44 protein-coding genes are annotated in these 45,605 nt (G+C 69.5%); 26 read left to right on the top strand and 18 right to left on the bottom strand.

The features are described 5' to 3' along the window. Nucleotides 1-89 precede the first annotated feature (89 nt). The gene (locus VNW53_RS16750) at nt 90-1,268 is read left to right on the top strand and encodes a deoxyguanosinetriphosphate triphosphohydrolase (protein WP_325556972.1); all 1,179 of its coding nucleotides are present in this window, start codon (nt 90-92) and stop codon (nt 1,266-1,268) included. A gap of 42 nt (nt 1,269-1,310) precedes the next feature. On the opposite strand, the gene VNW53_RS16745 is transcribed toward VNW53_RS16750, so the two are convergent. After that, on the bottom strand, nt 1,311-2,597 hold the full coding sequence (locus tag VNW53_RS16745) for an aspartyl/asparaginyl beta-hydroxylase domain-containing protein (RefSeq protein ID WP_325556971.1): 1,287 nt from the start codon (nt 2,595-2,597) through the stop codon (nt 1,311-1,313). A gap of 270 nt (nt 2,598-2,867) precedes the next feature. On the opposite strand from VNW53_RS16745, the gene VNW53_RS16740 reads away from it, so the two are divergent. The 11 genes from VNW53_RS16740 to VNW53_RS16690 all read left to right on the top strand — a co-directional run bounded on the left by VNW53_RS16740 (nt 2,868) and on the right by VNW53_RS16690 (nt 12,661). Next, a complete protein-coding gene (locus VNW53_RS16740) occupies nt 2,868-3,773 on the top strand; it encodes an SPOR domain-containing protein (RefSeq protein WP_325556969.1) in 906 nt (301 codons plus the stop codon). Next, nucleotides 3,770-4,795: a beta-N-acetylhexosaminidase gene (nagZ, locus tag VNW53_RS16735; RefSeq protein ID WP_325556967.1), complete on the top strand. Its 1,026-nt coding sequence runs from the start codon at nt 3,770-3,772 to the stop codon at nt 4,793-4,795. The genes VNW53_RS16740 and nagZ overlap by 4 nt, the downstream gene beginning before the upstream one ends. After that, nucleotides 4,792-5,610 carry a ScpA family protein gene (locus tag VNW53_RS16730; RefSeq protein ID WP_325556965.1) on the top strand — a complete coding sequence of 273 codons (819 nt, stop codon included), beginning with the start codon at nt 4,792-4,794 and terminating at the stop codon, nt 5,608-5,610. The genes nagZ and VNW53_RS16730 overlap by 4 nt, the downstream gene beginning before the upstream one ends. Continuing rightward, entirely contained in the window at nt 5,607-6,251 is a 645-nt protein-coding gene (gene scpB, locus VNW53_RS16725) for an SMC-Scp complex subunit ScpB (protein ID WP_325556964.1), read from the top strand. Before VNW53_RS16730 ends, scpB begins: the two co-directional genes overlap by 4 nt. An 87-nt stretch (nt 6,252-6,338) precedes the next feature. Continuing rightward, nucleotides 6,339-6,587: a twin-arginine translocase TatA/TatE family subunit gene (locus tag VNW53_RS16720; protein WP_325556963.1), complete on the top strand. Its 249-nt coding sequence runs from the start codon at nt 6,339-6,341 to the stop codon at nt 6,585-6,587. Nucleotides 6,588-6,642: 55 nt separating this feature from the next. Next, a complete protein-coding gene (gene tatB / locus VNW53_RS16715) occupies nt 6,643-7,263 on the top strand; it encodes a Sec-independent protein translocase protein TatB (RefSeq protein ID WP_325556962.1) in 621 nt (206 codons plus the stop codon). Further along, on the top strand, nt 7,260-8,171 hold the full coding sequence (gene tatC / locus VNW53_RS16710) for a twin-arginine translocase subunit TatC (protein ID WP_325556961.1): 912 nt from the start codon (nt 7,260-7,262) through the stop codon (nt 8,169-8,171). The genes tatB and tatC overlap by 4 nt, the downstream gene beginning before the upstream one ends. A gap of 61 nt (nt 8,172-8,232) precedes the next feature. Next, nucleotides 8,233-9,585, top strand: a complete 1,353-nt coding sequence (gene serS / locus VNW53_RS16705; protein ID WP_325556960.1) for a serine--tRNA ligase — start codon at nt 8,233-8,235, stop codon at nt 9,583-9,585. Beyond that, nucleotides 9,586-10,359 carry a 5'/3'-nucleotidase SurE gene (gene surE, locus VNW53_RS16700; protein ID WP_325556959.1) on the top strand — a complete coding sequence of 258 codons (774 nt, stop codon included), beginning with the start codon at nt 9,586-9,588 and terminating at the stop codon, nt 10,357-10,359. An 18-nt stretch (nt 10,360-10,377) separates the two neighbouring features. Continuing rightward, nucleotides 10,378-11,037 (top strand): protein-L-isoaspartate(D-aspartate) O-methyltransferase, encoded by a 660-nt coding sequence (locus VNW53_RS16695; RefSeq protein WP_325556958.1) that lies wholly within the window; start codon nt 10,378-10,380, stop codon nt 11,035-11,037. 112 nt (nt 11,038-11,149) lie between these two features. Then, a complete protein-coding gene (locus VNW53_RS16690; protein WP_325556957.1) occupies nt 11,150-12,661 on the top strand; it encodes a LysM peptidoglycan-binding domain-containing protein in 1,512 nt (503 codons plus the stop codon). A gap of 35 nt (nt 12,662-12,696) precedes the next feature. Here the strand turns inward: VNW53_RS16690 and VNW53_RS16685 are convergent, their stop codons facing one another. Next, complete coding sequence (locus VNW53_RS16685; RefSeq protein WP_325556956.1) at nt 12,697-13,551, bottom strand: ATP-binding protein; 855 nt, start codon at nt 13,549-13,551, stop codon at nt 12,697-12,699. A gap of 127 nt (nt 13,552-13,678) precedes the next feature. Here VNW53_RS16685 and yajC point away from each other — a divergent pair, with 127 nt between their 5' ends. The 7 genes from yajC (at nt 13,679) to VNW53_RS16650 (ending at nt 20,192) form a co-directional block, all read left to right on the top strand. Then, entirely contained in the window at nt 13,679-14,032 is a 354-nt protein-coding gene (yajC, locus tag VNW53_RS16680) for a preprotein translocase subunit YajC (RefSeq protein WP_414693291.1), read from the top strand. A gap of 15 nt (nt 14,033-14,047) precedes the next feature. Further along, the gene (gene secD / locus VNW53_RS16675; protein ID WP_325556955.1) at nt 14,048-15,652 is read left to right on the top strand and encodes a protein translocase subunit SecD; all 1,605 of its coding nucleotides are present in this window, start codon (nt 14,048-14,050) and stop codon (nt 15,650-15,652) included. Between the two features lie 13 nt (nt 15,653-15,665). Next, nucleotides 15,666-16,637: a protein translocase subunit SecF gene (gene secF, locus VNW53_RS16670; RefSeq protein ID WP_325556954.1), complete on the top strand. Its 972-nt coding sequence runs from the start codon at nt 15,666-15,668 to the stop codon at nt 16,635-16,637. A gap of 17 nt (nt 16,638-16,654) precedes the next feature. Next, nucleotides 16,655-17,014 carry an Mth938-like domain-containing protein gene (locus tag VNW53_RS16665; RefSeq protein WP_325556952.1) on the top strand — a complete coding sequence of 120 codons (360 nt, stop codon included), beginning with the start codon at nt 16,655-16,657 and terminating at the stop codon, nt 17,012-17,014. A 68-nt stretch (nt 17,015-17,082) separates the two neighbouring features. Next, the gene (locus VNW53_RS16660) at nt 17,083-17,697 is read left to right on the top strand and encodes a urate hydroxylase PuuD (RefSeq protein WP_325556950.1); all 615 of its coding nucleotides are present in this window, start codon (nt 17,083-17,085) and stop codon (nt 17,695-17,697) included. A gap of 69 nt (nt 17,698-17,766) precedes the next feature. Then, the gene (locus VNW53_RS16655) at nt 17,767-18,468 is read left to right on the top strand and encodes a squalene/phytoene synthase family protein (protein ID WP_325556949.1); all 702 of its coding nucleotides are present in this window, start codon (nt 17,767-17,769) and stop codon (nt 18,466-18,468) included. Nucleotides 18,469-18,584: 116 nt separating this feature from the next. Next, entirely contained in the window at nt 18,585-20,192 is a 1,608-nt protein-coding gene (locus tag VNW53_RS16650; RefSeq protein WP_325556947.1) for an L-lactate permease, read from the top strand. An 11-nt stretch (nt 20,193-20,203) separates the two neighbouring features. Here VNW53_RS16650 and trmFO read toward each other — a convergent pair whose 3' ends face one another. Next, on the bottom strand, nt 20,204-21,604 hold the full coding sequence (gene trmFO, locus VNW53_RS16645) for a methylenetetrahydrofolate--tRNA-(uracil(54)-C(5))-methyltransferase (FADH(2)-oxidizing) TrmFO (protein ID WP_325556946.1): 1,401 nt from the start codon (nt 21,602-21,604) through the stop codon (nt 20,204-20,206). A 218-nt stretch (nt 21,605-21,822) separates the two neighbouring features. Between trmFO and VNW53_RS16640 the strand changes: the two genes are divergently transcribed. Further along, nucleotides 21,823-22,668, top strand: coding sequence for a hypothetical protein (locus tag VNW53_RS16640; RefSeq protein ID WP_325556945.1), 846 nt, complete (start codon nt 21,823-21,825; stop codon nt 22,666-22,668). A gap of 10 nt (nt 22,669-22,678) precedes the next feature. Then, on the top strand, nt 22,679-23,506 hold the full coding sequence (locus VNW53_RS16635) for a hypothetical protein (RefSeq protein ID WP_325556944.1): 828 nt from the start codon (nt 22,679-22,681) through the stop codon (nt 23,504-23,506). 202 nt (nt 23,507-23,708) lie between these two features. Here the strand turns inward: VNW53_RS16635 and VNW53_RS16630 are convergent, their stop codons facing one another. From VNW53_RS16630 to VNW53_RS16580, 11 genes are all read right to left on the bottom strand, one after another. Beyond that, entirely contained in the window at nt 23,709-24,320 is a 612-nt protein-coding gene (locus VNW53_RS16630) for a glutathione S-transferase family protein (protein ID WP_325556943.1), read from the bottom strand. 96 nt (nt 24,321-24,416) lie between these two features. Beyond that, nucleotides 24,417-24,746, bottom strand: coding sequence for an endonuclease domain-containing protein (locus VNW53_RS16625; protein WP_325556942.1), 330 nt, complete (start codon nt 24,744-24,746; stop codon nt 24,417-24,419). A 111-nt stretch (nt 24,747-24,857) separates the two neighbouring features. After that, nucleotides 24,858-27,767: an excinuclease ABC subunit UvrA gene (uvrA, locus tag VNW53_RS16620; protein ID WP_325556941.1), complete on the bottom strand. Its 2,910-nt coding sequence runs from the start codon at nt 27,765-27,767 to the stop codon at nt 24,858-24,860. A gap of 182 nt (nt 27,768-27,949) precedes the next feature. Next, nucleotides 27,950-28,420: a DUF1203 domain-containing protein gene (locus tag VNW53_RS16615; protein ID WP_325556940.1), complete on the bottom strand. Its 471-nt coding sequence runs from the start codon at nt 28,418-28,420 to the stop codon at nt 27,950-27,952. Nucleotides 28,421-28,843: 423 nt separating this feature from the next. Then, on the bottom strand, nt 28,844-29,311 hold the full coding sequence (locus tag VNW53_RS16610) for a hypothetical protein (RefSeq protein WP_325556938.1): 468 nt from the start codon (nt 29,309-29,311) through the stop codon (nt 28,844-28,846). A 288-nt stretch (nt 29,312-29,599) separates the two neighbouring features. Next, nucleotides 29,600-30,019, bottom strand: a complete 420-nt coding sequence (locus VNW53_RS16605; protein ID WP_325556936.1) for a hypothetical protein — start codon at nt 30,017-30,019, stop codon at nt 29,600-29,602. A 54-nt stretch (nt 30,020-30,073) separates the two neighbouring features. Continuing rightward, nucleotides 30,074-30,976: a LysR substrate-binding domain-containing protein gene (locus tag VNW53_RS16600; RefSeq protein ID WP_325556934.1), complete on the bottom strand. Its 903-nt coding sequence runs from the start codon at nt 30,974-30,976 to the stop codon at nt 30,074-30,076. A 151-nt stretch (nt 30,977-31,127) separates the two neighbouring features. Then, nucleotides 31,128-31,511 carry a hypothetical protein gene (locus VNW53_RS16595; protein WP_325556933.1) on the bottom strand — a complete coding sequence of 128 codons (384 nt, stop codon included), beginning with the start codon at nt 31,509-31,511 and terminating at the stop codon, nt 31,128-31,130. 147 nt (nt 31,512-31,658) lie between these two features. Beyond that, a complete protein-coding gene (locus tag VNW53_RS16590; RefSeq protein ID WP_325556932.1) occupies nt 31,659-32,102 on the bottom strand; it encodes a flagellar basal body protein in 444 nt (147 codons plus the stop codon). Beyond that, nucleotides 32,102-32,431: a rod-binding protein gene (locus VNW53_RS16585; protein ID WP_325556930.1), complete on the bottom strand. Its 330-nt coding sequence runs from the start codon at nt 32,429-32,431 to the stop codon at nt 32,102-32,104. The genes VNW53_RS16590 and VNW53_RS16585 overlap by 1 nt, the downstream gene beginning before the upstream one ends. Further along, nucleotides 32,431-33,552: a flagellar basal body P-ring protein FlgI gene (locus VNW53_RS16580; protein WP_325556928.1), complete on the bottom strand. Its 1,122-nt coding sequence runs from the start codon at nt 33,550-33,552 to the stop codon at nt 32,431-32,433. The genes VNW53_RS16585 and VNW53_RS16580 overlap by 1 nt, the downstream gene beginning before the upstream one ends. Before the next feature lie 158 nt (nt 33,553-33,710). On the opposite strand from VNW53_RS16580, the gene VNW53_RS16575 reads away from it, so the two are divergent. The 3 genes from VNW53_RS16575 (at nt 33,711) to VNW53_RS16565 (ending at nt 37,034) form a co-directional block, all read left to right on the top strand. After that, nucleotides 33,711-34,196 (top strand): flagellar assembly protein FliX, encoded by a 486-nt coding sequence (locus VNW53_RS16575; RefSeq protein ID WP_325556927.1) that lies wholly within the window; start codon nt 33,711-33,713, stop codon nt 34,194-34,196. A 93-nt stretch (nt 34,197-34,289) separates the two neighbouring features. Continuing rightward, entirely contained in the window at nt 34,290-34,718 is a 429-nt protein-coding gene (dksA, locus tag VNW53_RS16570) for an RNA polymerase-binding protein DksA (protein WP_293372079.1), read from the top strand. A 258-nt stretch (nt 34,719-34,976) separates the two neighbouring features. Then, a complete protein-coding gene (locus VNW53_RS16565) occupies nt 34,977-37,034 on the top strand; it encodes an NAD(+) synthase (RefSeq protein ID WP_325556926.1) in 2,058 nt (685 codons plus the stop codon). A gap of 31 nt (nt 37,035-37,065) precedes the next feature. Here VNW53_RS16565 and VNW53_RS16560 read toward each other — a convergent pair whose 3' ends face one another. Next, nucleotides 37,066-37,662 (bottom strand): TIGR00730 family Rossman fold protein, encoded by a 597-nt coding sequence (locus VNW53_RS16560; RefSeq protein ID WP_325556925.1) that lies wholly within the window; start codon nt 37,660-37,662, stop codon nt 37,066-37,068. A gap of 91 nt (nt 37,663-37,753) precedes the next feature. Here VNW53_RS16560 and VNW53_RS16555 point away from each other — a divergent pair, with 91 nt between their 5' ends. Further along, nucleotides 37,754-38,536, top strand: coding sequence for a hypothetical protein (locus VNW53_RS16555; protein WP_325556924.1), 783 nt, complete (start codon nt 37,754-37,756; stop codon nt 38,534-38,536). 32 nt (nt 38,537-38,568) lie between these two features. Continuing rightward, nucleotides 38,569-40,389, top strand: coding sequence for an ABC transporter ATP-binding protein/permease (locus tag VNW53_RS16550; RefSeq protein WP_325556974.1), 1,821 nt, complete (start codon nt 38,569-38,571; stop codon nt 40,387-40,389). Nucleotides 40,390-40,535: 146 nt separating this feature from the next. Here VNW53_RS16550 and VNW53_RS16545 read toward each other — a convergent pair whose 3' ends face one another. From VNW53_RS16545 to VNW53_RS16535, 3 genes are all read right to left on the bottom strand, one after another. Next, nucleotides 40,536-41,012, bottom strand: coding sequence for a GNAT family N-acetyltransferase (locus VNW53_RS16545; RefSeq protein ID WP_325556973.1), 477 nt, complete (start codon nt 41,010-41,012; stop codon nt 40,536-40,538). A 62-nt stretch (nt 41,013-41,074) separates the two neighbouring features. After that, complete coding sequence (locus VNW53_RS16540; protein ID WP_325556923.1) at nt 41,075-44,296, bottom strand: efflux RND transporter permease subunit; 3,222 nt, start codon at nt 44,294-44,296, stop codon at nt 41,075-41,077. Nucleotides 44,297-44,386: 90 nt separating this feature from the next. Further along, the gene (locus VNW53_RS16535; protein ID WP_325556922.1) at nt 44,387-45,454 is read right to left on the bottom strand and encodes an efflux RND transporter periplasmic adaptor subunit; all 1,068 of its coding nucleotides are present in this window, start codon (nt 45,452-45,454) and stop codon (nt 44,387-44,389) included. Between the last annotated feature and the right edge of the window lie 151 nt (nt 45,455-45,605).

The raw sequence follows: 45,605 nt of genomic DNA, 5'->3' as shown, positions 1-45,605 counted from the left end.
CTGGTCATCATGATTAGACGAATGGAACGCCTGAACTATATGAGGGTGCGAGCGGCTTCGACCAAGGGGCTGTCATATAGATGGATTTGATGGCCGCCACGATCCCTCCGAGAGCACCCTATGCGGAAGACCCCGCGAAGTCCCGGGGCCGCAAGGTCGCAGAGTCCGAAAGCCGCACGCGCACGCCCTTCGCCCGCGACCGCGACCGCATCATCCATTCGACCGCTTTCCGAAGGCTGAAGGAGAAGACCCAGGTCTTCGTGGCCCACGAGGGCGACCACTTCCGCACCCGCCTGACCCACAGCCTCGAGGTGGCGCAGATCGCCCGCTCGCTGGCCACGGCGCTGGGCCTGGACGCCGACCTCGCCGAGACCATCGCGCTCGCCCACGACCTCGGCCATCCGCCCTTCGGCCACGCCGGGGAAGACGAGCTGCAGATCCAGATGGCCGCTTTCGGCGGCTTCGACCACAACGTTCAGACCTTCCGGGTGGTGACCAAGCTGGAGCGCCGCTATCCGCGCTTCGAGGGGCTGAACCTCACCTGGGAGACGCTTGAGGGGATCATCAAGCATAACGGCCCGGTGGTCGATAAGCTGGAGAAGCCCTCCTGGAGCGCCATTGCCGAGTTCGACGCCGAATACGACCTGAAGCTCGGCGGCTGGGCCTCGGCCGAGGCCCAGGTGGCCGCGCTGGCCGACGACATCGCCTACAACAACCACGACGTCGACGACGGGGTGCAGGCGGGCCTCTTCAACCTGGAGGAGCTGCGCTCGATCCCGCTGATCGGTCCGCATGTGGCGAGCGCGGTCGCCGAATACCCGAAGGTCGATCCCGGAATCCTGCGCCTCGAGGCCGTTCGCCGGATGATCGGGGCCATGGTCGACGACGTGCTGGCCGAGACCCGCCGGCGGGCCGAAAAGGACGCGGTGAAGTCGCCCGAGGACGTGCGCAACCTGGATCACGCCATCGTGGCCTTCTCGCGCGACATGGTCGAGGACCTGGGCGCGCTGCGCGTCTTCCTGATGGAGCGGATGTACCGCCACTGGAAGGTCAACCGCACCCGCAGCCAGGCCCGGCGGATGCTGGCCGAGATGTTCCAGCTGTTCATGGCCGAGGCCGACGTCCTGCCGGCCGAGTGGTACGCCCGCACCCAGGGCCGCAACGAGGCGGGGGTGGCGCGCGTGGTCTGCGACTACGTCGCCGGCATGACCGACCGCTACGCCATCGAAGAGCACAGGAAGCTCTTCCACCTGGATTCGCTCAACTAGCGCCCACCTCCTCCGCGAAGTCGCTGGCGGGAGGTCGCGCGCTTAGAGGTAGGAGGGCAGGGCGCCGTAGAACTGCTCCACCCCGGTGGTGAGCGCGCTCACCATCTCGCGCTCGGCGGGCGTGACGTAGGGGTTCCAGATGTCGAAGATCAGCACCGCGCGGGCCTCGGCGGAGTCGTTCCAGGCCTCATGCTCGATGGTGTCGTCGAAGACGAAGGCTTTGCCCGGCTCCCATTGACGGGTTTCCGCGCCCACCCGGAAGCCGCATCCCGGCGGCACGATCAGCGGCAGGTGGCAGATCAGCCGCGCGTTGTTGACCCCGGTGTGCGGCGGGATGCGGGTGTGCGGCTCGAGGATCGAGAACACCGCCGTGGGCGCTGAGCCCGGCAGCTCGCACCTGGGCCAGGCGCCGAGCGCGGCGACGGTCTTCGGGCAGCGGGCCATGTTGTCGGCCATCGCCTCTCCGGCCTTCCACAGATAGAAGACGCCCCAATTGCGGGAGTTGTTCAGCGCCCGCCACTTCTCGTCCGGCGTCGCCTCCAGGGCGATGTAGGGCTCCAGCACCTCATGGCCCTCGGCCAGGACGCCGACCAGTTCTTCGCGGATGTCGTCGGCGGCCGCCTCGATCCCGTCGAGCCAGGGAAAGTCCTCGCGCGGGAAGAACTCGATCGTCGGCAGCTCGGGCACATAGAGGAAGGTCGGCTGGGAGCGGTAGACCCGGCGCTTCTGCAGGAAGGTGGCCAGCGACTTGTCGAACCGCCCCATCGGTTCGCCGGCGTAGCGGGCGCGCGCCTCCTGCAGATGGGCCTCAAGGAAGCTCTCCAGGGCGCGGGCGTTGGCGTCGACCACGCGGCGGGCGTGGTCGAACAGCGGGCGCATGTCCGGCGGCGGCTGGACGCCCGGCGGGATCAGCATCAACGCCTTGCGGTAGGTCGCTGCCGCGGCGCGGCTGTCCTCGTGGAACTCGTGGCAAGCCGCTGCCTGGAGCAGGGCGCGCATGTTGGTGGGCTCTGCGGCCAGCACCCGGTTGAGTTCCGCCAGTTCCTCGCCGCGCCGGTTCAGGTCGCGCAGCGCCGTGGCGAGGTTGAGCCGGAAGGCGGGGTTCTGCGGCTCGGCGCGCAGCGCCCGGTCCAGGGCCGTCAGGGCGCCCGCCGGATCGCCCGCCAGCAGCCTGCGCTTGCCGATCTCGTTGAGCACCAGGGGATGGTCCGGCGCCTCGTTCTCCGCCTGCCGCACCAGCCGCTCGGCGTCGTAGGGCCGCCCGGTCGCGACGGCCTGGGCCGCCCCGCCGATCAGTTCCCGGATGCGTCTGTCGTCGGAGGTGATCACGCTCGGTCGGCTCGCCTCTGGGCGCGGGCGCGAGGCCGTCCGCGCGGCCAGCCCGATTGCACGCCATATATTTCCTATATGTTTCTGGCTGCGCGCCCTCGGCGGGGCGCGGGCGATGCGACGAGCGGACACGGCGGCGCGCCCAACTTCCGGCGCGGTCTGCGCACAGAAATCGGCGGGTAGGGCGGTTGGACGGGCGCGGGCTCGGCTAGACTGCCGCCCATAGCGCGCGATTCGGCGATCCGGACGCGCCCGCCTCGGGAGCCCTCGATGTCCGATCATGAGCGCGGCGCCTATACGCCGCCCACCGACGCGCCGCTGAGCTTCGACGCCCGCCAGCCGGTGCGCGGCTCCCGGCCGCTGCCCTTCACCCTGATCATCTCGATCCTGGTGCTCGCGGGCCTGGCGGCGGCGATCTTCATCTTCTACCGCTCCGGCGTGCGCCAGGCCGGCCAGCCGCCGCAGGCCGTCGGCGTTCCCGTGGGCGGCATGAAGGCCGCGCCACCCGCCGAGGCCCAGCCGCAGGACCCCGCCGCGGGCCTGCAGATCTACAAGACCGAAGGCGGCAAGGCCTCCGGCGACGGGGCGATCTCGCCGCAGTTCACCGCCCCGCCGGAACAGCCCCAGGCCCGCCCGCAAACGGCCGCGCCCGCCGTGGTGGTGACCCCGGCGGCGCCCGCCGCGCCCGCCCAGCCGGCGCCGACCCTGAGGCCCTCGATCCCCGCCCAGCCGCCCGCCGCGGCGACCCCGGCTGCGCCGCCCAAGCCCGAGCCCCCGGCCGCCAAGCCCGCACCTGCGCCCAAGGCCGAAGCCCCCGCGCCGAAGCCCGCGCCTGCGCCGGTCGCCAAGGCCGCTGCGCCCGCCAAGCCGAAGCCCGCGTCCGCGAAGCCTGAAGCTAAGGCCGCCGCTCCGGTTCCCGCCGCCAAAGCCGTGGCCGGCGTCGCCGCCGTGCAGATCGGCGCCTTCTCCTCGCAGGCCCTGGCCGACAAGGGCTGGAGCGACGCCGCGGCCGTCGCGCCCGGCGCCGCGGCCGGAAAGGGCAAGTCCGTCGAGAAGGTCGACAAGGACGGCAAGACCCTGTTCCGCACCCAGGTGACCGGCTTCGCCAGGCGCGCCGACGCCGCGGCGTTCTGCAACAAGCTGAAGGCCGCCGGGAAGGCCTGCTTCGTCAAGTGACGCTCGCGGCGGCCATCCTGGGCTGCTCGGGCCCGATCCTGACGCCTGAGGAGCGGAGCTTCTTCCGGCGGGTGAAGCCTTGGGGCTTCATCCTGTTCAAGCGCAACGTGGAGACCCCCGATCAGGTGCGTGCGCTCGTCGACGCCCTGCGCGACACGGTGGGCCGCGTCGACGCCCCGGTGCTGATCGACCAGGAGGGCGGGCGCGTGCAGCGGCTGGGTCCGCCGCACTGGGGCCGCTATCCGCCGGGCCGCGCCTTCGGCGACCTCAGCGGCAACGACCCGCTGGTGCGCCGCGAGATCACCCGCCTCGGCGCGCGGCTGATGGCCCATGACCTGGCCGCCCTTGGCATCAACGTCGATTGCGTGCCGGTGCTGGACGTGCCCGACCCCTCGGGCCACGAGATCATCGGCGACCGCGCCTACGGCAAGACCGCCGAGGAGGTGGCCCTGCTGGGCCGCGCCGCCGCCGAGGGGCTGATCGCCGGCGGGGTGCTTCCGGTGATCAAGCACATCCCGGGCCACGGCCGGGCAATGTCCGACAGCCACCTGGAGCTGCCCGTGGTGGACGCCAGCTTCGAGGACCTGGACGGGCGGGACTTCGCTCCGTTCCGGGTGCTTTCCGACATGCCCATGGCGATGACCGCCCACGTGATCTATTCCGCGGTGGACAGGAAGCGCCCGGCGACCACCTCGAAGAAGGTCATGCGCCGGGTTGTCCGTGGCGCGATCGGCTTCGACGGGCTGGTGATGAGCGACGACCTTTCCATGAAGGCGCTCAGCGGCGATTTCGCCGAGCGGGCCGCCGCCAGCCGCGCGGCGGGCTGCGACGTGGTCCTGCATTGTAACGGCGCCATGGACGAGATGAAGGCGGTGGTGAGAGGCGCGGGCGAGCTCAAGGGCCGCGCCGCGGCGCGCGCCAGGTCCGCCTTGGCCAGGCTCGCCAAGGCGCCCGAACCCTTCGACGCGGCCGAGGCCCGGGCCCGCTTCGACGCGGCCTTCGACGGCAAGTTCGCGGCATGAGCGGCGGCTTCCAGCCCAGCCTCGACTTCGCCGCCGCGGCCAACGCCGCCGAGGACGGCGAGGCCCTGATCGTCGACATCGACGGCTACGAGGGCCCGCTGCACGTCCTGCTGGCCCTGGCCCGCAGCCAGAAGGTCGACCTCTTGCAGCTCTCGATCCTGAAGCTGGCCGAGCAGTACCTGGCCTTCGTGCAGCAGGCGCGCCGCGCCCAGTTCGCGCTGGCCGCCGACTATCTGGTGATGGCCTCGTGGCTGGCCTACCTGAAGTCGCGCCTGCTGTTGCCCAAGCCCGAGCAGCCCAGGGCCGACGAGGTTCCGGCGGAGGAGATCGCCGCCCGGCTCGCGTTCCGCCTGGCCAAGCTCGACGCCATGCGCACCGCCGCCGAGGGCCTGCGCACCCGCCCGCAGCTCGGCCGCGAGGTGTTCAGCCGCGGCGACCCGGAAGCCATCAAGGTCATCCCGTCGGGCCGCATCGAGGGCGACCTCTACGGCCTGATGAGCGCCTACATCGCCCAGCGCACCAAGGAGGCCGGCCGGACCTACACGCCCGCGACGCCCAAGGCCTACCCGCTGGAGGAGGCCCGCGACCGCCTGCGCCGCCTGCTGCCGGAGCTCGATCGCTGGACGCCCTTGACCGGGGTGGCGCCGATGGGGCCGCCGGGGCCGGGCAGCGACGGGCGGCCCGGGCGCGCCTCCTATGTGGCCTCGACCCTCTCGGCCAGCCTGGAGCTGGTCAAGGAAGGCGCGCTGGAGGCCCGCCAGCTCGAGGCCTTCGCCGACATCTACCTGCGCACCAAGAAGGCCAAGGCGGCGTGAGCGACCTGGCCGACACCGAGCGCGAGGTCGAGGCGCTGCTGTTCGCCGCGGCCGGGCCCCTGAGCGACGCCGACCTCGCCAAGCGCCTGCCGGAGGGCGCGGACGTGGCCGGCGCCGTCGCGGCCCTGCAGGACCGTTACGCGGGCCGGGGCGTGGAGCTGGCCTGCGTGGCGGGCCGCTGGCGGTTCCAGACGGCGGGCGACCTCGCCTGGCTGATGACCGACGAGCGCGACGAGCCGCGGCGGCTCTCCAAGGCCGCCCAGGAGACGCTCGCCATCATCGCTTACCACCAGCCGGTCACTCGCGCGGAGATCGAGGCGGTGCGCGGGGTGCAGGCAAGCAAGGGCACCCTCGACGTCCTGCTGGAGCTGGGCCTGGTGCGGATGCGCGGCCGTCGGCGCACGCCCGGCCGGCCGATCACCTACGGCACCACCGACGCCTTCCTGGAGCACTACGGCCTGGCGAGCGTCGGCGACCTGCCGGGCGCTGCGGAGATGCGCGCGGCAGGCCTGCTGTCGCTGGACCTGCCCGCCGATTTCGCCGTGCCGGATCCCAATGCGCCCGGCCTCGACGAGGACCCGCTGGAGGACGGCGACGCGCCGGAGTTCCACATGGACTACCTGGGCGAGGAGACGGCCTGAATGTCGCGTGGCGCGGCGTGACGAGAGCGATTATATAGCCCCTAATCGATGTCGCTGGGGCGCGACGGGCTTGGAGTTTTCGACGCCATGGGCGGTCTTTCGATCTGGCACCTTGTGTTCGCAGCCGTGGTGCTTCTGCTGCTGTTCGGCGGCCGCGGGAAGATTTCCGGCATCATGGGCGACACCGCCAAGGGCATCCGCGCCTTCCGCGAAGGCCTGAAGGGCGAGGAAGAGGCGCACGAGGAAGAGCCCGCGCCGCCGGCCAAGCCGCTGCCCAAGACCGCCGCCAAGGCGACCAAGACGGCGTCGTCGACCCGCCCGAAGACCAAGGCCTGACGCCGATCTTCCCGCCGCGTTTCCTCTGCGCCTGAAACCGCGCTAAGCCACCGCCATGTTTCCTGAAGGGCGCGCCCTAGAATTCCTGATCGCCGCGGTCGTGGCGCTGATCGTGGTGGGTCCGAAGGACCTGCCGGTGCTGTTGCGCAAGTTCGGCCAGTTCATGGCCCGGGTGCGCTCCATGGCCGCCGAGTTCCGCGCCAGCTTCGACGAGATGGCCCGCCAGTCGGAGCTCGACGAGCTGCGCAAGGAGGTCGAGGCCATGCGCCAGGGGCAGTTGATCGACATGTCGACCCATGCGCCGGAGGTGAACCAGACCTTCGACGAGATCAGCCAGGGCCTCTCCGACGTGGGCGTACAGCTCAACGCCCCGGTGGCCTACCCCTACACGCCCGCCGCCGCGTCGCCGATCGAGGTGACCGCGGCCGCGAAGCCGAGGACGGCGCGCAAGGCTCCGGCCAAGAGCGGCGCGGCGAAGAACGCCTCGGCCGCCAAGGCGAAGGTCACGAAGGCCGCGGCCGCTAGGCCCGCCGCGTCGAGGAAGGCCGCCGCCGCGAAGGCTCCGGCCGCCAAGGCGGTCGCGAAGCCCGCTCCGGCCAAGCCCGCCAAGCCCAAGACAGCTCCGGCCGCGAAGGCGCCGGCCAAGCCGCGCGCCCGTAAGGCGTCCGCCACGTGAGCGACGCCCATGAAGACGAGATCGAGGCCTCGCGCGCGCCGCTGCTGGACCACCTGGTCGAACTGCGCACGCGCCTGATCCGCTGCGTGATCGCGCTCTTCATCGCCTTCATCATCTGCTTCATGTTCTCGACCCAGGCGTTCACGCAACTCCTGCATCCCCTGGAGATCGCGGCGGGCATCCTGGCGGTTCGCGCGCATGGCGCGAAGGTCGCGACCCATGGCTTCGACCTGATGGCGCCGGTGATCGAGGCCAAGAACATGTTCCTGGTCCTGGCCGGCATAAATCCGCCGCCGCCGGTGGCCGGACAGGTGACCAATCTCGTCTTCACGGCTCCGCTGGAGTTCTTCTTCACCAAGGTGAAGCTGGCGGCCCTGGGCGCCGTGGCGCTCAGCTTCCCGGTGCTGGGCCAGCAGATCTACGCCTTCGTCGCGCCCGGCCTCTACAAGAAGGAGCGCCGCGCCTTCCTGCCGTTCCTGATCGCCTCGCCCCTGCTGTTCGTGCTGGGCGCGGCCCTGGTCTACTACGCGATCCTGCCCTTCGTCCTGTGGTTCGCCATGAGCCAGCAGATCGTCGGCGCGACCGGGATCTCGGTGCAGCTTTTGCCGAAGGTCAGCGAGTATTTCGACCTGGTGACCACGCTCCTGCTGGCCTTTGGGCTATGCTTCCAACTGCCGGTGATCCTGACGCTGCTGGGGATCGCGGGCCTGGTGAACGCCAAGATGCTGATGTCCGGCTGGCGCTATGCGGTGGCGGCGATCGTGGTCGTGGCCGCCTTCATCACCCCGCCCGATCCGATCAGCCAGTTGCTGCTGGCCCTGCCCATCGTGGGACTCTATTTCGTCTCCGTCGGCTGCGTGAAGCTGATCGAGCTGCGCCGCAAGAAGGAAGACGCGGCGGCGGCCTGAGCCTTGGCCTGCCGCCCAACGCGCTCTAGAGAAGCCGCTTCCGCCCCAGCTAGCGACGCCCATGCACGATATCCGAGCCCTTCGCGAAACGCCTGAGCCCTATGCCAAAGGCTGGGACGCGAAGGGGCTGTCCGGTTCGGCGCTGGTGGCCCAGATCCTTGAACTCGATGCGAAGCTGCGCGCCGCACAGACCGGCTGGCAGACCGCCCAGGCCGAGCGCAACGAGGCGTCCAAGAAGATCGGCCAGGCCAAGGCGGCCAAGGACGAGGCCGGAGCCCAGCGGCTGATGGCCCAGGTCGAGGCCCTGAGGGCCAAGCTGGAGGCCGAGGGCGAAGCCGAGAAGGCCGCCGCCGGGGCGCTGAACGAGCTTCTGGCCAGCCTGCCCAACATCCCGGCCGCCGACGTGCCGCCGGGCGAGGACGAGCACGGCAATGTCGAGGTCCGCCGCTGGGGGACACCCTTCGCCATCGCCAAGCCCAGGGACCACGTAGACCTGGGCGAGGCCCTGGGCCTGATGGACTTCGCGGCCGCCTCGCGGATGAGCGGCGCGCGGTTCGTGGTGCTGAAGGGTGAGCTGGCGCGGCTGGAACGCGCGCTCGGCCAGTTCATGCTCGACCTGCAGACCCGCGAGCACGGCTACCTGGAGGTCTCGCCGCCGCTGATGGTGCGGACCGAGGCGATGTTCGGCACGGGGCAGATGCCGAAATTCGGCGACGACCAGTTCATGGCGGTCCCGGGCCTGAACACTGCCGAGAGCTTCCGCGCCACGGACGGCCCGATAGAGGCTCTGCCCGAGATCCGCTGGCTGATCCCCACCGCCGAGGTGTCGCTGACCAATCTGGTGCGCGAGCAGATCACGCCTGAGGAGGAACTCCCGCTGCGGCTGACCGCGCTGACGCCGAGCTTCCGCGCCGAGGCCGGCGCCTCGGGCCGCGACACCCGCGGGATGATCCGCCAGCACCAGTTCTACAAGTGCGAGCTGGTCTCGGTCACGACGCCCGACCAGTCGGGCGATGAGCACGAGCGGATGGTGAGCTGCGCCGAGGCGGTCCTGAAGCGGCTGGAGCTGCCGTTCCGCACCATGCTGCTCTGCGCCGGCGACATGGGCTTCGGGGCGCGCAAGACCTACGACCTGGAGGTCTGGTTGCCGTCCGAGGGCCGCTATCGCGAGATCAGCTCCTGCTCCAACTGCGGGGACTTCCAGGCCCGGCGGATGGACGCCCGCGCCAAGGCCGCCGGCGAGAAGGGCGCGCGCTTCGTGCACACGCTCAACGGCTCGGGCCTGGCCGTGGGCCGCACCCTGGTGGCGCTGATGGAGAACTACCAGGACGAGGGCGGCCGAATCGCCATTCCGCAAGCGCTGCACCCCTATCTGCCCGGGCTGACGCACATCGGGGGGATGAGCGGGTCTTAGATGCGCATCCTGCTCACCAACGACGACGGAATCCATGCCGAGGGGCTGGCCGCGCTGGAGCGGATCGCGGCCAAGCTGTCCGACGACGTCTGGATCTGCGCGCCTGAGGCCGAGCGGTCGGGCGCCAGCCGGGCGCTGACCCTCACCGACCCGATCCGGGTGCGCGAATATGGGCCGCGGCGGTTCTCCACCACCGGCACGCCCACCGATTGCGTGATGCTGGGGATCAGCGAGCTGGTCGAGGGCGCCAAGCCCGACCTGGTGCTCTCCGGCGTCAACCGAGGCGTGAACCTGGCCGAGGACGTGACCATGTCGGGCACCGTGGCCGGCGCCATCGAGGCGATGGCCATGGGCGTGCCGGGGATCGCGCTCTCGCAGGGCGGCTTCTACGAGGGTGGCACGGGCTACGCCTGCGCCGAGGCCTTCGCGCCGGGCATCGTGCGGCGCCTCCTGGAAGTGGGCTGGCCGACCCACGTGGTGATGAACCTGAACTTCCCCAACCGGCCGCTGGCCCCGGCGCCCGAGGTGGAGGTGACCCGCCAGGGCTTCCGCGACGCCCACGTCCGCATGGCCGAGAAGCGCACCGACCTGCGCGGGCGGGAGTACTTCTGGGTGGGATACAGGCAGGAGCGCTCGATGCCGGACGCCGGCACCGACCTTCGCGCCTTCTATGACGGCAAAATCTCGGTGACGCCGCTGCATATCGATCTCACGCACGGCGAGTCAGTGCACAAGCTGCGTGGCGTTCTGGGTGGGCCGCCGCCCCATGTTTGACGTCGCCAGGGCTTGAGGATGGCGAAGAAAGACGACGACACGGCCGAGACGCGGCTTGCCCGCCTGATCCTCGCCCTGCGCTCGCAGGGCGTGAGCGAGCCCGCCGTGCTGGCCGCCATCGAGACCACGCCGCGCGAGGCCTTCACGCCCGACCTGTTCAAGGAACGCGCCTTCGAGGACTCGGCCCTGCCGATCGCCTGCGGCCAGACCATCAGCCAGCCGTTCATCGTCGGCCTGATGACCCAGGCCCTGAAGGTCGACAAACGCGACCGCGTGCTCGAGATCGGCACCGGGAGCGGGTATCAGACCACCATCCTCTCCAAGCTTTCGCGGCTGGTCTATACGGTGGAGCGCTACCGGACCCTGATGCGCGAGGCCGAGGCGCGCTTCAAGGCGCTGGGGCTGACCAATGTCATCACCCGGTTCGGCGACGGCGGGGAGGGATGGCGCGAGCAGGCGCCGTTCGACCGTATTATGGTCACAGCGGCGGCGTCTGATGAGCCGACGGCGCTGCTCGCGCAGCTCAAGCCGAACGGCGTCCTGGTGGCGCCGATCGGCAAGGGCCCGGTGCAGAGCCTCAAGCGCTACACCGGCGACGGCAAAGGGGGATTCACCATCGAGGCGCTGACCGACGTGCGGTTCGTGCCCCTCCTCGACGGGGTGGCGAAAGAGCTTTGACCAAGACCCTTCAGCGGCCTGCGGCGGATTTGCGGGTTGGCGCGATGGGCCGGCTTAACCCATCATCAACCGTGACGCCCCGACTCATGCCCAAATACAACCCGGAGCGGCGATGACGCATTTCCTCCAGCGATCGGCCCTGATCCTCGTGGCCACGACCGCGCTTTGCGCGGGGCCTGCGCTTGCCAGGACGGCGCACAAGGCTGCGGCGGCCACCGCGCCGACGGCGGCGAACGGCAAGATCGTCACCCTGAAGGGCGAGCGCGGCGCCTATGTGGTCAAGAAGGGCGACACCCTCGAGAAGATCGCCGACACGCTCGACACCACCGTCGCCGAGCTGATGAGCGCCAACGGGCTGAAGAAGACCTCCGTCCTGCAGCCGGGCGACGTGATCAAGGGCCCGGTGGTCACCAAGAAGGCCTATGTCGTGGCCAAGGGCGACACCGTCTTCTCCATCGCCAAGCGTTTCCACGTGTCGGTCGACGAGCTGCGCGAGGAAAACGACCTCACGGCCAAGACCGCGATCCGGCCCGGCCAGAAGATCCGCCTGCCGGCCGACTACAAGGCCCCGGCCGTCGAATCCGCCGACGACCGGTCGGACGACAAGGCCGACGCCGCGCCCGCCAAGGCCGCCAAGGGCCGCAAGGGCAAGGCCGCGGCCGAGCCCGCCGACAGCAGCGGGGCCGCGCCCGACCGCTCCGCCCAGGGCTCGGTGGTCACCCGCGAGGCCAAGGGCGAGACCTACAAGGTCAAGAAGGGCGAGACCCTGGCCAAGGTCGCCGACCGGCTCGACACCGACGTGAGCGTGCTGAAGCGCCTCAACCACCTGAAGGGCAACGCCGTCCACGCGGGCCAGATCCTGCACGGCCCGAGCTTCGCCGAGCACATCTACACCGCCCAGCCGGGCGACACCCTGGCCAGCATCGCCCAGCGCTTCAGCGTCAGCGTCGCGAGCCTGCGGGCCGAGAACGAGCTTTCCAAGCGGGTGCTGTCGGTCAAGTCCGGGCAGAAGGTCTTCCTGCCCGACGGCTACCGCGACCGCAACGCCCCGGCTGAGGAACGCCCCGTCACCCGCTACCCGCAGCCCTACGTCCCCGGCCGCGGTTCGGAGCTGAGCCTGCCGGCGCACCCGATCCCCTACGCCCCGCCCGGCGGCCAGGCGCCCTCGGCCACGCCCACCGCGCCCAGCACGCCCGGCCCGACGGACGCCCAGATCTCGCAGATGGGCAAGGGCCGCTTCACGTGGCCGCTCACCGGCGCGATCCTCTCGGACTTCGGCCCCAAGGCCGGCGGACAGCGCAACGACGGGATCGACATCCAGGCCGACGCCGGCGCTCCGGTGCGCGCCTCCGCCGACGGCGACATCGTCTACGCCGGCGACCAGGTCCCGGGCTTCGGCAACCTGGTGCTGATCAAGCACGCCGACGGCTGGGCGACCGTCTATGCGCACCTGTCGCGTATCGACGTGAAGATGCAGCAGAAGGTCACCCAGGGTCAGCAGGTGGGCCAGGTGGGCGCCACCGGCGGCGTGCCCGAGCCGCAACTGCACTTCGAGGTGCGCTACACCCCCAACCCGCTGGAGCGGGCCCGCTCGGTCGATCCCAAGCTGGTCCTGCCGAAATAGGCGCTTTCCCTCCCCGGAGCGGGGAGGGATGGGCGTCACAGCGGCAGGCTCTTCCCCAATTCCCCCGCCAGGTCGCGGATGAACTGCCAGGCCACCCGGCCGGAGCGCGCGCCGCGGAGCTGCGCCCACTGGAGCGCCCGGCGGTCGAGGTCGGGGGCCTTCAGGCCGTAGCGCTTGGCGTAGCCCTGGACGGCGGCCAGGTAGGTCGGCTGGTCCATCGGCGGGAAGCCGATCCACAGGCCGAAGCGGTCGGAGACGCTGACCTCCTCTTCGGCGTCCTCGGCGGCGGCGACCAGGCCGCGGTCGTCCTGGCCCCCTCTCTCACCGTGAGATCGGGGCATCAGGTGGCGGCGGTTCGAGGTGGCGGCGAACAACACATTGGCGGGCGGGCCGCTGACCCCGCCTTCCAGCGCCGACTTCAGCGCCTTGGCCGCGTCCGCGCCCTCTTCGAAGGAAAGGTCGTCGCAGAGCACCACGAACCGCTCGGGCCGCGCGCGCAGGGTGTCGAACAGGCCGGGCAGGGCGGTCACCTGGTCGCGGTCCACCTCCACCAGCTTCAGGCCGGAGGCCTTGGCCGCCACGTCCATGAAGGCCGCCTTGGCGAGCGAGCTCTTGCCGGTCCCGCGCACGCCCCAGAGCAGGGCGTGGTTGTAGGGCAGGCCCGCGGCGAACCGCTGCAGGTTTTCGACGAACCGCGCCTTCTGCCGGTCGACGCCCACCAGGGCCGCCAGCGGCAGGGGGTAGTCCGGGGCCGCATGGAAGACGCCGCTGGCCGGGTCGTGGCGGAACAGATGGGCGGTTTCGAACGCCGGCTCGGGAGCCTGGGCGGGCGCCAGGCGTTCCAAAGCGGCGGCGATCCGTGTCAGCACGGGTTCAAGCTCATGTGTCATCGTTGCGACGCTTAGCCCGGCCTCCAGCGGCGTTCCATTGCAAATCGGGGTCGCAGCGCATAGCTTCCGCCGACTTCGAGCGGGGGTCCTCTGGAGGACCGCCGCCGCACTGATTTCCGGAGAGTCCATGTTCGCGACCCCAGCCTATGCTCAAGCCGCCGGCGGCGCCCTCGGCGGTGGCGGCCCGATGGACATGCTGGTCCAGTTCCTGCCGCTCGTCGGCCTGGTCGTGCTGTTCTATTTCCTGATGATCCGCCCTCAGCAGCGGCGCATGAAGCAGCACCAGGAGATGCTGGGCGGCCTGAAGCGCGGCGACAACGTGATCCTGTCGTCGGGCGTCCACGGCAAGATCGTCCGGGTGGAAGACGCCGACGTGGGCGTCGAGATCGCCACCGGCGTCACCGTGAAGGTGCGCAAGGGGATGATTTCCGAGGTCCAGGCCCGCGGCGCGCCGGCCCCGGCCAACGACGCCAAGACCTAAGAGCGTCCTTCCCTCATGATGAACCTTGCCCGCTGGAAGGTGATCGTCGTCGTCCTGGCGACGGTGCTCGGCCTCCTGTTCACCCTGCCGAACCTGCTGCCGGCGAACGTGCGCGAAGGCCTGCCGGCCTTCATGCCGAAGACGCCGCTCAAGCTCGGCCTCGACCTGCAGGGCGGTTCCGACCTGCTCTATTCCGTGGACACGGTGGCGCTGCGCAACGAGCGGCTGACCAACATGGCCGAGGACGTGCGCACGTCCTTCCGCGACAAGAACATCGCCTTCACCGACCTGGCGGTGAACAACGGCGAGATCGGCCTGCGGATCACCGATCCGGCCCAGGTCACGACCGCGGCCAACACCCTGCGCAACACCGTCGGCGCGCCGCTGGCCGGGACCACCGCCGGGCGCGACGTCACGGTCTCCACCCTGCCGGACCAGCGCATCCGCATCGCCTTCGTGCCTGAGGCCTTCGACGCGGAGGCCTCGCGCGCGGTGGAGCAGAACATCGAGGTGATCCGCCGCCGGATCGACCAGATGGGCACCAAGGAGCCGGACATCTCCCGGCGCGGCAAGGACCGCATCGACATCCAGGCCGCCGGCGAGAACGATCCGGAGCGCCTGAAGAACGTCATCGGCCAGACCGCCAAGCTCACCTTCCAGATGGTGGATGAGCAAGCGTCGCCGACGGACATCGCCGCCGGCCGCGTGCCGCCGGGCGACGAGGTGCTGCCGGCGACGGACGGCCGCGAGCCTTTCCTTGTCGTCAAGAAGCGTGCCCTGGTGACCGGCGAAATGCTGACCAACGCCCAGCCGGGCTTCGATCAGAACAGCGGCGGGTCCACCGTGGAATTCCGCTTCAATGGCGTCGGCGCCCGCCGGTTCGGTGACGCCACCCGCCAGAACGTCGGCAAGGTCTTTGCGATCGTGCTCGACAAGAAGGTGATCTCGCACCCGGTCATCGAGGGCCCGATCACCGGCGGCTCGGGCCGGATCACGGGCAATTTCACCACCGAGAGCGCCAACGACCTGGCCGTGCTGCTGCGCGCGGGCGCCCTGCCCGCGCCGATGAAGGTCGAGGAACAGCGCACCGTGGGCGCAGAGCTCGGCGCCGACGCCGTCAAGGCCGGCACCACCTCGGCCGTCGTCGGCCTGGCCGCCACCATGGTGTTCATGGTGCTGATCTACGGCGGCCTGTTCGGCGGCATCTCGCTGATCGCGCTGGCCGTGAACGCCCTGATGATCATCGGCGTGATGAGCTTCACCCAGGCCACCCTGACCCTGCCGGGCATCGCGGGCCTGATCCTGACGCTGGCCGTGGCCGTCGACGCCAACGTGCTGATCTATGAGCGCATGCGCGACGAACTGCGATCCGGGCGCACCGTGATCGCCTCGATGGAGGCGGGCTTCTCGCGGGCCTGGGGCACCATCTTCGACGCCAACATGACCCACATGTTCTCCGCCGCGATCATGTTCAACATCGGCTCGGGGCCGGTGAAGGGCTTCGCCTGGACCCTGTCCATCGGCGTGCTCACCACCGTCTTCTCCGCCGTCCTCGTCACCCAAGTGCTTCTGGCCTGGTGGTTCAAAGCCGCCCGTCCGAAGACGCTGCCGATCGCCTAGGAGGCCTTAAGAGATGAGCTTCTGGCCCCTGATCAAGGTCCTTCCCGTCCGCACCCACTTCCGGTTCGTGCGGCTGGCCCGCGTGTTCGCCACCCTCTCGGTGCTGGCGATCATCGGGTCGCTGTTCCTGACCCTCTATCCGTTCAAGCCGCCCTGCGGGGGCCTGGCCTGCGGCATCGACTTCAAGGGCGGCACGGTGATGGAGATCTCCACCGCCCCCACGCCGATCGACACCGGCAAGGTGAGGGCCGCCCTCGAGGGCCTCGGCGTCACCGACGTCACGGTCCAGGGCCTGGGCGCGCCGTCCTCGGCCATGGTCCGCTTCCAGGCGCCCGGCGGCGCCGACATCAGCGCCACCGTGACCCGCGTGCAGGGCAAGCTCACCCAGACGCTCGGCAAGGTGCGTTTCGTCTCCACCGACGTGGTGGGACCGAAGGTGTCGGGCGAACTCCTGACGTCGGGCCTGATGGGCCTCGGCTTCGCGATTCTGGCGATGCTGCTCTACATCTGGTTCCGCTTCGAGCTGCAGTTCGGCCTGGGCGCGGTCGCGGCCCTGTTCCACGACGTCTTCCTGACCTTCGGCATGATCGCGGTCCTGAGGATCGAGTTCGACCTGCGCTCGGTGGCCGCGATCCTGACCATCATCGGCTATTCGATGAACGACACGGTGGTGGTGTTCGACCGGTTCCGCGAGAACCTGCGCAAATACAAGTCCATGCCGCTGGGCGAGGTGATCGATATGTCGATCAACGAGATGCTGACCCGGACGATCATCACCAGCCTGACGGCGGTCCTGGCCCTGGTCGCCCTGGCGCTGTTCGGCGGGCCGACGCTCTACGGGCTGTCGGTGATCATGCTGTTCGGCATCGCCATCGGCACCTATTCGTCGATCTACATCGCAGCCCCGGTGATCATGCTGTGGGGCGTCAAGCGCGGCGGCGTCGACGAGCCCGCCGAGCCGCTGAAGCCCCAGACCGTCCGGTAGGCGAGGGCGCGCCCGCCGTGGCCCGCGACGCGCCGTCCATCGACGCCTACGGCGACGGCGGCTTCCGGCTGTCGGGCGAGCGGCACGAGGGCTCGCTGCTGATCGTCGGCGACAAGGCCCGGCCCTGGCCCGTGACCGCCTTCGCCGAGCTGACCGTGGAGTCGCTCGCCCCGGTGTTCGAGGCGGGCCGCGCGGAGGTGGAGTTCCTGCTGCTGGGCGTCGGCGCCCGCAACGCCCAGCCGCCGCGGGCCATCCGCGAGGCCCTGCTGGCGGCGGGCATGGGCCTGGAATTCATGGACACGCCGGCCGCCGCCAAGCTCTACAATGTGCTGACGTCCGAGGGCCGCCGCCTGGCGCTGGCGCTGATCGCCGTCTGAGCCGGTTTCCGCCTGCGTCAAAACGACCTATACCTGAGCGTCACGGTAGGAATCGCGAGGGCGCACCAATGGCTGGACTACTTTCCAACTTCCGTAACACCTTCATCGTCGGCCTTTTACTGGCCGTGGTGATGATCTGGGCCTATTCGCAGGGGCCGCAGGGCACGGGCGAGGCCTTCTTCGTCGCCGTGTTCCGCTGGATGCACGTCTTCTTCGGCATCCTGTGGATCGGGCTCCTCTACTATTTCAACTTCGTCCAGATCCGGGTGATGCCGGCGGTGCCGGCCGAGCTGAAGCCGGCCGTCTCCAAATATATCGCGCCCGAGGCGCTGTTCTGGTTCCGCTGGGCCGCCGTGGCGACCGTGGTCATGGGCCTGGCGATCGCCGGCAGCCGGCACTACCTCGTCGAGACGCTCAGCTTCGGCCTGGCCGGCGCCAGCGACGCCTCGAGCCACAAGCAGTACGCCCTGCTGGGCCTGGGCATGTGGCTGGGCATCGTCATGATGCTCAACGTCTGGGGCATCATCTGGCCGAACCAGAAGCGCGCGCTCGGCCTCGTCGAGGCGGACGCCGACACCAAGGCCAAGGCGGCCCGCATGGCCATGCTGGGCTCGCGGACCAACCTGATGCTGTCGCTGCCGATGCTGGTGGCCATGACGATGTCGCAAACCATCTTCGGCTGACGGCGTTACGATTTCCGACGTCGGGAAGGCCCGCCTTAACCGGCGGGCCTTTTCAATAGGGCCATGTCGATGATCCAGACGAGCGAACCGGAAGCCTCGAGCGCCGACACGGGCGACCTCGACGCGCTGATCCGCCGGATCGACCCCGACCGCTGGCTTTCCAGCCGGTTTGTCGGCGCCCTTGAGGCGCGCGCCGACGTGGTGGCCATCTACGCCTTCGACAACGAGCTGGCCCGGGCGCCCAAGGCGGCGTCGAACGCCCTGCTCGCCGAGATGCGCCTGACCTGGTGGCGCGAGGCCGTAGGGGAGATCTTCGAGGGCCGGCCCGTGCGCCATCACCCGGCCGCTCAGGCCCTGGCGCAGGCGGTCGAGCGGCGGGGCCTGGCGCGCGCGGACCTGGAGACCCTGATCGACGCGCGCTACCGCGAACTCGACCCCGAGCCGATGGGCGAGGCCGACATCCTCGACTGGGCGCGTGACACCGGCGGCATGGCCGCCCAGCTCGCGGCCCAGGTGCTCGACCCCAGGACCGAGGCCAAGATGGCGCTCGCCGGCGGCTCGGCCTGGGCGCTGGGCAAGCGGCTGGCGGCGAACCCGGAACTGCGGCCCACCTTCCTGAAGGTGATCCACGCCGCGCGCAGCGCCTCGCGGACCCTCAGCGTCGCGGCCTTTCCGGCCATCGCCCACGCCGCCCTGGCCGGCCGGCCTTCGACCAACGACTTCGCGCGACGGTTGCGACTGACCATCGCCGTGGCGCGCGGGCGGATCTAGCCGCAGAAGCCGGCACGCGGCCGACGAGATGCCCCTTGCCAATCGGGGGGCGTCAGCCAAGCATCACTGGCGAGGCCGCCCGCCAAGAGGCCGCCCTCAGGGATGGGAGGCGTCGCGTGTTCAAACAGCTTCTGACTCCGGTTGGCGACAGCCTGCCGTTGTCGTTCCTGGTCGCGGCCCTGCCCATTCTCACGGTCCTTGTGCTGCTGGGCGCCCTTCGCCGACCAGCCTGGCAGGCGTCGCTGGGCGGGCTCGCGGTGGGGCTGGCGACCGCGATGATCGTCTGGAAGCTGCCATTGACGCTGGCGCTGAGCGCGGTCGCCAACGGGGCGGTGTTCGCGCTCTGGCCGGTGATGTGGATCGTTCTGGCGGCCCTTCTGCTTTACAACATCGCCGTGGTCTCGGGGCGCTTCGAGGCCTTCCGGTCCTGGCTGCTGACCAACGTGCCGAACGACCGGCGAATCGTACTGATCGTCATCGGCTTCTGCTTTGGCGCGCTGCTGGAGGGCGTGGCGGGCTTCGGGACGCCCGTGGCGATCACCGGATCGCTGCTGATCCTCGTCGGATTTCCACCGATGGAAGCCCTGGTCCTGGTGTTGGTCTTCGACACCGCCCCGGTCGCCTTCGGCGCCTTGGGGGCGCCGGTCACCGTACTGGGCTCGGTGACCGGCCTTCCGGCCCACGCGCTCGCCGCGATGATCGGCCGGCAACTGCCGGTGATGGCGGCGATCCTGCCGTTCTACGTCATGACGCTTTACGGCGGCTGGCGCTCGGTCCGGGCGTTGTGGCCTGTGCTGCTGGTGGCAGGGCTGAGCTTCGCGGCAGCCCAGTTCGCGGCCTCCAACTACATCGACTACACGCTCACCGACGTGGTCGCCTCGCTGTTCTCGCTGCTCGCGACCCTGGCCTTCCTGCGGGTTTGGCGCCCGCGGCCGGATCCGGCCTTCGCGATCCCGGACGAGGTGGAGCGCGAGGTCCGCGCCGGTGCGGCGCCCGCCTGGCAGGGCTGGCTGCCTTGGGCGATCATCTCGGCGACGGTGGTGCTGTGGACCACCTTCAAGGTCGCCGCCATCGGCCAGAGGGACATCCATTGGCCTTTGCTGGACAAGGCGATCTCGATCACGCTCTACCACGACAAGCCCTACGCGGCGGTCTGGACCTTCCAGCCCCTGGCCACTGGGACCGCGATCCTGCTGGCCGCCATTCTCACCGCCGCGGCCGTCAGGCTTTCGCCCGCCGCCTTCTTCAACTGCGCGGGGCAAACGGTGCGGCAGGCCTGGAAGGCGGTCGTGACCGTCATGCTGATCGTAGGCCTAGCCTATCTGATGAACTATTCGGGCCTGGCCTACACCCTGGGCCTGGGCGCGGCGTCGACGGGACACGCCTTCGTGCTGTTGTCGCCGTTCCTCGGCTGGGTGGCGGTGATGCTCTCGGGCAGCGACACGTCGGGCAATGCCCTGTTCGGCAATCTGCAGGTCGTCGCCGCCAATCAGCTAAATCTGAACCCGGTGCTGTTCGCCGCCACCAATTCCTCCGGCGGTGTGATGGGCAAGATGATCTCGCCGCAGAATATCGCCACCGGCGTTTCGGTGACGGGCTTGACCGGGCAGGAGGGCCAGATCTTCGCTCGCACCTTCCCGCACAGCATCGTGCTGACCTTGATCCTCGGGGCGCTGGTCGCGGCGCAGCAGTTCCTGATCCCCTGGATCATCCCGACTCACTAGGTTGGCGGCGGCTATTCCGCGGCCAGGGCCGGCGCACCGGCGATCCAGGCGTCCAGGTCCGCCAGGGCGCGTTCGCCCATCAGCCGCTTCTTGGCGCGGCCGCGCTCCTTGTGCGGCAGGCGCTTGCCGTCGGGGCCGTGCTTGGGCCCCTCAAGCGGCGGCAGCAGGCCGTAGTTGATGTTCATCGGCTGGAAGGAGCCGGCGCCGGCGTCGAGGTGTCCGCCGGTGATGTGGCCGATCAGGGCCCCGAGCGCCGTCGTGGCCGGCGGCGGGGTCGCGGCGCGGCCGAGGCGCTCTGCGGCGGCGAAGCGGCCGGCCAGCAGGCCCACGGCGGCGCTCTCCACATAGCCCTCGACGCCGGTGACCTGGCCCGCGAAGCGCAGGCGAGGGTCGGCCTTCAGGCGCAGGCTCCCGTCCAGGAGGGTGGGCGAGTTCAGGAAGGTGTTGCGGTGCAGGCCGCCCAGCCGGGCGAACACGGCCTTCTCCAGCCCGGGGATCATGCGGAAGATGTCGGTCTGGGCGCCGTGCTTCAGCTTGGTCTGGAAGCCCACCATGTTCCAGAGCGTGCCCAGCGCATTGTCCTGGCGTAGCTGGACGATCGCCCAGGCCTTCTCGGTCGGCTTGTGCGCGTTGGTCAGGCCGACGGGCTTCATCGGGCCGTGGCGCAGGGTCTCGCGGCCGCGCTCGGCCATCACCTCGATGGGCAGGCAGCCGTCGAAATAGGGCACGTGCTCCCAGTCCTTGAACTCGGACTTCGGCCCGGCCAGCAGGGCGTCGATGAAGGCCTCGTACTGGGCCTTGTCCATCGGACAGTTGATGTAGGCCGCCGCGTCGCCGCCCGGGCCTTCCTTGTCGTAGCGCGACTGCCGCCAGGCGACGTCGAAGTCGATGCTCTCCAGGTGCACGATAGGGGCGATGGCGTCGAAGAAGGCGAGCTGGCCTTCGCCGGTCAGGTCGAGGATCGCCGCCGACAGGGCCGGCGAGGTGAGGGGACCGGTGGCGACGATCACGCTGTCCCAGGCCGCCGGCGGCAGGTCGGCCACCTCCTCGCGGGCGATGGTGACCAGCGGATGGGCCTCCAGGCGCGCCGTCACGGCCTGCGAAAAGCCCTCGCGGTCGACGGCGAGCGCGCCGCCGGCCGGCACCTGATGGGCGTCGCCGCACTGAAGGATGATCGAGCCCAGCCGGCGCATCTCTGCGTGCAGCAGGCCCACGGCGTTGCCGGTCCAGTCGTCGGCGCGGAAGGAGTTGGAGCAGACCAGTTCCGCGAGGCGGTCGGTCTGGTGGGCGTCGGTGCCGCGCACCGGCCGCATCTCGTGCAACACCACGGGCACGCCCGCCTGGGCGACCTGCCAGGCGGCCTCCGAGCCCGCCAGGCCCCCGCCCACCACATGCACTGGCTCTGGTTTCATGCGTGGCTAACTAGCAACGATCCGCGCGGATCGCGAGCGGGGCCTTGCAGGCAGGGGGCGTCAGCCCCAACCTTGCATCCAAAGGGCAGGCCGACTCGTTTTTCCTACGTCGTGGGGTCGGGCCTTTAGGGACGAGGATGGCGGGCTTTTCAGCCTCTGACGCAGCTCTTGAGGGATTTCGGGTCACGCGGGAGAATCCCCGGGCGTTCGGCGCCTGGGTGATCGTCTCGTTCCTGGTCAGCGTGGTCGCGTCGGTCAGCACCGTGTTCATGCCGGCCAATGTGCGCCACGGCCTGGAGACGATGAGCGCCAGTGAGACGCCGACGGCGGGGCAGTTCCTCGACGCCCTGATCGTCGTGGCGCCGATCCTCTTCCTGGGCCTGGCGGTCCAGTGCGTCATGGCCGCGGCGGTCTATCGGCTGATCTTCCGCCACGACGACACCCGCTTCGGCTATCTGCGGCTGGGCGCCGACGAACTTCGGCTCATGGGTCTGACCCTGCTCTACGTCGGCCTGGCCATCTGCCTGGTCGTCGGCCTGACCATCGCCTCGGCGATCGTGACCGCCGTGGCGTCGGTGGCCGGAACCACGGTCGCGGGCTTCGTCGGCGCCGCCAGCTCGCTGTTCTCCTTCGGGCTGGTGATCTTCGTCCTGGTGCGCCTTTCGCTGGCGCCGGTGGCGACCTTCGCCGAGCGGCGGCTGGCGATCTTCGAGTCCTGGACGCTCACCCACGGCCAGTTCTGGCGGCTGCTGGGCGCCTATGTCCTGGCGCTGGCCTGCATCGCGGTGATCGGCTTCCTGCTGATCGTGGTCTTCACCGGCGTGGCCGGGGTGGTGGTCCTGCTGACCGGCGGGCAGCTCTCGGACATCCGCGGCATCTTCAACGCCGATGAGACCTCGCTGCGCAGCTATCTGAGCGTCGGCGTGATCGCCTATACGGTGGTCTCCAGCGTGTTCAGCGCGCTCTACAACGCCGTCATCGCCGCGCCTGGCGCGGTGGCCTATCGGCACCTGCACGGCTGGCCGCCGGCCCAGCCCCTGACCGCCCAGCCCGAGGCGGGCTGAGCCCGCGGCCATGAGCGGCTTTTCCGCCAGCGACGCGGCCCTGGAGGGCTTCCAGGTGATCCGCGCGCAATGGCGCGTGGTGCTGGGCTGGTCCGGGTTCAACCTGCTGGCGATGATCGCGGTCGTGGTGATCTTCATCGTGGTCGGGGTGACCGCGGTCAGCGTGGCCGGCGGCGACCCGGGCCGGATCGGCGAGACCGTCGGCGGCCCGGTGGTGGGGCTCGCCACCGTGGTCGTCCAGCTTATGGTCGGCACGGCGCTGTTCCGGGCCATCTTCCGGCCCGACGACAGGGGCTTCTTCTACCTGCGGCTGGGACCCGACGAGTTCCGGGCGATCGGCGCAAGCCTGGTCCTGCTGCTGGGCGTCGCGGCCCTGGCGCTGGTCGCGGTGACCGTGGCGCGGGCGGTGCGGCCGATGGCGAGCGTCGGCCCCGTGATCGTCGGCCTGGCCGCGGTCGGCGTCGGCATATGGCTGGCGGTCAGGCTGGGCTTCGTCCTGCCGATCTGCGTAGCCGAGCGGCGCATCGACTTCGCCAGGTCCTGGCGGCTGACCCGAGGCCATGCCTGGGCGCTGATCGGCATGACCCTGCTGGCCGGCTGCCTGGGACTGCTGGTCAGCGTCCTGGTCTGGGGAGCCTTCTTCGTCCTGACCCTGGCCGTGGTGGGTTTCCATGAGCTGGGCGGCCTGGCGGGGCCGGAGGGCTTCCGCAACCATCCGGGCCTGTTCCTGCTGCAGGCCATCGCGCCCTTCATCTTCGGCCCCTTCGCGATCGCCATAGGCTGGACGCCCTGGGCCGCGGCCTACCAGGCGCTGACGGCGGGCCCGCCTGAAGCCTAGGTTGGCGACTCGATCGCCTCTTCTTTGATCGCCATCCTCCGGTCGCGCGAAGACGCGATCCGGGGGACCCATGAACACCACGGGCTCAGAAGGGTCGCGGCGGCGTCGCGCCCTATCCCTTGGTCCGGAGATCATGGGTGGCCCGGACAAGCCGGGCCATGACGATCAGAATTAAATTCAATGGGTTGATTGGGTTTTCACCCTAGGCTGTCGCGCTGGGCCGAGCTGAGGCCCGGTCATGCCAGGCCGTGAGGTTCTCGTATTCCGCCTCCAGCGGCAGGCCGATCCAGCCGGCGAAGTCGACGGTGGTCAGCAGGCAGATGTCGGCCATCGAGAAGCGGTCGCCGGCCAGCCAGGTCCTGCCCTCCAGCTCGCGGTTCAGATAGCGCTGGGCCCCCTTGTAGGTCTCCTTGTTGCTTTCCCCGAAGTCCTTGAACTGGGTCAGCAGGGCCGCCGTGCGCGGGTGCGCATGGCGCCAGAAATTTCCCACCGGCATCATCACGGTGAACTCCGTGCGCCGCACCCACATGTCGACCAGGGCCTTCTCCACCGGCGTGGTCCCGAACATCGGCGGGTCGGGATGGGTCTCGTCGAAGTAGCGGCAGATGGCCACCGTCTCGGCGATGCAGGTCCCGTCGTCGAGCTCCAGGGCGGGCAGTTGGCCCATGGAGTTCTTGGCGCGGAACTCCGGCGACTTGTGCTCGCGCTTCATCATGTCGACGCGGGTCTCGGGAAGGTCGATGCCCTTCTCCGCCAGGAAGATGCGCACCCGGCGCGGATTGGGAGCGGGGTTCGGCGCGCCGTAAAGGATCATGGTGGGGGCTCCCTGGGATCGAATCCCTCCTCTTTAGGGGAGGGTGGACGGCGCGCAGCGCCGGACGGGTGGGGGTATCGCGTTCAAGCTCGGAGTTTAGTCAGAAGAACTCCCTCTTACCGAAGGCCGAGCTTCCAATGCGAGCATGATCGCGTCCATCACGCCATTGATGTCGGTCCGGACCGCTGAATTAGAAAACCGCATCACCAGATAGCCGACGCGCTTCAGCACCGCATCGCGAACTGCATCGTGCTCTGCTTGCAGCGGATCGTTGTGCTGCCCGCCGTCCACTTCGATCACGAGCAATCGGTCGGCGCAGACGAAGTCGAGATAATAGCCTCGGAACGGTCGTTGCCGTCGGAGGTGAAACCCATGCGCGTGCAACCGCTTGAGCCGGCCCCATAGCCAGACTTCGGGTTCGGTCATGTGTTGCGAAGGCGGCGCGCCCTCGCGGTCGGCGCCGTGACCAGTCTTGACTCCCCCACCCTGGCCGCTTCGCGGCCTGTCCTTCCCCTAAAGAGGAGGGATGATTTGGCCCTAGGCCGTAACCCGCTGCTTCACCTTGCCGGCCTGGATCCGTTGCCGTTCCGCCTGGCGGGCCAGGAGTTCCGCCAGGTAGCGGCCGGTCCAGCTCTCGGCGTTGGCGGCGACCTGTTCGGGGGTGCCGGTGGCCACGATCTCGCCGCCGCCGTCGCCGCCCTCGGGGCCGAAGTCGACGATCCAGTCGGCGGTCTTCACGACGTCGAGGTTGTGCTCGATGACCACCACCGTGTTGCCCTGGTCGACCAGCTCGTGGAGCACCTCGAGCAGCTTCTTGGTGTCCTCGAAGTGCAGCCCGGTGGTCGGCTCGTCGAGGATGTAGAGGGTCTTGCCGGTGGCCCGGCGCGACAGCTCCTTCGACAGCTTCACCCGCTGCGCTTCGCCGCCGGAAAGCGTGGTCGACGACTGGCCCACCTTGACGTAGCCCAGGCCCACCCGGTTCAGGGTCTGCATCTTCTCGCGCAGCACCGGCACGGCCTTGAAGAACTCGGCGGCCTCATCGACCGTCATATCAAGAACGTCCGATATGCTCTTGCCTTTGAAGAGGATTTCCAGGGTCTCGCGATTGTAGCGATGGCCGTGGCAGACATCGCAGGTGACGTAGACGTCGGGCAGGAAGTGCATCTCGATCTTGATCAGCCCGTCGCCCTGGCAGGCCTCGCAGCGGCCGCCCTTGACGTTGAAGCTGAACCGCCCGGGGCCGTAGCCGCGGGCCTTGGATTCCGGCAGGCCTGCGAACCAGTCGCGGATCGGCTGGAAGGCCCCCGTATAGGTCGCCGGGTTGGATCTGGGCGTGCGGCCGATCGGCGACTGGTCGATGTCGATGACCTTGTCGAACAGCTCCAGCCCCTCGATCCGCTCGTAGGGCGCGGGCGCGTCGGAGGCGTTGTGCAGGCGTCGCGCGGCGGCCTTGTAGAGGGTCTCGATGGTGAAGGTCGACTTGCCGCCGCCGGACACGCCGGTGATGCAGGTGAAGGTGCCCTGCGGGATCTCCGCGGTGACGTTCTTCAGGTTGTTGCCGGCGGCGCCGATCACCCGCAGCACGTTCTTCCTGGAGATCGGACGCCGCTCGGCCGGCACCTCGATCTCGCGGGCGCCGGAGAGGTATTGGCCGGTGAGGCTGCGCGGCTCGGCCATGATGTCGTCCGCCGTGCCTTCGGCGATCACTTCGCCGCCGTGGACGCCGGCCGCCGGGCCCATGTCGATCACATGGTCGGCGGTGAGGATCGCCTCCTCGTCGTGCTCCACCACCAGCACGGAGTTGCCCAGGTCGCGCAGGCCCTTGAGGCTGACCAGCAGGCGGGCGTTGTCGCGCTGGTGCAGGCCGATGGACGGCTCGTCCAGCACATAGAGGACGCCGGTCAGCCCCGATCCGATCTGGCTGGCGAGGCGGATGCGCTGGCTCTCGCCGCCCGACAGGGTGCCTGAGGACCGCGACAGGTCGAGGTAGTCCAAGCCGACGTTGACCAGGAAGCGCAGGCGGTCGGTGATCTCCTTCAGGATCCGCCGCGCGATCTCCATCTGCTTGTTGCTGAGCTGGGCCTCCAGGCCCTCGAACCAGCCCGCCGCGTTCTTGATCGACAGATGGCTGACCTCGCCGACGTGCCTGCCGGCGATCTTCACCGCCAGCGCCTCGGGCTTCAGGCGATAGCCGTTGCAGACCTCGCAAGGGGTCTCGGCCTGATAGCGTCCGAGTTCCTCGCGGACCCAGGAGGAGTCGGTCTCGCGCCAGCGCCGCTCCAGGTTCGGCAGCACGCCCTCGAAGGTCTTGTTGACCTCGTACTTGCGCGCGTTGTCGTCGTAGATGAAGCGGATCTTCTCTCCGTCCGAGCCGTGCAGGATCACCTGCTTGGCCTGGTCCGGCAGCTTCCAGAACGGCGCATCCATCGAGAAGTCGTAGTGCCGCGCCAGCGCCTGCAGGGTCTGGGTGTAGAGCGGCGAGGGGCCCTTGGCCCAGGGCGAGATGGCGCCCTTGTGCAGGGTCTTGTCCTTGTCGGGCACGACCAGGTCGGCGTCGAAGGCGAGCTTCATGCCCAGGCCGTCGCAGGCCGGGCAGGCGCCGTAGGGATTGTTGAACGAGAAGAGCCGGGGCTCGATCTCGCTGATCGTGAAGCCGGAGACCGGGCAGGCGAACTTCTCCGAGAAGATCAGCCGCCGGGGCTCCTCCTCCGTCGGGTCCTTGTCGGCCCATTCGGCGACCGCGATGCCGTCGGCCAGGCGCAGCGCCTGCTCCAGGCTGTCGGCGTAGCGGGTCTCCAGGCCGGATTTGATGACCAGCCGGTCCACCACCACGTCGATGTCGTGCTTGAACTTCTTGTCGAGGGTGGGCGCGTCCTCGATGGGGTAGAACTCCCCGTCGATCTTCAGCCGCTGGAAGCCCGCCTTCTGCCACTCGGTGATCTCCTTGCGGTACTCGCCCTTGCGGCCGCGCACGACCGGCGCCAGCAGGTAGAGGCGCGTCCCCTCGGCCAGCGCCGTCAGCTTGTCGACCATCTGGCTGACCGTCTGGCTCTCGATCGGCAGGCCGGTCGCCGGCGAATAGGGCACGCCGACCCGCGCCCACAGCAGGCGCATGTAGTCGTGGATCTCGGTCACCGTGCCCACGGTGGAGCGCGGATTGCGGCTGGTGGTCTTCTGCTCGATGGAGATGGCCGGCGACAGGCCCTCGATCAGGTCCACGTCCGGCTTGCTCATCAGCTCCAGGAACTGGCGGGCGTAGGACGACAGGCTCTCGACGTAACGGCGCTGGCCCTCGGCGTAGATGGTGTCGAAGGCGAGCGAACTCTTGCCGGAGCCCGAGAGCCCGGTCAGCACGACAAGCTCGCCACGCGGAATGTCCACGTTGACGTTCTTCAGATTGTGCTCGCGCGCGCCTCGCACGCGGATGAGATTGTGCTGGTCGGCCATACTGTCCCGGAACGCTTTGCCACTGCCCGGAGGTCCCCGGCGGCGACCCCTTAATGTAGTGCCGGAGCGCAGAGATAACACAGGAACAGAAGTGGAACAAATGCCCTGCGGCGGGGGGCCGCGCCTCGACTGCTGACACCACGGTGGCAACAGGGCGGGCGGGGCGGCGCCGCGGCCGCCGCCTAGCCCCGGTCGATCCGCGCCGCGTAGCAGCCGCGCGCGGCGTTGTGGGCGTGGATGTAGGCGACCTCGGCCTGGGCGAACAGGCGCGCGATCACCGGCTCCAGGGCGTCGCCCGCCGCGATCTCGGCGTCGACCATCATGCCCGCCGCATCGAAAGCGCGCAGCGAGATGGCCTTGCGCACGCGCAGCGCGCCGGGGATCTCGCCGGCGACCCGGCGGGTCTCGCGCGCCTGCTCGCTGACGAAGATGGCGTGGCGCGAGCGATAGGGCGTGTCGGCGCTCTGATGCTCGTAGTTGAGCAGCAGCACGGTCTCGCCCGGCTGGGCGTCCTCCAGGGTCACGCGGCAGGGAAAGCCGGGGTTTGCGTCGACCGCGCAGCGGACGACCCCGCGCTCGGCCAGGGCTTCGTCGGAAAGGCCGAAGAGGGGGCGGAACGGCTCCAGCGGAAGGCCGGAAACGACGTAGGACATGCGAGGCTCCTTTGCGGCCCGGAACATCGGGGCGGGAGGTCGCGGAGCCAACCTGGCGAAATCAACACATGTCCGAAACCCGCGAGAGGGTGGGTTGCGGACATCGCCCCCGGCGACGCCAACAGTTTCGACGACCCGCTCGAAAACCCCGCTGGTCTCAGTCCCGGCGCTGAGCAACTTCCTTCTCACCGCAAAGGGACCGCGCCAGCTTGTCGCGCTGTCGCCAGACCTCCACCTGGGCGGCTCTAACAGAGCATCGCTGGTGCGCAATCTCTTGCGACGATGATGTCGCTTGACCTCGTTGTCTAAGCCATCCCGCGCTGGCTCGACCCAGGCGCAAAGAGGCCCGGACGGGTCCGGACCTCTTCTGGCGCGTCGTCGCGGCCGGCCGAAGGGGCGGCTCAGAGCGGCGCGAGCCTTAGATCAGTCGCGCGGCGGCGTGGAGGCCGCGCCTGCGACGGCGCCCGTGCCGCCACCCACGGCGGCGCCAACCGCCGCGCCAGGGCCGCACCCGATGGGGAGCGTCACAAGACACCCGATGGCCGCGCCAACACCGGCGCCCGTCGCGCCGCCGGCCAGGGCGCGCGCGCCCGGATCGGAGTGCCAGGCCCCCTTGTGATCGTAATACCCACGGTCACTATCCGGGTCGGCGAGCCAGTGCACGTGCTCGTCACTGCGGTGAGCGTCGTACCAATCGGAATTGTAGTAGATGATCGGCGCGGCGGGGCCGTATGCATACCTTTCGTGCACCCGCCAGCAGTCGCCATACTGATTGCAGGCGACATAGGTATGCCCGACCGGTTGGGCGCTCGCCACCGTCGGCATCGTGGCGCTTCCGGCCGCAGCGGCGATAAGCGAACTCATTGCGAACGCAGCGGTAAGAGTCTTCATTGGATCATCCCTTCATTGTGATGGGCCGCAGGCCCGCCAGCCGTCCAGCCGCTAGCAACGAGGCGGAAGGACCTTGGTTCCAGCTCGGAAAATGGGACGAGGGGAACCCGCGACGGTGTTCTGTTCCTCGGCGCGCCATGCCGTGTCACATCGACTGCGGGCTCCTTACCGGCTCATCCCGCATCCAGAATTCGGTCTTTCGGTTGAGAGACCTGTTGGCTGCTTTGCGGGGAGCGGACACTCGCCGCGACGATTGGGCGACCCGCCGGACCGCCGTGGCTCAATCCGCTATTTGACGTCGCTTGAGCCTTCCCAACGGCGCAGCCAGGCCTCCTCGTCGGCGTAGGCGCGTTCGACGCAGGCCCGCGTGGCGCAGCGCTCGCGTCGGGCTCGGCCTTCACGGGCCCGGGATTGGGTCTCGCCGGAGGTGTCGCGGGTTTCGGCGTTGGCGATCAGCGCCGCCAGCCGGCGTTCGCGGGCGGCGTAGTCGGCGGGCGAATAGCGGACGGCCTCCGCCTTCGGGGGAGGCGCCGGCGCCGGCAGGGGTGCGGGAACGGTGGTGTCGGCCGCGGGGCTGGACGGTGCGGACACAGGGGCCGGGGCGGGCGCCGCCGCAACGGGCGGCGGCGCGGCCTCCGTCTTGGGCTGCCGCGAGCATCCGGCGGCGGCGACCAGCATCGAGGCGACGAGCCAGACCGATCCGCGCATTTGTCAGCTCCCCGGATAACGTCGGTCTCTACGATCCGCCTCTCTGCGCGCGCGTCAAGCCGCGGCGTCGGCCAGGACCGGCGGGGCCGGAGCCGTGGCGGCCTCCTCGATCAGCCATTCGCGGAAGGCCTTCAGGCCGCGCTTCGGCGGCTGGCCGGGCAGGATCAGGTGGAACTTCGCCGGTGTGGCGGTGAAGCCGAAGGGCGCCGCAAGCCGCCCGGCGGCGATGTCGTTGGCGACGTAGATCCAGGGCGAAAGCCCGACGCCGAGGCCCGCGACGGCCGCCTCCAGCATGTAGAACAGATGCTCGTACTCGCGGTTCTCCGGCGGCTCGGGGACCGGCACGCCGGCGTGGTCGGACCACTCGGCCCAGGCCTGGCGGTGCGGCCGGGTGTGCAGCCGCGGCGTACGCGCCAGGTCGAGGCCGCCGGCGGCCAACGGCGGCGCCACGACGGGGCCGTGGAAGTTGTCCAGGAAGGGCGTGGCCGTCAGGCCTTCGCCCACGACGCTCTCGGTCAGGCGGATGGCCGCGTCGAAGGGTTCACGGGTGAAGTCCACCGGCCCGTAGGCCTCGGTGACCCGGATCGAGAGGTCCGGATGGCGGGCGTGGAAGCCGGAGAGCCGCGGGATCAGCCACTTCATGGCCAGGGTTCCCACGCAGGAGACGTGCAGCTCGCGGTCGGCGGCGGCCTTCACCTCGCGGAACGACTGCTCCAGCTCATCGAAGGTGCGTCCGAGGGACCGGGCCAGGCGCTCGCCCGCGTCGGTGAGCTTCAGGGCGTTGCGCGGCCCTTGCGTCAGCTTGACGCCGCAGAGCGCTTCGAGGCTGCGGACCTGGCGGCTGACCGCGCCGTGGGTGACGCAGAGCTCGTCGGCGGCGAGGCTCATCTTGCCGAGGCGGGCGAAGGCCTCGAACGCCCGAAGGGCCGTCAACGGCAGTTGGCTGCGCTTGGCCATGTGACCTCAGCTCACAAGCTTCCGTGTCGATATAACGACAGTCGGCGGGCATCCCAAACGACATCTGGGCGAGGTGTTCGTGAGTTCAGATCACGAAGGCGGGCAGCGGCCCAAGGTCGTTCAAGGCTCGCGGCCCGCCGCCCATCCGCGCCTAGAACGGCGCGCTCAGCAGCACGCCGTCGCCGCCATGGTGCAGGCCGTCGTCCTGGAGCCACTCGGCCTTGGGCGGGGCGGGCGGGATGGGCGGCTCGGCGGCGGCCGCGGCCTTGTCGGCGGCGCGATGGGCGGCGGCCGGCTTGGCGAAGAGCGCGGTCGCGAGGGTGCGCACCTGGCGCTGGTCGGGCGCCGGAGGTTTGGTGGCGTCGAGGCTGGAGGTCACGCGCGGCGTCGGCGGTGTGTAGCTGGGCGCGCGCCAGGGCTCGCCGGCGATGGAGTCCTTGGGAAGCTGCGCGTGGGCGCTGGCGGCTCCGCTGAGCAGGATCGCCGCGGCGATCGCCGCGCGGCGGACATGGGCGGACTTGAGCTGGGTCATCATGGCCGAAACACCCGCACCTGGGCTGGTTTCTGTGCCTGGTAGGTAGTGCCGCCGACCGGCCTCCGCCACCCCTGCGGGGCAGGTTGGCCCGGATTCCCCGCGCCGGGGCGCACGCCGGACGCGAGGAGCGGCCGGACGCCGTCCGAATCAGGCGCGCTTGTTCAGGGTGATCGCGATCGCCGCGGCGTTGGGACTCTGGATCCCGTTGGCGCCGTAGCTGACGCCCTTCTGCCGCTGGCTGGCCACTTCCTCGGCGATGGCGCGGACCAGGCCCTCGGTGACGGTCTTGGCGGCGTTGACCGCGCGGCTCTGGCGGGCGAGCACAGCGTCGAAGGCCTCGGTGGCGCGGATCAGGCGCAGCCGCTGATCGCGCGGGGCGCTGTCGACCAGGGACGGGTTGGCGCGGATGCGGGCCGACTCGTGGCGGTACATGTTGGCGAGGCGCTGGGTTTCCTCGACATAGGTCGCCGCCTCGTGCGGGCGGCGGTCCTCGAAGGCCTTGGCCTGTCCGGCCACCAGGCTGGTCAGCCGGTCGGTGAGCAGGATGAGCTGCTCGACCCGCTCAGCGGCGTCTTCGGCGGTCACGTTCATCAATGCAGCCCTTGCATCTTGAGCATCTCGCGCTGGACCGAAGCGGCCAGGCCGATACCGCCGTTGGCGACCATCTTGTTGGCCATGGCCTCGGTTAAGAACGACTTGAACATCTGCTCGCCGACGCCGCCGCCGAAGGGCGCGGCCGTCTCGGTCCCGTCGAACATCTGCTGCAGCATGACGGACAGGAAGGCGGACTCGAACTTCTGCGAGGTCTGCTTGATCTGGCCGCGTTTGGCCATTTCCGCGGCGCTGGGCGCGGCGGCGGCCGGCGTCGCGGGGGCCAGCAGGTTGGCGGGCAGGGCGGTGGCGGCGGTGAGGTCGGTCATTATTGCACCTGGATCTCGGCCTGCAGGGCGCCGGCGGTCTTGATGCTCTGCAGAATGGAAATCATGTCCCGCGGCGTGACGCCCAGGGCGTTCAGCCCCGCCACCATGGAGGACAGCGACGCGCCGCTCCTCAGGGTGACGAACTTCTTGCCCTTCTCCTCGTCCACCGAGATGTCGGACTGCGGGACGATGGCGGTGGTCCCGCCCCTGGAGAAGGGGGTGGGCTGGCTGACCTGCGAGCTCTCGCGCACCGTGATCGTCAGGTTGCCCTGCTGGATGGCGACGGTGGAGACCCGCACGTTCTCGCCCATGACGATGACGCCGGCGACCTCGTCGATCACCACCTTGGCGGGGGCGTCGGGCTCGATGGCGAGGTTCTCCACCTGACTCACGAAGCTGACCATGTCCTGGCCGGTCGGCGGGCGGATGGCGACGATGGTGGGGTTCTGCATTTGGGCTGTGCCGGGGAAGCGGCCGTTGATCACGTCGGCGATCCGCTGGGCGGTGGTGAAGTCGGGGTTGCGCAGGGTCAGCCGCAGCGTCGTCATGCTGGCGAGCTGAAAGCCGGTGTCCTTTTCGACATTGCCGCCGCCGGCGATGCGGCCGGCGGTGGGCACGCCCTTGGAGATCGTCGAGCCCGAGGCGCCCGAGGCGCTGATCGAGCCGGTCTGCACCGTGCCCTGCGCCACCGAATAGACCTGGCCGTCGGCGCCGTAGAGCGGGGTCATCAGCAGCGTGCCGCCCAGCAGGCTCTTGGCGTCGCCGATCGCCGAGACCGTCACGTCGATCTTCGCCCCGGGGGCGGAGAAGGGCGGCAGGTTGGCGGTGACCATCACCGCGGCCACGTCCTTGGTGTTCGGCGTGGCCGAGCGCGTGTTGACGCCCAGCCGCTCCAGGGCGGACTGCAGGCTCTGCTGGGTGAAGGGGGCGTTGCGCAGGGCGTCGCCGGTGCCGTTCAAGCCCACGACGATGCCATAGCCGACGAGCTGGTTGGCGCGGACGCCTTCGAACTCGACGATGTCCTTGATGCGGGATTTCGCGGCCGCCGGCCCGGCGCACAGCCCCGCGGCGAGGCTGATCGCCAGGAGAAGGGCGGGGACGGCGCGGAGGGAAAGACGCATGATCAACCGGTTGAAGCTGCTTCGCCGGTTGCTATGCGATCTGCGTGCCAGTTCCGGGGGTTGGGAAAAGCCAATGAAAACAGTTTTGGGGCCTGCGCCGACGCCGTGCGGATCGGGGCCGGCGGCAGTTTTTGCCCGGCATTAACCATGCTGCAAGCTTGGCGGCCGACAACTGGGGTCAAGTTCGAGTCACAGGGATTGAAGCGCGCAGCATGAAGGTCACCGGCCCAAGCGGGATCGGATCGTCCTCCGGCGCACGTCCGGCGCGCGGCGCCGGCGGCGAAGGCTTCCGCGTCATTACGCCCGAGCCGGCCGGCGGCGCCGGCCAGGCCTCGTCGGTTTCGCAGACCGGCGGCGTCATGGGCCTGGGCGCGCTCCTCGCCCTGCAGGACGTGGGCGGGCCCCTGGAACGCAAGCGCCGCGCCGTGCGCCGCGCCGGGCGCATCCTCGATGTGTTGGACGACATCAAGGTGGCGTTGCTCGAAGGCGAACTCTCGGCCAGCGACCTGGACCGCCTGCGCCGCGCCATCCGCGACGAGCGCGAGCAGACCGACGATCCCAATCTGGAAGCGGTGCTCGACGACATCGAACTTCGCGCCGCAGTTGAAATGGCGAAGCTTGAACGGGCCTCACGTGCGGCCTAAAGGCACGCGCGCACTCGTGCAGATTGAATGCACTGTTTTGTTTGCTATAAGCGCCGCGCGTGTCTCGGGCAGCTTAGGGGGCTCGGAGTGTCCATGAAGGCATCTGCCGTGTTGGCTGATCGTCCTGGTTACCGTCCTTCCGAGGACGAGGAGTTCATGAACGAGCGTCAGCTTGAGTATTTCAGGCAGAAGCTCATCGACTGGAAAGAGGACATCCTCCGCGAATCTGGAGAGACCCTCAAGCATCTGCAGAGCGAGACCGAAAATCATCCCGACCTGGCCGATCGCGCCTCGTCGGAGACTGACCGGTCTCTTGAGCTGCGCACGCGTGACCGGCAACGCAAGCTGATTTCCAAGATCGACGAAGCGCTCCGGCGGATCGAGGACGGCAGCTACGGCTACTGCGAGGAGACCGGCGAGCCCATCGGCGTCGCCCGTCTCGACGCCCGGCCGATCGCCACGCTCAGCCTGGAGGCCCAGGAACGCCACGAGCGCCGCGAGCGGGTTCATCGGGACGACTGATCTGGCCATCCCTCCTCTTTAGGGGCGGGTGGACGACGCGAAGCCTCGGACGGGTGGGGGTCTGTGGGCCAGACCGAGAGTCCGCCGCTTGAACGAGAATCCCCCACCCTGGCCGCTGCGCGGCCTGTCCCTCCCCTGAAGAGGAGGGATTAGCTCCTTTGCCATTCTTCAACGCCCCGCCTATATATGCTCAAAGTGAGCATTTCTCCCGGGCGGCAAATCAGGCGCTAGTGGCGGGGGGATGAGGGGCCGACCGCCGTGACCAGATCCGGGACCCGACCGTTCCACGCGATCCACAGCCACGGCTTCGTGCGCGTGGCGGCCTGCACGCCGACCGTGGCGGTGGGCGATCCGGGCCTCAACGCCGTCGAGACCCTGACACTGGCCAAGGCCGGCCACGCGCGGGCCTGCGACCTGATGCTGTTCCCGGAACTGGGGCTGTCGGCCTACGCCATCGACGACCTCTTCCTGCAGGACGCCCTGCTGCGGCGGGTGGAGGCGGAGATCGAGGGCCTGGCCGCCGCCAGCCGGGACCTCGCCCCCGTGCTGATCGTCGGAGCGCCCATCGCGCATTCGGGGGCGCTCTACAACTGCGCGGTGGTCATGTCGCGCGGCAGGATTCTCGGAGTCGTCCCCAAAAGTTTCCTGCCCAACTATCGGGAATTCTACGAGAATCGCTGGTTCGCGCCGGGCGCGGGCGTCACTGGCCTGACGACGCGCCTGGCCGGCCAGGACGTCCCCTTCGGGACCGACCTGGTGTTCGAGGCCAGCGACCTTGCCGACTTCAGCTTCGCCGCCGAGATCTGCGAAGACTTCTGGTCGCCGACGCCGCCCTCGACCCAGGCGGCGCTGGCCGGGGCGCTGATCCTCTGCAACCTCTCGGCCTCCAACATCGTGGTCGGCAAGTCCGACGAGCGCGAACTGCTCTGCGCCTCGCAGTCCATGCGCTGCATGGCGGCCTACCTCTATTCGGCCGCCGGGCCGGGCGAGAGCACCACCGACCTCGCCTGGGACGGCCAGGCCTCGATCCATGAGCTTGGCCGCCGGCTGGCCCAGACCGACCGCTTCCCGACCAAGGCCCAGATGGCGGTCGCCGACATCGACGTGGAGCGCCTGCGCCTGGAGCGGCTGCGCACGCCCACCTTCAACAACGCCGCCGTCGCCGCGGGGCGGCCGGAGAAGGCCTTCCGCAAGGTCGCCTTCGAGCACAGGCCCAGCTTCGAGGACGTGGGCCTCGAGCGGCGCCTCGACCGCTTCCCCTTCGTGCCGGACGACCCGGCTCGCCTCGACCAGGACTGCTACGAGGCCTTCAACATCCAGGTCCAGGGCCTGACCCAACGCCTGCGGGCCACCAAGTCCAAACACCTGATCGTCGGCATCTCGGGCGGGCTCGATTCCACCCACGCGCTCCTGGTGGCCTGCAGGGCGTTCGACCTGCTGGGCAAGCCGCGCAGCGAGATCCTGGGCTTCACCATGCCCGGTTTCGCCACCAGCGAGGGGACCAAGGCCAACGCCTGGGCGCTGATGAAGGCGCTGGGCGTCACCGGCCAGGAGATCGACATCAAGCCGGCCGCGCGGCAGATGCTGGCCGACATGGACCACCCCTTCGCCAGGGGCGAGCCGGTCTACGACATCACCTTCGAGAACGTGCAGGCGGGCCTCAGGACCGACTATCTGTTCCGCCTGGCCAACCGCCATTCGGGTCTCGTGCTCGGAACAGGCGACCTGTCGGAGATCGCGTTGGGCTGGAACACCTACGGCGTCGGCGACCAGATGAGCCACTACAACGTCAACGGCTCGCTGGCGAAGACCCTGATCCAGTACCTGATCCGCTGGGTGGTGAAGACCGGCCAGCTCGACGCCGCGGCGTCCAAGACCCTGCTCGCCATCCTCGACACCGAGATCTCGCCGGAACTGGTGCCGGCCGACGCCTCGGGCGCGATCCAGTCGACCCAGGCCAAGGTCGGACCCTACGAGCTGCAGGACTTCAGCCTCTATCACATCACCCGCTTCGGGCTGCGGCCGTCGAAGGTGGCGTTCCTGGCCTGGCACGCCTGGCGCGACGCCGGCGCGGGCGACTGGCCGCCCGACTTCCCGGAAGGCGCGCGCAACGCCTACGACCTGGCGGCCATCAAGAAATGGCTGGGCGTCTTCCTCTACCGCTTTTTCGAGATCAGCCAGTTCAAGCGCTCGGCCATGCCCAACGGGCCGAAGGTGATCTCCGGCGGCGCGCTTTCGCCCCGCGGCGACTGGCGCGCACCCTCCGACGGGACCGCGAAGGTCTGGCTGGACGAGTTGGAAGCGAACGTGCCCTGACTTTCCCTTCCCTTCATGGGGAGGGAAGGTCCTAGGTCACGCTGGTCAGCATCGGCGAGGCGCCGGCCTTGGGGCCCACGAACAGGGCGGGCACGATGTCCTCGACCCTTTCGACCACGGTCCAGGCGCCCATGAAGGCCGGCGGGGTCAGCTTGGCGTCGACGGTGTGCTGGAAGAGGGCGAACAGCGGGCCCCAGAAATTGTCGGGGTTGTAGAAGACCACCGGCATGGTGTGCAGGTCGAGGCGCCGCCAGGAGAGGAGCTCGATCACTTCCTCGAGGGTGCCGATGCCGCCCGGCAGGATGACGAAGCCGTCCGACTCCTCGAAGAACATCTGCTTTCGCTCGTGCATGGAGGTGACGATCACGTGCTCCACCGTCTCCAACGCGCGCTCCTTGCCGACCAGGAAGTCGGGGATGATGCCCAGCACCTTGCCGCCCGCCTCGTGCGCGGCCCGCGCCGTGGCGCCCATCAGGCCCACGCCGCCGCCGCCGTAGACCAGCCGCAGGTCCGCCTTCGCCAGCGCCCGGCCGAGGTCGGCGGCGGCGCGCAGAAAGGCCGGATCGGCCGCGTCGGACGAGCCGCAGAACACGCAAACGGACTTCAGGCTGTCGGGCTTGGCGCCCATTGATCGATACTCCGGGAAGATTCGCCCGCTTGTGGGCGCAGGGCGAAAGCCTGATTAGCTAGGCCCAGGGTTAAGGAGTTTCAACCAAACCGTGGTTCCCGCGAAATCCCCAGCCGCCGTTCTCGCCGCCGCGGCCCTGGGCCTGGCGGCCTGCGGGGCGCACCCGCCCGCCGCCGGTCCGGAACGGGAGGCCGCGGCCCCGGAGGCGGGCAACCTGGCCCCGCCGCAGATCGACGCCATTCGCCTGGCGGCCTCCGGCGTCATCCTGAGCGGCGCGGCGCCGGCGGGCGGCAAGGTGCGGCTGGCGACCCCGGCGGGCCAGGCGATGTTCGCCACGGCCGACGCCCATGGCCGCTGGACCATCGCCCTGCCGGGCGCGGCCGAGCCCCGTATCTTCGGCCTGTCGGCCAGCGAGCGTGGCCGCCAGATCCAGGCGGAAGGCTATCTGCTGGTGACGCCACAGGGGCAGGCGGCGCTGCTGCGGGCGGGCGCCGCGGCCCTGCGCATCGACACGCCGGCGAGGCCCGGCCTGCGGGCCATCGACTTCGACCGCGGCGGCGGCGTGGAGGTCTCCACCCAGGTCGGCCCCGGGGCCACCGTGATCGTGCGCCTGGACGGCCGTCAGGCCGCGGAGGGCCGGGCGGACGCGGCCGGCCGCTATGTGGGGAGCCTCGGCTCGCAGAGCCCGATCCGCGCAGGCGCGCACCAACTGCAGGTCGCCGGCGACGGCTTCGCCGACCAGGTGACCGCCCAGCTCTCGGCCGCCGCGCCCCTTGCGGATGGGCCGATGCGTAGCCAGCTCACCCCTGCCGGCCTGCGGGTCGACTGGATGACGCCGGGCGGCGGCGTGCAATCCACCCTTCTCGTGCACTGACGGAGCAACGGTTGGCCTTCGCCCACCCTGGAATGACCCGCCGCTTCGGCGGCGAGCCGGCGCCCCGCGAGGCGAGGTTCAGCTTCTGGGGCTCCCTGGCCGACCTTTGGGCGCTGGTGATGCGCTCGGGCGCGCCGCAGTTGCGGCTGCGGATCGGCGTGGCCCTGGCCCTGGTCTTTGTCGGCAAGCTGGCCGGGGTGATCGCTCCGGTGATGCTGGGGGACGCCATCAACACCCTGCGGCCGGTGGCCGAGGGCGGAGTGGCCGTTGGCGCGACCTTCGTCGGCCTGGCCATGGCCTTCGCCGCCCTGCGGCTGGTCGCGGCCTGCGCGCCCTACGCCCGCGACGCCATCTTCACGCGGGTCTCGCAGTCGACCATGGCCAAGGCGGCCGTGGAGACCTTCGCCCATGCGCTGGGCCTGTCGCTCGATTTCCACCAGAGCAAGCAGACCGGGACGCTCACGCGGATCATCGACCGGGGCTCGCGCTCCACCGACTTCCTGATCCGCAGCCTGATCTTCAACCTGGGCCCGACAGCGGTCGAGCTGGTCATGGCCATGGCGGTGATGGTCGCGCGGCTGGACTGGCGCTTTGCGATCACCGCGCTCGCCACCCTGGTGCTCTACGTCGTGGTCACCTTCCGGATCACCAACTGGCGGCTGTCGCATCGGCGCGAGCTGAACGAGACAGACAACCGCGTCGCGGGCCTCTCCTCCGACGCCCTGATCAACTACGAGACCCTGAAGACCTTCGGGGCCGAGGACCGCATCGTGTCCACCTACGAGCAGGCAATGGGCGACTATGTGGACGCCAGCGCGCGGGCCAACTCGTCGCTCAACCTGTTGAACGGCTCGCAGTCGGTGATCCTGAACGTGGGCCTGGCGGCGCTGACGGTCATGGCCGGCTACGAGGTCGCCGGCGGCCACCTGAAGATCGGCGACGTCACCACCGCGATCTTCCTTTTGAGCGGCCTCTATGCGCCGCTGGGCATGCTGGGCTTCCAGTACCGCGAGATCCGCCAGGCCTTCATCGACATGGAGCAGATGATCTCGCTGCGCGACATCACGCCCGACATCGTCGATGCGCCGGACGCGACCGACCTGCCCCCGGCCAGCGGCGCCGGCGCCTCCGTCGCCTTCGACCGGGTGAACTTCCAGCACGACGCCCGCTCGGTGGGCTTGCGGGACGTCAGCTTCGAGGCTCCGCCGGGGACCACGACGGCGCTGGTGGGGCCGTCGGGCGCGGGCAAGACCACCGCCGTGCGCCTCGCCATGCGCCTGCTCGACCCCAACTCCGGGCGGGTGCTGATCGACGGGCTGGACATGCGCCAGGTGAAGCAGACGGCGCTGCGCCAGGCGGTCGCCCTGGTGCCGCAGGACGTGGCCCTGTTCAACGACAGCCTCTACGCCAACATCGCCTTCGCCCGGCCGGGCGCGGGCAACGACGAAGTGCGCGCCGCCGCCGAGGCCGCCGAGTTGGGCCCATTCATCGACAGCCTGCCGAACGGCATGTCGACCATGGTCGGCGAGCGGGGGCTGAAGCTCTCCGGCGGTGAGCGCCAGCGGGTGGGGATCGCCCGGGCGCTGCTGGCCAATCCCCGCGTCCTGATCCTCGACGAGGCCACCAGCGCCCTCGACGGGCCCACCGAGGCGGCGATCCAGGAGACCCTGCGCAAGGTCAAGGCCGGCCGCACGACCCTGGTCATCGCCCACCGCCTGTCCACCATCGTCGACGCCGACCAGATCCTGGTCCTGCGCCGCGGCCGCATCGTCGAGCGCGGGACCCACGCGGAGCTGCTGGCCAAGACGGGGGAATACGCCGCGCTCTGGCGGCGCCAGACGCGGGAAACCTGAGGCCGCGCCCGCGGCCTGTCTTAACCACCAAGGCCACCAAGAAGATATGGCCCCGCCAGCAAAGCGCGGCGCTCGCCGTGCGCGTGGGTTTCTTGGCGTCCTTGGTGGTTAAACCTGCAACACCTGCAGCGCGCAGCGAGGAACGATCAGGACGCGATCGACTTCCCCATGCGGGCGAGCGGCACCGGCTCGCCGCCGCGGTCGTCGAGGATCTCCTCGATCACCGTGTAGCCGGCGCTGAGGTAGAGCGGTTGGCCGGAGAGCGTGCCCATCAGCTCCAGCCGGGTGAACCCCTCGGCCCGGGCGGCGTCTTCGCAGAGCGCCAGGATCAGGCGGCCGACGCCGCGGCGGGCGAAGGCGGGATGGGTGTACATGGCCCGCACGCGCGCCGCGTCCCTAGCGGGGTCGAGCAGGGCGGCGTCGCGGCCCGGCGAATGGTCGCCGCCATAGAGGGTGGCCCTGCGGCTCCAGCCGCCGCAGCCGGCGATCTGGCCGTCGGCCTCGATCACGAAATAGGTGCCGTCGGCGATCAGTTGGCGGTCCAGGCCCATGATCGTGCGGCTGGCGGCGATCTGGGCGGGGGTGAGGAACCCCTGCTGCAGCTCGGCGATGGCGGCGTCCATCACGGCTTCCAGCGCCGGTATGTCCTCAGGACCCGCCAGGCGGGAGGTCAGCGCCGCCACGGCTACTCCGCGGCCCTGGGTATGTCGTAGGGCTTCACCGCCGGCGCCGGCGGGGCGCCGCGGATCACGCGCCAGAGCCAGGCGAAACGCCGCGAGGCGACCATCGGCGCGGCCAGCAGGACCGGGGTCAGCACCAGGGTCAAGAGGGTCGCGAAGCTGAGGCCCCAGACCACCGCGGCGGATAGCTGCACCCACCACTCCGACCCGGGCGCCTTGTACTCGATATGGCCGTTGTGGAAGTTCGGGTGGATCTGGAACATCAACGGCAGCAGGCCGACCACGGTGACCAGCGTCGTCAGCATCACCGGCCGGAAGCGCTGGGCGGCGGCCCGCACGGAGGCGTCGTCCGCCAGGTAGCCCTGCCGTCGGAGCTGATAGAAGGTGTCCACCAGCACGATGTTGTGGCCGACCACGACCCCGGCCAGGGAAACCACGCCCGTGCCCAGCATGATCACCGAGATGTAGTCGAAGGCGTGCAGCAGGTTCACCTGGATGCCCAGAAGCACGCCGATCGTCGACAAGGCCACCGCCGACAGGGTCACCAGCACCCCGTAGAAGCTGTTGAACTGCCAAAGCAGGATCACGGCCATCATGAACAGGGACACCACCATCGCGACCATGAAGAACTGCGCCGCCTTCTGACCTTCCTCATCGGCGCCGGTGAACTTCACATGCACCTCCGGGTCGAGGTTGGCCTTGTCGGCGACCCACTGCTTGATCTGACCGACCTTCAGGTTGGCCGCGACGCCCTTGATGGCGTTGGCCTGGATCAGCACCAGGCGCTGGCCCTCGCGGCGCTGGATCTGAGTGACCTGCTGGTTGGGGATGCGCTTGACGAAGTAGCTGGCCGGGACCGGGCCTGAGGGCGTGGTGATCTTGAGCTGGTCGAAGGCCGCCACCGTGCGCGCGTCGATCGGGAAGCGCACCCGGATGTCGAGCTCGTCCTGGGCGTCGTCGGGGCGGAAGCGGCCCACCAGCACGCCTTCGGTCATGAACTGGATCGCCTGGCCCACCGCCAGCACGTCAACGCCATAGCGGCCCGCCGCGACCCGGTCGACGGTCAGGTTGTACTGAATGCCCGGCGAGGTCCGGTTGTCCTCGAGGTCGATGAGCTGCGGGTCGGCGGCGAGCTTGGCCTTGACGAGGTCGGCGGCCTTGTCGAGGGCGGCGGGGTCATGGCTGGAGAGCTGCACCTGCACGGACTTGCCGGTGGGCGGCCCCTGCTCGGGTTCGCGCACCTCGACCTGCATGCCGGGCAGGTCGGCGACGCGGCGGTTGATCTCGTCGGAGATGTCCTTGCCGCGCAGGCCCAGGGCCTTGCGCTGCTCGTACTCGTCGAACTGCACCTGGATGCGGCCGATGGTGTCGTTGGGGGGCGACGTGGGGCCGCCCACCGTGGTGATGCCGCCGGCGCGGACGTACATGGAATCGATGCCCTTCACGCCGACCAGGCGGGCCTCGACCTGCTTCATCAGGCTGTCCTGGGCCTCCGGCGAGAGGTTGCCGCGCGCCTTGACGTAGACGGTGACCTGCTCGGGATCCTGGTCGAGGAAGAACTCGGTCCGGTGCGGGGTGGCGACGAACCAGAACCCGACCACGAAGATGATCCCCAGCGTCGCCAGCACGACCCGCCCCGGATGATGGCCGAGATAGGAGAGGGTGCGGGCGTACCAGCCCATGAAGCCCGTCATCTCGCGCGGATCGCCATGCTCGGACTTCTCGATCTCGGCGAGGTGGGCGGCGTCGACGGCGGTGGCGCGGCCGAAGATCGACCCCACGGCGGGCGTGAAGATCAGGGCCACGAAGATCGAGGCCCCCAGCACGAAGAACAGGGTGAGCGGCAGGTAGCTCATGAACTTGCCGCTGATCGAGTCCCAGAACATGAACGGCAGGAAGGCGCAGAGCGTGGTCAGGGTGCCGTTGACCACCGGCCAGAACATGCGCTTGCCGGCGGCGGCGAAGGCCTCCTCCTTGGGCAGGCCCTCGGCCATCTTCCGGTCGGCGTATTCCACGACCACGATGCCGCCGTCGACCAGGATGCCGACCGCCAGCACCATGCCGAACATCACCATCTGGTTCAGGGTCACGCCGTCGGCGTGGATCATCAGGAAGGCGATCAGGAAGCAGGCCGGGATGGCCAGGCCGACGATGATCCCCTGACGGATCCCGAGGCTGGCCACGATGATCATCATCACCAGAAGGCTCGCCATCAGGATGCCGCTCTCCAGGATGGTGAGGGTGCGGCCGATGAAGTCGGAATTGTCGTAGGTGTAGTCGACCTTCACGGTCGCCGGCCAATGCTTCTCCTCCTCGGAGACGACGCTCTTGATGGACTTCACGGTGTCGAGGATGTTGGCGCCGTTGCGCTTGGTGACGTCCAGGGCCACCGCGGGCTGGCCGTTGAAGCGGGTGATGAAGTCCGGCTCCTTGAAGGTGCGCCGCACGTTGCCGATGTCGCCGATGGTGACGATCCGGTCGCCGCTCTTCTTGATGGGCAGCGCCAGGATGTCGGCGGGGTTCTGCACCACGCCCGGCACCTTCATGGCGAACATGCCGGCGCCGGAGCGCAGGTCGCCGGCGGGAACAAGCTGGTTGTTGCGCGCGATCACACCTGCCAGGTCGGTGGCCGTGACGTTGTAGGCCTCCATCCGCAGGGGATCGATGGTCACGTCCAGCAGCTCTTCGCGGGCGCCGCTCTCGAACGCCTCCTGGACGCCGGGCGCGCTTTCCAGCCGCTCCTTCAGGTCCTTGGAGATGCGCGCGAGCTCGCGCTCCGGGGCCTGGCCGTGCAGGACGATGCCGATGATCGGCTGGTCGGAGAAGCTCTGCTCCTGGATGATCGGCGGCTCGGCGTCCGGCGGGAAGCGCGCGCGCGCCAGGTCGACCTTCGAGCGGACGTCGTCCAGCGCCTTCTGCTTGGGGAAGCTCGGGTCGAATTCGAGCGTCACGATCGCCGCGCTCTCGCGCGCGACGGCGTTCATGTGCTTGACGCCCTGGATGGTCTGGAGCTGCACCTCCAGCGGCTTGATCAGCAACCGCTCGGCGTCTTCCGGGCTCACGCCCGGGAACGGCACGACGATGGAGATGTAAGGCAGGTCGATGTCCGGCTGCGCCTCGCGCGGCATGGCCAGGTAGGTGAAGAAGCCGAAGATGCAGGCGATCACCGTGACGCCCAGCACCACTTTCTTGCGCTTGATGGCTCCGTCGATGAGGGCGGCGATCATGGTCTTTCTCCGTCCGGGATTTCCGCGGGAAATCCCGGCAAGTATCTGACATTCTTCCATTTTCGCGCGCGAAAATGGGGGACAGGAGCGCTACTGCGCCGCAGCGACACGAACCTTCTGGCCGTCGGCGACATAGGACTGGCCGACGGTGATCAATTGCACGGGGCCGGACAAGCCCGTCACCCACACCCCGTCATGGGTCTCCTCGATGACGTTCACCGGGGCGAAGGCCACGCGGCCGTCGCCCACCACGTAGCGGACGCCCTGGCGGCCGGCGGAGTCCAGCACCAGGGACGAGACCGGCACCAGGTGCGCCGGGCCCGAGCCCGCGCCGATATGCATCTCCGCCGACAGGCCGGAGCGGACGTCGAGCCTGGGGTTCGGCAGCGTCATTTCGAGGTGGTAAGTACGCGTCTGCGGGTCGGCGTCGCGGCTGACGTAGCGGATGCGCCCGCTGAGCGTCTGGCCGGACACCAGCTTGGCGGTCGCCAGGGCGCCCACTTTCATCTTGGCGGCCTGGGTCTCCGGCACGTCGCCGACCACCAGCAGGGGGTCGATCTCGATCATCGTGCCGCAGGGCTGGCCGGGCCCCAGGAAGGCGCCGATCTCGGCGTCGCGGTGGTCGAAGACGCCGGTGAAGGGCGCCTTCAGGTTCACCTGGGCGAGCGCGATCTCCGCCTGGCGAACGGCGGCGCGGGAGGCGTCGAGGTTGGCCTGGCCCTGCAGGACCTGGGTCGGTGAGCGGAAGCCCTTCGCGGCGAGCTGCTCGTTCTGCTGCTGGGCGAGTTCGGCGGACTTCTCCGCGGCGTGAGCCTGGTCGAGCGCGGCCTGGCGCGCATCGACGGCGAGGCGGCACAGCACTTGGCCCTGCCTGACATAGGTGCCCTGCAGCACCGGCGCCTGCGCCACAACCCCGGAGGTCTCGGAGCGCACAACCACTGCGCGTGTCGCCTGGGTGCGGCCGCGAACCACGACGTCGTAGCGCCGTTCCACTTCGGGGATCAGCCTGGCCTGGACGCTGGGCGGCCCGGAGGGCGGCTTGGCCTTGGGGTGGGCGGTGGCCGGCGCGCCCAGGCTCATCAGGCTGCGCGCGATGAAATAGAGCGCCACCAGGCCGGCGACGACGATGACGAACAGGTACTGTGGTTTCAACCGCATCAAGCTGTTTCCCGAGCCCCCTACAGCTCTCCGCGAATCAGCGACGCCTCGATACGCGGCCCCGCATCTTAGGCGGTTCCCGCGCTTGTGATGCCACCGTTACGCGAGCGCAAATGAAATCGCGGTCAGGATGGCGCCACGGCGTTTTAGG

Source organism: Phenylobacterium sp., assembly GCF_035569475.1.
Lineage (GTDB): Bacteria > Pseudomonadota > Alphaproteobacteria > Caulobacterales > Caulobacteraceae > Phenylobacterium.
The sequence above is the reverse complement of the archived record's forward strand: the minus strand, read 5'-3'. Positions and strand labels throughout refer to the sequence as shown.

Coding starts and splice junctions, on each gene's coding strand:
- VNW53_RS16750 (WP_325556972.1), top strand. CDS start 90: ATGGCCGCCACGATCCCTCCGAGAGCACCCTATGCGGAAGACCCCGCG.
- VNW53_RS16740 (WP_325556969.1), top strand. CDS start 2,868: ATGTCCGATCATGAGCGCGGCGCCTATACGCCGCCCACCGACGCGCCG.
- VNW53_RS16730 (WP_325556965.1), top strand. CDS start 4,792: ATGAGCGGCGGCTTCCAGCCCAGCCTCGACTTCGCCGCCGCGGCCAAC.
- VNW53_RS16720 (WP_325556963.1), top strand. CDS start 6,339: ATGGGCGGTCTTTCGATCTGGCACCTTGTGTTCGCAGCCGTGGTGCTT.
- tatB (WP_325556962.1), top strand. CDS start 6,643: ATGTTTCCTGAAGGGCGCGCCCTAGAATTCCTGATCGCCGCGGTCGTG.
- serS (WP_325556960.1), top strand. CDS start 8,233: ATGCACGATATCCGAGCCCTTCGCGAAACGCCTGAGCCCTATGCCAAA.
- surE (WP_325556959.1), top strand. CDS start 9,586: ATGCGCATCCTGCTCACCAACGACGACGGAATCCATGCCGAGGGGCTG.
- VNW53_RS16695 (WP_325556958.1), top strand. CDS start 10,378: ATGGCGAAGAAAGACGACGACACGGCCGAGACGCGGCTTGCCCGCCTG.
- VNW53_RS16690 (WP_325556957.1), top strand. CDS start 11,150: ATGACGCATTTCCTCCAGCGATCGGCCCTGATCCTCGTGGCCACGACC.
- VNW53_RS16685 (WP_325556956.1), bottom strand. CDS start 13,551: ATGACACATGAGCTTGAACCCGTGCTGACACGGATCGCCGCCGCTTTG.
- yajC (WP_414693291.1), top strand. CDS start 13,679: ATGTTCGCGACCCCAGCCTATGCTCAAGCCGCCGGCGGCGCCCTCGGC.
- secD (WP_325556955.1), top strand. CDS start 14,048: ATGATGAACCTTGCCCGCTGGAAGGTGATCGTCGTCGTCCTGGCGACG.
- secF (WP_325556954.1), top strand. CDS start 15,666: ATGAGCTTCTGGCCCCTGATCAAGGTCCTTCCCGTCCGCACCCACTTC.
- VNW53_RS16660 (WP_325556950.1), top strand. CDS start 17,083: ATGGCTGGACTACTTTCCAACTTCCGTAACACCTTCATCGTCGGCCTT.
- VNW53_RS16655 (WP_325556949.1), top strand. CDS start 17,767: ATGATCCAGACGAGCGAACCGGAAGCCTCGAGCGCCGACACGGGCGAC.
- trmFO (WP_325556946.1), bottom strand. CDS start 21,604: ATGAAACCAGAGCCAGTGCATGTGGTGGGCGGGGGCCTGGCGGGCTCG.
- VNW53_RS16635 (WP_325556944.1), top strand. CDS start 22,679: ATGAGCGGCTTTTCCGCCAGCGACGCGGCCCTGGAGGGCTTCCAGGTG.
- VNW53_RS16630 (WP_325556943.1), bottom strand. CDS start 24,320: ATGATCCTTTACGGCGCGCCGAACCCCGCTCCCAATCCGCGCCGGGTG.
- VNW53_RS16625 (WP_325556942.1), bottom strand. CDS start 24,746: ATGACCGAACCCGAAGTCTGGCTATGGGGCCGGCTCAAGCGGTTGCAC.
- uvrA (WP_325556941.1), bottom strand. CDS start 27,767: ATGGCCGACCAGCACAATCTCATCCGCGTGCGAGGCGCGCGCGAGCAC.
- VNW53_RS16615 (WP_325556940.1), bottom strand. CDS start 28,420: ATGTCCTACGTCGTTTCCGGCCTTCCGCTGGAGCCGTTCCGCCCCCTC.
- VNW53_RS16610 (WP_325556938.1), bottom strand. CDS start 29,311: ATGAAGACTCTTACCGCTGCGTTCGCAATGAGTTCGCTTATCGCCGCT.
- VNW53_RS16605 (WP_325556936.1), bottom strand. CDS start 30,019: ATGCGCGGATCGGTCTGGCTCGTCGCCTCGATGCTGGTCGCCGCCGCC.
- VNW53_RS16600 (WP_325556934.1), bottom strand. CDS start 30,976: ATGGCCAAGCGCAGCCAACTGCCGTTGACGGCCCTTCGGGCGTTCGAG.
- VNW53_RS16595 (WP_325556933.1), bottom strand. CDS start 31,511: ATGATGACCCAGCTCAAGTCCGCCCATGTCCGCCGCGCGGCGATCGCC.
- VNW53_RS16590 (WP_325556932.1), bottom strand. CDS start 32,102: ATGAACGTGACCGCCGAAGACGCCGCTGAGCGGGTCGAGCAGCTCATC.
- VNW53_RS16585 (WP_325556930.1), bottom strand. CDS start 32,431: ATGACCGACCTCACCGCCGCCACCGCCCTGCCCGCCAACCTGCTGGCC.
- VNW53_RS16580 (WP_325556928.1), bottom strand. CDS start 33,552: ATGCGTCTTTCCCTCCGCGCCGTCCCCGCCCTTCTCCTGGCGATCAGC.
- dksA (WP_293372079.1), top strand. CDS start 34,290: ATGAAGGCATCTGCCGTGTTGGCTGATCGTCCTGGTTACCGTCCTTCC.
- VNW53_RS16560 (WP_325556925.1), bottom strand. CDS start 37,662: ATGGGCGCCAAGCCCGACAGCCTGAAGTCCGTTTGCGTGTTCTGCGGC.
- VNW53_RS16550 (WP_325556974.1), top strand. CDS start 38,569: ATGACCCGCCGCTTCGGCGGCGAGCCGGCGCCCCGCGAGGCGAGGTTC.
- VNW53_RS16545 (WP_325556973.1), bottom strand. CDS start 41,012: ATGGACGCCGCCATCGCCGAGCTGCAGCAGGGGTTCCTCACCCCCGCC.
- VNW53_RS16540 (WP_325556923.1), bottom strand. CDS start 44,296: ATGATCGCCGCCCTCATCGACGGAGCCATCAAGCGCAAGAAAGTGGTG.
- VNW53_RS16535 (WP_325556922.1), bottom strand. CDS start 45,454: ATGCGGTTGAAACCACAGTACCTGTTCGTCATCGTCGTCGCCGGCCTG.